Genomic DNA, 57,509 nt, shown 5'->3' on the forward strand with positions numbered 1-57,509 from the left:
GGCTGAACGGCGCGACGACGACCGGCGGTGCTGTCGCGCCGAAGAGCGGTCAGTGGACCGGGGTTTGGGCTACGGCCAAGAAATGGGCGCTTGCGTTGATCAGGTGCGGGTCCTGCTCGGTCAAGCGGGCTCCGCGGATGGCCGCCTCGACCAGGCCGTCGAACGCGGCCATGCCGGCGGTGTCCAGCGCCGCCCACGTCGGGCCCTCGACGCCGTAGACGATCACGTCGTTGACGCCGGCCGTGCGGACCTCGGCCACCAACTCGTCGGCGGTGTGGAAGTGGGACGGCAGGAAACCGACGTGACCGTCGTAGGAGCCGGTCGTCATCACCGCCCGCAGCGAAGGCTCCGCGTCGGCGGTCAGGTTGCCGTCGCTGCCCATCTCCAGCAAGGTCAGGTAGCGGCTGATGCCGGCCGCCACCAGCAGGCCGCCGGGGCGCAGCACGCGGACCGCCTCGGCCAAGGATCGTGCGCGGTCGGCGGACTCGGTCAGGTGGTAGAGCGGGCCCAGCAACATCACCACGTCGGCGGTCCGGTCGGGGGCGTCCAGAGCGCGGGCGTCGCCCAGCTGCGCGGTGACGCCGGGCAACTGGGCGGAGGCTTCCACGTGGGCCGGCACCGGGTCGATCACCTGGACGTCGTGGCCGTCGGCGGCCAGCCATGCGGCGTGCACCCCGGTGGCGCCGCCCACGTCGAGGATGCGCAGCGGCGCGGCGGGCAGGTGGCGTCGGATCAGCTCCTGGGTGCGCAGGAACTCCAGCCGGCCGTGCGGGGAGCGGTGCAGCCTCGTGTCCTCGATGAGGTCGGTGCCGTAGTGCTCGATCAGATCGCCGGTCATCGTGTCCCCTCGATCAGACGCTGGGGCAGGGCAGCCGCGGGCAGTCGCCGCTGCGGTTATCGGTCCTGGCCTGCGGATCACATGGGAGGGAGGCGAGGACCTAAGCCCGTGCCACCGCTCGGGTGACCAGCGTCGCCAGGATGTTGCCCAGGTCGAGGCCGGCTGCTTGGACCGCCAGCGGCAGCAGCGAGGTCTCGGTCATGCCGGGTGAGACGTTGATGCCCAGCACCTGGGGGGATCCGTCGTCGGCGACGATCAGGTCGACCCGGGACAGGTCGCGCAGGCCGAGGGCCTTGTGCGCGGCCAGGGCCGTCTCGGCGACGCGCGCCGCCACCTCCGCGTCGAGGCGGGCGGGAGCGTGCCAGGTGGTCAGGCCGGCCGTGTAGCGGGCCGCGTAGTCGTAGACGCCGTCGCGGGGGACGATCTCCACGATCGGCAGCGCCTCGGGGCCGTTGCCCAGGTCGACTATGGAGACTGCCACATCCTTGCCGGGGACGAACTTCTCGACCAGGGCGGTGGAGTCGTAGGCGAAGCAGCCGACCATCGCCGGCGGGAGGTCGGTGTCTTCCCGGACCACCGCGGCACCGAGGCCGGAGCCACCCTGGGCGGGCTTGACCATCAGCGGCAGGCCGAGGCGGTCGACGATGCGGTCGAGGACCGCCACCGCGCCGAGCTCGGAGAAGCGGTCGTGCGGCAGGGCCACCCAGTCGGGGGTGGGGATGCCGGCCTCGCGGAGCATCGACTTCGCCGACGGCTTGTCCCACGCCAGGCGGGAAGCTCGCGCGTCGCAGCCGACGTAGGGGATGCCGCACAGGTCGAGGACGCCGCGCAGCGAGCCGTCCTCGCCGGTGGCGCCGTGCAGGGCGATGACGACCGCGTCGGGCGGATCCTCCTGCAGGGTCGGCAGCAGGGAGACGTCGGCGTCGCGCATCTCGGCGTGCACGCCGACGGCTTTCAACGCGTCGAGGACGCGGCGGCCGGAGCGCAGGGACACGTCCCGCTCATAGGAGAGGCCACCGGCCAGAACCATTACTCGCACATCGTCACCACTAGCCATGGGAAGGATCATGCCAAGTCGGGGCCGGGCGCGTCGGCGGCGGCATTGCCGCGTCGGCGGTGGTGGGCCTGGCCGGCGGCACCGAAGACGGCGCGCATCGCCAACTCCTGCTCCATGACCCCGGCCAGGCGGCGGACGCCCTCGCGGAGACGCTCGGGGCTGGAGAACGAGAAGTTGAGGCGCATGTTGCCGGTGCCGGTGCCATCGGCGTAGAAGCCGGTGCCGGGAACGTAGGCCACCCGGGCGGCGATGGCGCGCGGCATCATCGCTTTCGAGTCGAGGCCCTCGGGCAGGGTGGCCCAGACGAACAGGCCGCCGGTCGGGTGGGTCCAGGTGGTGCCGGCGGGCATCAGGTCGTGCAGGGCCGACAGGAGGGCGTCGCGGCGCTCCCGGTAGATCTCGCGATACGACTTGACCTGCTCGCGCCACGGCATGGTGGTCAGGTATTGCGTTACCGCGGCCTGGGCGAAGGCGCTCGGGCAGAGCACGTTGGCCTCGCTCATCATGACCAGCTTTTCCCGGACGGCGTGCGGCGCGAGGATCCAGCCGACGCGCAGGCCGGGGGCGAAGGTCTTGGAGAACGTGCTCACGTAGAAGACGCCCTCGCGGCGGCGGGCCCGCAGCGGGAGCGGGGCGTCGCCCTCGAAGGACAACAGGCCGTACGGATCGTCCTCCACCACCAGCAGGCCGGCCCGTTCGCAGATGTCGAGAACCTGCTCGCGGCGTTCCTCCGAGAGGGTGACACCGGCCGGATTTTGGAAGGTCGGGATCGTGTAGAGGAACTTGGCGCGCCGGCCGGAGCGGGCGATCGCGGCGATCGCCTCCTCGAGGGCCGCCGGGATCATGCCGTCGTCGTCCATCGGCACGTGGTGGACCTGGGCCTGGGCGGCCTGGAAGACACCGAGAGCGCCGACGTAGCTGGGACCCTCGGCGAGGACCACGTCGCCCGGGTCGAGGAAGAGCCGGGCCAGGAGGTCGAGTGCCTGCTGGCCGCCGACGGTGACCACCACGTCGTCGGGGGAGGCGCCGTGGATGCCGGAGAGCGCCATCACCTCGCAGATGCGTTCGCGCAGGTCGACGTTGCCCTGGCCGATGCTGTATTGCAAACTGACCGCGCCGTGCTCGGAGCCGAGGCGGCCGAGCATCTCGCCGACCGCGTCGAGCGGGAGGGCGGCGATGTAGGGCGCGCCACCGGCCAGCGACACGACCTCGGGACGACTTGCGACGGCGAAGAGAGCTCGGATCTCCGAGGTGGTCATGCCGCGCACGCGACGTGCGTAGACGTCGGTGTAGTCGTCCTGGGTTGTGCCGGTCATGCGGCTCTCACCTCACCCAAAGCAAAGTCGGAAGTAGGTCGATCGTAGTCGGGGAGGTCGAAGGGGGCCTCAAGTTATCCACAGGGTGGATGGTGGGGGATGCCCGACCTGGGTCCGTTCATGGATTTTGCGGCGTAGGATCCTCCGCGGGGCACGGGCTAGGCACGAGGACAGGACCGTCGCCCGGGACTGGTCGCCTGCCGTGGGGGGATTCCGTGTCGCGTCGCCTGGTCAACCTCACGCTGGACACCCTCGAAGATCTTCCGAGGCCGTGCCGGCAGTGTGTTTTCTGGGAGCTCGACCCGGTCTCCGCAGAGCGCGCATGTGCCTCCGGCGACCCCGGCCTCGAGAAGGAGGCCTGGGTGTCGCAGACCCTGCTGGAGTGGGGATCCTGCGGCAAGCTGGCGTACGTCGACGGCATGCCGGCGGGCTTCGTGATGTATGCGCCGCCCGCCTACGTGCCCCGCTCGATGGCCTTCCCCACGTCCCCGGTGAGCGCCGACGCGGCGCTCCTGATGACCGCGCACGTGGTGGCCGCGTTCGCCGGCGGCGGCCTCGGCCGGATGCTGGTGCAGGGCGTGGCCCGCGATCTGACCAAGCGTGGCGTGAAGGCGATCGAGGCGTTCGGCGACGCGAAGTTCGGCGAGGCCGACGAGGAGCAGAAGACCGGCTGTGTCGCGCCGGTCGACTTCTTCCTCTCGGTCGGCTTCAAGACGGTCCGCCCGCATCCCCGCTTCCCGCGGATGCGGCTCGAGTTGCGCACGGCGCTGTCGTGGAAGTCCGACGTCGAGTACGCGCTGGAGAAGCTCCTCGGCTCGATGAGCCCGGAGACGTTGCTGCGGCCGGTCCGCCCGGCCGCCGCAACGCGCAGCGTGGAGAACTGATCAGGCCTTGTTGGCCAGTGCCACCCGCAGCTGGCGCACGTCGATCGAGCCGGTGGGCACGTCGATCTCGACCGGGTAATACATTCGCTGCACGGCGGCCAGGATCGCCTCGACGATCTGCTCGCGGAACAGCGGGTTGATCAGCCGGTCGCGGTCGGTCGGCGAGGTCAGGTAGCCCAGGTCGACCCGCACGGCCGGCATCTTGGTCAGGCGCAGCAGCTCCCACGTCTTGGCGTGGATGCGGCAGTCCCGCATGCCGGTGCGCACCACGATCTCGCGCTGCACCAGGTTGGCCAGCCGCTCACCGACCGTCGAGCTCAGGCCGCTGCCGGTGCCGTAGTGGTAGGTCGCGACACCGTGCGCCGCCTCGTTCTCGTGGCCGTCGAGGTGCAGCGAGATCAGCAGATCGGCGCCGAGGCTGTTGGCCAGGCCGGCGCGCTCGGCGCCGGACAGCGGGGCGGCCGGCTGCGGACCGCGGGTCAGGTGCACCCGCATGCCGGCCGCGGCGAGCCGGCCCTCCAGCCGGGAGGCCAGGTCGAACACCAGGTCGGCTTCGGTCCAGCGCAGCGGGCCGTCGGGCACCACGACGCCGAGGTCCGCGCCGCCGTGGCCCGGGTCGATCACGATGGTCTTGCCCATCAGGTTGGTGCCGGCCTGCCGGAAGGCCTCGCTCTCGCGAAGCCACTGCGGGCGGCCGCCGACGACCTTGCGGCCGAGCCGGCCCAGTGCCTTCATGGTCTGCGGGCCGCACGAGCCGTCCGGGCTGAGCCCCACCTCGCGCTGGAACTGGGCGACCGCGCGAGCGGTGCGCGGGCCGTAGATCGAGTCGGCGCGACCGGCGTCATACCCCATCTCCAGCATCCGCTCCTGCAGCGTTCGCACGTCCTCGCCGACCAGCGCGTTGGGCACCGAGTGGAACAGCGTGCGGGCACCGAGCCGCCAGCGGGCCGCGTCGAGCGCGCCCCACGTCTCGTCGCCGACCAGGCCGTCGATGCCGATGCCGCGGCTCTGCTGGAAGGCGCGCACCGCCGTATCCATATCTTCGTCGAAGACGTCGGACGCGGTATCGAGGAGTTCCAGTCCGACCAGGATGGATCGGATCTCGGCAACGGCGGGGCCGTTGTCTCCACGTCGGATGGAACGCACGCGCAACTCCCTGAAGAGGAAAGGCAGAACGACTTCGGAGCGTACTCTGCGGCTGCCGCCCGCACCCGTCGGCGAATCCCGCGCGGGGGACGGCAACGCCCCGCACCCTCAGGGATGCGGGGCGTTACGACGACGGGCTCAGAGAGCCGATTCGATGAAGTTGACGAGGGCACTCTTGGGCTTGGCACCGGTCACCGAGTTGACCGGCTCGCCGCCCTTGAAGATGGTCAGCGTGGGCACCGACATCACCCGGTAGGCGCGCGTGGTCTCCGGGTTCTCGTCGATGTTGACGCTGACGATCTGGACCTGGTCGCCCATTTCCTTGGCGATCTCGTTGAGCAGCGGGTCGACCTTCTTGCAGGGCATGCACCAGTCCGCCCAGAAATCCACCAACACCGGCTTGTCGGACTGCAGCACGTCGCTCACGAATGAGGCGTCGGTGACCGCCTTGCCTGCTCCCACTGGGACCCTCCTACAGCTCTACGAATGAGGCGATGAAACGCTCGGCGTCGAGCGCCGCGGCACAACCGGTGCCGGAGGCCGTGATGGCCTGACGATAGGTGTGGTCGACGAGGTCGCCGGCCGCGAACACGCCGGGCACGTTGGTGCGAGTCGACGGCGAGTCGACCTTGACGTAGCCCTCGTCGTCCAGCTCGACCTGGCCCTTGAAGAGCTCGCTGCGCGGGTCGTGCCCGATCGCCACGAACACGCCGGTCACGTCGAGGACCTTGGTCTCGCCGGTCTTCAGGTTTTTCACCCGGGCGCCGACGACCTTGCCGTCGTCGCCGAGGATCTCCTCGACCGCGGAGTCCCACTCGACCTTGATCTTCTCGTTGCTCAGCGCGCGCACCTGCATGACCTTGCTGGCCCGGAACGAGTCGCGCCGGTGCACGATGGTGACCGACTCGGCGAAGCGGGTGAGGAAGGTCGCCTCCTCCATCGCCGAGTCGCCGCCGCCCACCACGATGATGTGCTGGTTGCGGAAGAAGAAGCCGTCACAGGTCGCACACGACGAGACGCCGTGGCCGAGCAGCTCCTGCTCGCCGGGGATGCCGATCGGCCGCCAGGCCGAACCGGTGGCGAGGATCACGGCCCGCGCGAAGTATTCCTTGTCGCCGACCCAGACCGTCTTGAGGCCCTCGGTGCCGGCCTCGGTGGGCTTGTCGCCCAGCTCGACGCGGGTCACGTCGTCGGTGATGAACTCGGCGCCGAACTTCTCGGCCTGCGCACGCATGTTGTCCATCAGCTCGGGACCCATGATCCCGTCCCGGTGACCGGGGAAGTTTTCCACCTCGGTGGTGGTCATCAGCGCGCCACCGGACTGCACGCCCTCGATCACCAGGGGCTTGAGATTGGCCCGGGCCGCGTACAGCGCCGCGGTGTAGCCGGACGGCCCCGAACCGATGATGATCAGATTGCGGACCTCGTCCACTGCCGACTCCTGTCGTCTGTATTCGCCGGGTGGTCTCGGCGACACTGCACGCTGAAACGCCATGCTAGGCACAAGGCATTCCCGCCCGCGCGGGTCGTGGCCGACCTCACCGGGGGTGTCGCTCAGCGTACCGGTGACTTGCCCAGGGTGTCCGCGTCGCCGCCGGTGCCGCACTTCGAACCGGACGCCCACGCCCAGCTGCCGTTCTCGGCGCTGAACCGGACCACGACCGCCGGGGAGCCGTTGAACCGGGCGAAGTCCACCGACTGGGCGTAAATGGCGCCGCCGGAGTTTTCCGCGGCGATCGCGTCGAGGCACTCCTGCAGCGCGGTCGGCTCCCGCAGACGGCTCAACACGTCCCGCTCGGCGACCGAGCTTCCGCCGCTGTCCAGACCGGGAGCGGCCAGGGGCGAATTCTGCGACTCCAGGGCGCCGGACGCCGAATATGACCCCGGCGGAGCGACGACCAGGTTGTCGGCGGAGTAGTCGGTGCCGGAGGAGAGCAGCTGCGGGCCGGCGGGCATCGCGGCGGCGTCCTTCTGGGTCCTGGCCTCGCCGGCGGCGCTGCTCGTGGCGCTGTCGTTCGACGACTCGCGGCCGGCCAGGTAGTCGAGGCCGAAGCCGACGAAGGCGATCACGCCGGCGGCGATGGCGATCGGGGTGGCCCAGCGCAATCTCCGCGACGGGCCGGCCTTGCTGCCGCGCTTCCGCTCGGTTTGCTTTTCTTGCGGTACGCCGTGGCCAGGGTCATCGCGGACCAGGGTCAGGTGGGGCGCCGGGGGTGCGGCCGGCTCGGCGGAGATCGGGGTCGGTGCGGCGATCGAGGAGGCCAGCGCCGCATCCAGCCGGGCGATGACGTCGGCGGGCATCGGCTCCGGCTCGAAGCGGCCCAGCTCGGCGCTCACCGCGGCCATCCCGCCGCTCAGCGACTCGTAGGCGGCCTGCCAGGCGGGGTCATCGGCGATCAGGGTGGCCACGACGGACTCGTCCGGCGTGCCGGACAGAGCACCGCCGATGTAGTCCGCCAGCAGGTCGATGTCGACCTCGCGGAACTCGGCCCCGGTCACCTCTGCTCCCTCCGCTCGTTCGCCTGTGGTCCGGATGGGACGGTCTGCGCCGCATTCCGGTTCCCGTGACTCTGGTCTCCCCCGGTGCGCAGGTGGCCCAGGGCCAGCGCCATCCGGGCCCGGCCGCGCGCGCAGCGGCTCTTGATCGTGCCCTCGGCCACCCCGAGGATCTCGGCCGCCTCGGCGACCGGGTAGCCCTGCACGTCGACCAGGACGATCGCGGCGCGCTGCTCGGCCGGCAGGTCGGCCAGCGCCTGCCGCACCACCAGGGCGGTGTCGTGGTCCTCGGCGGGTGCGGCCGGCTCGGGCCCGGTGGGCCGGTCGTCGTCGGCGCGGTTGCCGTCGGGCAGCGGCACGGTCGGGTGGGCCTGGCGGCGGCGGATCCGGTCGAGGCAGGCGTTGACCACGATGCGGTGCAGCCAGGTCGTGACGGCCGAGTCGCCGCGGAACTTGGCGGCGTTGCGATGCGCGTTGAGCAGCGCGTCCTGGACCGCGTCGGCGGCTTCCTCGCGGTCGCCGACGGTGCGCATCGCGACCGCCCAGAGCCGGTCGCGATGCCGCCGGACGATCTCGCCGAACGCCTCCGTGTCACCCTCGAGATGGGCGCGCAGGAGGTCGGCGTCGCTCAGCGCACCGTCCCCGGAACTCATCCGAGCAATCTATCCGGGCCAACCCAGGCAGGGCCTAGTAGCCCCACACCGAGATCTCATTGACGCTGACCTGAAAGCGGTCGCCGTTGTCGGCCTGCGGCAGCTCGGTGATCCACACCAGCACGTATTGGTACTTGGTGTTGGCGTCGAAGACGTTGAAGATCCGGTTGGTGCCGTCGCCCTTGCTGTCCGCGTCGGGCTCGCCGAGCTTCTTGAAGGTGGTCGCGACCTTGCCGTCGCCGGTGCTGTCGTTACCCGGGTCGGCGGCGCCGGTGCGGATCTCCATGCCGACGCCGGGCGACGAGGTCTCGACCCGGATGTCGGCCAGGTTGCGCGGGGTGCCCAGGTTGATCAGCACGCCCATGCCCGGCTTGAGGTTGCCGAACTTCGCCGTGTTGAACCGGTGCGTCTCCCACGCGGTGTCCGGGTTGCCGTCGATCACGTTCTTCGCCTCGTCGGCGTCGCTGCGGTCACCCGGCGGCGGGTCGACGATGCGCACCATGTCGGCAGTGAGCTTGATCTGCTGCGGCGTCGGGGCCGGGGCCTCGGAGTCGCCGGACGTGTTGTTGCCTGCGTTCGCCTCGGTGGTCGAGGTCGTCGCCGGGCTGCCCGAGCTGGTGATCGCGCGGATGCCGAAGACCAGACCGATCAGCGCGATGACGGCCAGTGCGCCGACCCCGATGATGATCTTCTTGTTGTTCCGCGCCGGCTCGGCGGTGGCGTTGCCCTGGGTGAACCGCAGCGGGCCGACGTCTTCGTAGTCGTCGTCGGCGGCGTCCAGCCGGGCCAGCTCGGCGGTGAGCGCGTCGGCCTCGGGGGCCTGCACCCGCTTGTCGAGCAGGTCCATCGTCAGGTCGTCGAGGTAGGCGGGGACGCCGGCCCGGATCTGCCGCGGCGCGGCCGGGTTGCCGGCTCCGTCGCGGTTGGCGTCGGGCAGCTTGGAGCGACCCACCTCGGTGTGCGGCCAGTGCGCGGTCAGCGCGAAGTAGATGAGGCCACCGACCGCACGCATGTCGTCCTCGGCGTTGTCGGCCGAGTCGGCGCGCGCGTCGGCCAGCACCACCCGGCCGTCGTCGCCGATCAGGGTCGTGCCGGGGTGCACGTTGCCGTGGATCATGCCGGTCGCGTGCACGGCGGCCAGCGCGTCGGCGATGGCGTGTGCGATCGCGGTGGCCCGGGCCGGGTCGAGCGGACCCTCCTCGGCGACCAGCTCACGCAGCGACTCGCCGTCGACCCACTCGCGCACCACGTAGGCGCGGGCGCCCTCGTCGATCGCGTCGTAGACGCCGACCAGGTTGGGGTGGATCACTCGGCTCGCATCGACGGCGGCCTGCAGCATCTCGGTGGCCGAATCACCACCGGGGTAACGCAGCACCACCGCCACCGGGCGGCGCAGCACCACATCGACGCCGCGCCAGACCTGACGGCCCGCGCTGTCGTCGTTGACGTGCTCCTCGAGCTGGTAGCGCTCGGCCAGGATCTCACCGACGGTGGGTGCACCGAAGGTCATGACCGGCCCGTCCGCATCGGCCGCGGTCTCGTGGCCTTCGCCGACCTGGGTCACCCGTCCTCCCTCGGTGCTCCGCGCGCGGTTGCCCGCGCTGGTGCATATGGCAGTGCTGTAACAGGGACGTGCGAGGAGCACATGCCGACACCGACCATACCCGCCCCTGGCCACCTCGTGGCAGGTCGTCCCCCCGGCGCGGCAGCGCGACCCGACCGGCCGACCGGCTGCCCGAAATGTCGTAAAGGGCGAAAATCCCCTGGTCAGCGGCCCAGCTTGCGGCGGACCATGCCCACCACGTCGCTGACTTCGCGAACTCGCAACACCGTGGCGGCGATCAGATAGGCCACCAGGATCACCGCGCCACCCGCCAGTAGCTGCAGGAATGCCTCGCCGCGGCCGTCCGGCGCGCCCGCGCCGGGCATCAGCCGGACGACGAGCAGACCGAGCGCCGCCGCGATCGCGGCCGACACCAGGACCTTGACCAGGGACGCCGCGACCGAGCCGAGATTGAGCCGGCCGATCTTGCGGCGCAGCACGGCAAGCGAGATCAACGCCGAGACAACGTACGAGATGGCGTTGCCGGCGGTCATGCCCGCGGCCGAGAGCGACTTGTCGAGGATTGCGGCGAGTGCGAAGTATGCCGTGATGCGCACGGCGACCACCGGCAGGTTGATCAGCGCGGCGGTCTTGTTGCCCTGCAGTGAATAGAAGGCGTACGTGCAGAGGTAGCTGATCGACAGGGGCAGGACCGCGAACGCGGCCACGACCAGCACGTCGCCGGTGGCCAGGGCGTCCGAGTTGGTGAACTTGCCGCCCTGGAAGAGCATCACCGCGATCGGGGCGCTCAGCACGCCGTAGATCACCGCGATCGGGGCCAGCGCCGCTGAGGTAAGCCGGATGCCGCGGCTCAGGTCCGCGCTCACCTCGGCGTACCGGCCGTCGGCGGCGGCCGCGCTCATCTTCGGCAGCAGCGCGGTCATCACCGACACGCCGACGATGCCGTGCGCCATCATGGTCAGCAGGAAGACGTTGTTGAAGGCCAGCGTGCTGGCGCTGCCCTCGCCGGCCACCGAGTTGAGGATTCGGACCACGACGAAGACCGCGATCTGGTTGGCCGCGACGTAGCAGAGCATCCAGCCGGCCAGCCGGCCGATCTCGCCGAGGCCCAGCGACCGCGGGTCCCAGCGCCACTTCCAGCTGAACCCGACCTTGCGCAGCGCCGGCAGCAGACCGAGCGCCTGCACCACCATGCCGAGCAGGGTGCCCAGGCCCATCAGCAGGATCGCGCCGCCGCTGATGTTGTCCACCGACAGGTCGTCGCTGGAGAAGAACAGGATGAACACCCCGCAGGTCGCGATGACCACGAAGTTGTTCAGGATCGGCGCCCACATCGGCGCGGCGAAGTGGCCGCGCACGTTGAGCACCGCGCCGATCAGCGCGGACAGGCCGGTGAAGAAGATGATCGGCAGGATCAGGAACGCGAAGTGGGTGACCAGGCTCCGGTAGGCCGGCGGGGTGTCGCTGCCGGACTGGATCCAGGTGATCAGCGGCGCCGCGATCACCATCAGGACGGTCGCGATGCCGAGCGACACGATCGCGAAGGTCAGCAGCTTCCGGGTGAAATCGAGTCCTTCGTCCGGGTCGGCCTTGCGCCGGCGGACCAGCAGCGGGACCAGCACGCTGGACAGGATGCCGCCGAGCAGCAGCTCGTAGATCTGGCCGGGGAGGAACTGGGCGCTGGTGTACGCGTCGCCGACGCCCGATCCCAGGGCCATCCCGATCAGGGCGTTCCGGGCGAAGCCGATCACCCGGCTGACCAGGCTGCCGATCGCCATGACCGCGCTGTTGCCGGCCGTGCTGGTGTCCCCCTCGGGCACCGGCTCCGGGGCGATGGCCTGCTCATACCCCGAGATCGCGGTGTCCACCGAGATCAGGGTGACGCCCTCTTCGGTCTGCGGGGGCTCTCCGTCCGGCGCGGAATGCGCGCTGCGGTACAGGCCGCCGTTCACCCGAGCCTCCCGACTTGTCCCGACAATGCAGTCACCATAAAGGGGTGCGTCACGCCCGGCGCCGCAGGAGGGTGCCCGGCTCGGCGCCGGCCAGCGTCTCCACCATCCAGTACGCCTCTACCGGCACCAGCGGCTCACTCAGCGCGTCGAGCACGGTCGGATGATCGCAGCCGGCCTCGGTCAACGCACCCAGCAGGGCGGGAATGGGTGCGAGGTCACCGGAGTCCAGGATGCGGCGGGCCAGCGGGCGGGTCTCCGCATACCAGGAACTGCGCGGCAGGTCGGCCAGGAGCAGTGCTGATCGGCGTACCAAATCAGTTAGGTCTTCTCGGGGGAAGCGCGCCCCGGACCGGACCTCGAGCAGCCGATCGGCCGGACGCAGCAGCTCCGTGATCGTCTCGTCGTCGAGGACCTGCGGCGAAGCCGCGGGGAGAGACGGCCACCAGTCGTCGCTCGCGAAGAGCGGCAGCGGCGCCTGCTCGGGCCCGCTGGGCACGACGGCCGGAACGTCCCGGCGCAGCGAGCGGTACGCGGCCGTGCGGATCGCCGCGATCGTGGCCTCGTCGTCGTCCGGCATCGGCGGCGCGAACGGCGCCAGCAGGGCCACCACCAGGCCCGGATGCGGCAGCGTCGGATCTTCCAGGGCGATCACCCGGGCACACAGATCGAGCTCCCACCAGCGCAAAGCGGCCGGGTAGGGACCCTCGGCCGGAGCCCGGCCCAGCTGCACCGGCTCGGAGTGGGCCGGGATGCGCAGGCCGAGCGTGCGCTCGCCGGTGGCCAGATCGAGATCGAGGACGAGCGCGTAGCCACCGGTCACCGGGAAAGAGGTGCGGAGCTCGAGAGCGGCTAGATCGGCGGGGATGGCGGCGTCGCTTGTCCAGAACCCGGGGGTGTCGGCAAGGCGGAGCAGCGCCTCGGAAACGGGCACGTTGTCCATCCTGCCCGCTGACGTCCGGCCCTGCCACGTTCTATACGCTGGTCATCCCATGTCTCTCTTGAATGCCGCCCAGCAGAAGGCGGTCGCCGAGCTGCTCCGGGTCTCCCCGCTGGCGGATGAACTGGGGCGCCGCTTCGGCGCCGCCGGTCACGAGCTGCACCTTGTCGGCGGGTCGGTGCGGGACGCGCTGCTCGGCCGGCTGGGCGACGATCTCGACTTCTGCACCGACGCCACGCCCGAACAGACCCTGGTCCTGGTGCAGGGATGGGCCGACGCGATCTGGGAGACCGGGCGCGAGTTCGGCACGATCGGCATTCAGAAGAATGGCCTGCGGCTGGAGATCACCACATTCCGGGCGGAGGCCTACGACGGGGTCACCCGTAACCCGATCGTGCGATACGGGAAGTCGCTGCTCGAAGACCTCGAACGGCGTGACTTCACCATCAATGCGATGGCGGTGTCGCTGCCGGGGCACGATTTCACCGATCCGTACGGCGGGCTGGCCGACCTGGCGGCGAAGCTGATCCGCACGCCGGCCACCCCGGCGCAGTCGTTCGGCGATGATCCACTTCGGATGCTGCGGGCCGCGCGGTTCGCGGCGAAGTTGCGCTTCACTGTGGACGACGCCGTCATTTCCGCCATGACTGATATGTCGGCTGATCTCGACCGGATCACCGCGGAACGGATCCGGGACGAGTTCACCAAGCTGATGTGCGGTGCCGACCCGATCGCCGGGCTGCGGCTGCTCGTCGACACCGGCCTCGCCGACCGCTTCCTGCCCGAGATCTCCGGGCTCAAGCTGGAGATCGACGAACACGCCCAGCACAAGGACGTCTACGAGCACACCCTGATCGTGGTCACCAACGCGATCCGGCTCGAGGGCGACGAGGGCCCCGACTTCGTGCTGCGGATGGCCGCGCTCATGCACGACGTCGGCAAGCCGGCCACCAAGGCCGTCGGCCGGGACGGCCGGGTCAGCTTCCACCACCACGAGATCGTCGGCGCCCGCCTCACCAAGCAGCGCATGAAGGCCATGAAATACCCCAAGGACATCACCACCGAGGTGGTCGAGCTGGTCGGCCTGCACCTGCGCTTTTATGGGTACGGGCGGGGAGAGTGGACCGATTCGGCGGTGCGGCGGTATGTCACCGATGCCGGACCGCTGCTCGCCCGGCTGCACAAACTCACCCGTTCCGACGTCACCACCCGGAACCGGCGCAAAGCGGCCAATCTCGCCGCAGACTACGACGCGCTCGAGGATCGGATCTCCCGCCTGCAGGCCGAGGAGGACCTCGCACGGGTCCGGCCCGACCTCGACGGCAACGCGATCATGGAGCTGCTCGGGGTGCCGCCGGGGCCGATCGTCGGGCAGGCGTGGCGCTATCTGAAGGAGATGCGGCTCGATCGCGGGCCGCTCGACCGCGACGAGGCCGAGGCCGAGCTGTACAAGTGGGCCCGCGACCAGGGCCACATCTCCTAGCGTTTTTGAGAGGCGCTAGCTCGTACCCAAGCTGATCTCTCGGTTTTTGAAGTCGGCGGGCAGGGTCTGGGCCTCCAGCGCCTTCCCGTTCCGGTCGTAGAGCGTGGCCTTGCCCTCGGAGAGGGACAGGATGCGGCCGTCCGGGAGGAAGTGCGGCGTGCCGGGGATCTGGCCGAGGATCCGGCCGGTGCCGACGTCGGCGATCCGGATCGGCTTCGAGTGGGCGGCCGGGTCGTAGGTCAGCACCAACCGGCCATCGGCGGACCACGCGTCCGGGCCGATCGGCGCGCCGGCGACCGGCACCGTGCGCGTCGGCTTTCCGGTGGACACCGAGAAGACCGCGATGTCCTTGACCGGATCGCGCTTGGCCTCGTCGTGCGCCACGCCCGGGTCACGGCGGGCGATGGCCACCTCCCGCTCGCCGGGCAGCCAGGTGAAGAAGCACTCGTCCGGGCAGGCGAAGTCGCCGATCGGGTGGTCGGTGATCTTCCCGGTGGCGGCGTCCATGATCGAGAAGCCGGTCAAGCCGGTCAGCAGGATCTTCGTGCCGTCGCTGGACCACTGGGGGCCCATCGGCGAGAGGTCCATCCAGATCCCGCGGCCACCCACCGCGTCGACCACGCCGCTGCCGCCCTCGCCGTTCAGAGCGAGGGCGTGGCCGCCGCGCGGCGAGCCGTACACCGTGTAGTAGGCGGAGGGCAGCACCACGTAGTGGCCGGTGGCCGGGTCGAGCAGCACGTTGCCGTCCTGCACCGTCTTGCGCACCGGCGCGTCGACCAGGCCGACGTCGACCTTGCTGAGCGCGGTCACCACCGCCCCGCCGGGCAGGCGATACGGGCTGGTCCACCACTGCCCGGGGATCGCCGACACGGTCGGTACCGGTGGGCTCGGGGCGACCGGGGCCGGCGGGGCGGCCCGGTGCACCACGGCGTACGGCGTGATCGTGGCCGCCACCAGCGCGGCTGCCCCGGTCACCAGGGCCACTCGGCGGCGTCGCCGCAGCCGGCGGCCGCGCTGCCGGGCGACGTCGGCCAGGCCGTAGGTGCGCGGGGCGTCGTCGGCGAGCTCGCGGACGGCATCGCGCAGCGTGTCCTCGATGTGGTTCATCGGGTTCCTCCCATCGACCACGTGTGTTCGTCCGAGCCGACCGTCTCGCGCAGCTTCGCCAGCGCGCGCGAGGTCTGGCTGGCCACGGTTCCCGGCCGGCAGCCGAGAGCTTCGGCGGTCTCCTCGACCGACAGGTCCTCGAGATAGCGGAGAACCAGCACGGCACGCTGCCGCGCCGGTAGGGAAAGAAGTGCTTCGCGTACGGCGATCCGTTCCGCGACATCCAGGTCGTGGCCCGGGCGCTCGGGGACCTCGGCGGCGAGCACCTCCGGACGGCGCGACGCCCGGCGCCAGACCGAGACCCGGTCGTTGTAGATCACCCGCCGGACGTACGCCTCGGCGTCGCCGTGAATGCGCGGCCATTTCGCGTACGCCTTGGCCAGCGCACCCTGCACCAGGTCCTCGGCCCGTCCACGATCCCCGGTCAGGGCATGGGCGATGCGCAGCAGCGCCTGCCCGCGTTCCGCGACGAACGCGGTGAACTCCGTCTCCAACGACTGATCCACCCGTCACCTCCGCCCGGATAGACGCCGATCGAGCGGAAAGGCTTGCACGCCGGCGGAAAGTTTGTCTTGTCGTACCCCCGGAGCAGAATCGTGGGCATGTTCGTCATCGACTCACCGATCGGGCCGCTCGGCGTCACCGTCAGCGGCGAGACCGTGATCGGGGTGCACTTCGGCGCCCGGGTCGAGGCCGGGCCGGCCGATTCGCACCCGGCCGCCGATCAGTTGGCGGCCTACTTCAGCGGCGAGCTCACCGACTTCACCGTGCCGGTGGAGATGCACGGCGGCTCGGAGTTCGAGCGGGCGGTGTGGGGCGAGATCGCCAAGATTCCGTATGGCGAGATGGTCACCTACGGGGCGATCGCCACCGCGCTGGGCGATCCCGGCGCGGCCCGCGCGGTCGGCACGGCGTGCAACCACAATCCGGTCCCGGTGATCGTCCCCTGCCATCGGGTGGTCGGCGCCGGCGGCAAGATGGTCGGCTTCGGCGGCGGCCTCGACCGCAAGCGCAAGTTGCTCGAGCTGGAGGCCCGGGTCGCCCTGACCCGCGCCTGGGGATGAGAAAGAGCCCCGCCGGAGGCCGGCAGGGCTCTTCCTTACTTACTGCGCTGTCTTACTCGCGCGGTGTGGTCAGCTCTCGACCTCGCCGCGGATGAAGGCCTCGACGGCCTCCTTCGCGTCGTGGTCGTTGTACTGAACCGGCGGGGACTTCATGAAGTAGGACGACGCGGAGAGGATCGGGCCACCGACGCCGCGGTCCATGGCGATCTTCGCCGCGCGGACCGCGTCGATGATGACGCCGGCCGAGTTCGGCGAGTCCCACACCTCGAGCTTGAGCTCGGCGTTCAGCGGGGTGTCACCGAACGAACGGCCCTCGAGGCGGATGTACGCCCACTTGCGGTCGTCGAGCCACGGCACGTGGTCCGACGGGCCGATGTGCACGTCGCTCTTGATCATCTCGTGCGGGATCTGGCTGGTGACCGACTGGGTCTTCGAGATCTTCTTGGAGACCAGGCGGTTGCGCTCCAGCATGTTCATGAAGTCCATGTTGCCGCCGAAGTTGAGCTGGTACGTGCGCAGCAGTTCGACCCCGCGGTCCTCGAACAGCTTGGCGAGCGCGCGGTGCACGATCGTCGCACCGACCTGGCTCTTGATGTCGTCACCGACGATCGGCAGACCGGCGTCGACGAACTTCTGCGCCCACTCCGGGTTCGAGGCGATGAAGACCGGGAGCGCGTTGACGAAGCCGCAGCCGGCGTCGATCGCGGCCTGGGCGTAGAACTTGTCGGCCTGCTCGGAGCCGACCGGCAGGTAGGAGACGACGATGTCGACCTGCGCGTCACGCAGAGCCTGCGCCACGTCGACCGACTCGGCCGACGACTCCTCGATGATCTCGCGGTAGTACTGACCGAGACCGTCGAAGGTCGGTCCACGCTGGACCGTGATGCCGGTCGGCGGCACGTCGGTCAGCTTGATCGTGTTGTTCTCGCTGGCAACGATCGCTTCGGCGAGGTCCATGCCGACCTTCTTGGCGTCCACATCGAACGCCGCGACGAACTGCACGTCGGAGACGTGGTAATCGCCGAAGGTCACGTGCATGAGACCCGGAACACGGTCGTTCGGGTCGGCGTTCTTGTAGTACTCCACGCCCTGGATCAGGGACGAGGCGCAGTTACCCACACCGACGATGGCGACGCGGACGGAGCCCATCGCGTTTGCCTCCTTGTTCATCACGGCCGGTCCTCGTGCGGACGCGGGGTTTCGGGGGTGTCGAGCGTGCCGGGTGTTGCCGGTGCTCGGCCGGAGCGCTCATTGGTGATGAGCTCCTCCAGCCATCGGACCTCGCGCTCGCAGGCGTCGAGGCCATGACGTTGAAGTTCGAGGGTGTACGCGTCGAACCGTTCACCGGCTCGGGAGAGCACGTCGCGCAGGCCCTCGCGGCGTTCCTCGATCCGCCGGCGGCGGCCCTCGAGGATGCGCAGGCGGGTGGCCTGGTCGGTGCGGGCGAAGAAGGCGAAGTGCACTCCGAAGCCGGCGTCGTCGTACGTCTCCGGGCCGGCCTGTGCGATCAGGTCGGCGAAGCGCTCCTTGCCCTCGGCAGTGATCTTGTAGACAACCCGGCCCCGTTTACTGGTCATCGGGGGGATCATCGACGGATCCGACTCGGATTCGGTGATCCAGCCGGCCGCCTGCAGACGCTTGAGCGTCGGGTAGAGCGTGCCGTAACTGATCGCCGCTCGGATCGTGCCCAGCTTGGTGGCTAGTTCCTTACGGAGCTCGTAACCGTGCATCGGGTTTTCCTGGAGCAGACCGAGGATCGCCATGTCCAGCATCTGGCAGCCCCTCTCTGTGTCCCGATGTATCGGCCCGATACATCGCTACCGTAGATCGGCTGTTGGATGGACGCAAGGAAAACGGAAAGTGTTGCCGGTTACGCGACCGGCGCGCCACGCTGTGTGATGGCTGTCGCCGGTCCGGCGTGGACCGCGTACTCTCTTCGCCATGCGCACGCAGCGGCAGGTCGTCGACTACTCGCTACAGAAGCGAGCAGTGCTGCGTGACGTGCACAACGGGCGGGTCGGGACGCTAGAGGTGTGCGATGCCTCGCCGTACCTGAAAAGCGCTGCCCACTTCCATGGCGAGCCGACGGAAGAGCGTTGCCCGGTCTGCCGCCGAGACAATCTCACCCTCGTGCATTACATCTACGGCGATGAGCTCAAACAGTCCGCCGGGCAGGCCCGCAAGCTGGCCGAGCTCCCAGTCCTGGCGATGACTCTGCGTGAGTTCCAGGTCTTCGTCGTCGAAGTGTGCCGCTCCTGCGCGTGGAATCACCTGACCCAGCAGTACATGCTCGGCCGGGACGCGCTGAACGCCGACGAGCTTGATCGTGGCGAGGCTGTAGCCTCGTCCGCCGCGGGCCGCCACCGCGATTTTGGGTCGTCGTCACATCGATGGGAGGGCCGCGGATGACGTGGCTCGATCTCGCTACCGTGAAGACAACCCCGACCGACCCGGGCATCCAGCGCCGCATTCGGTCATTCATCACATTCGACAGGGCGGCTGCCGGGATGCAGCCCAAATCGTCCGCGCGTGGCGTCGTTGTCGGCGGGGGCCCCTCCAGGGCTCTCCCGATGTGCGCCCCGGCGACCGAGGTGTGACCGCATGAACTCGTACGGCGACCCGCAGTCCCCGCGCGCTCGGGCCAGCGTGCCCGGGTCGGGTGTCTCCGCGCCAGACGACGACCAATCCTCCGGCCGTTCATCTCCCGACGCGTACCGACGCGGCGGGACCGGCGGTCGTGCCTCTGTCGGCTCCGCTTCGGTGGGCTCGGCATCTCCCGGGCGTGCCTCGGTGGGCAGCGCCTCCGTCGGCAGCGCCTCGGTGGGCAGTGCCGCCGTCGGTAACGTCACCGGCTCGGCCCGGGTCGGCGCGCGTGCGTCGGTCGGGGCCGGCACCGGCTCGGTCGGTGGCCGGGCCTCGGTGGCCCGCGCCGCGGTCCGGCCGGGCCCCGGCTCGCCGGGCGGTCCTGGTGGTCCAGGCGGTCCGGGTGGTCCCGGTGGCACGCCCCCGACCGGCGGCGGCAAGGACAAGTCGAAGGCGGCCAAGCGCCGCCGGCGCACCAACATCCTCACGGCCGCCGCGGCCGTGGTGGTCATCATGCTCGGTGCCGGCGTCGTCGGCGGCACCTACTTCTTCGACGACGTGGCGCTTCCGCCGCCGGTCACCGAGAAGTCGTCGAACGTGATCCTCGACACCAAGGGCACCGTGATCGCCAAGATCGGCGAGCAGAACCGCACCGTGGTGCCGGAAGAGAAGATCAACGAGGTCGTCGAGTACGCCGTCGCCGGCGCCGAGGACAAGAACTTCTACAACCACCACGGCATCGACATGAAGGGCATCGTCCGCGCCGCGTGGAACAACTTCACCGGTGGCGCCACCCAGGGCGCGTCGACGATCACCCAGCAGTACGCGCGGCACGCGGCCGACCTGAAGGCCATCAGCATCAACCGCAAGCTGCGTGAGGCGGTCATCGCGCGCAAGCTCGAGTCGCAGTACAACAAGCAGCAGATCATGGGCATGTACCTGAACTACGCCGACTTCGGCGAGGGTCGGTACGGCATCGAGGCCGCGGCCCAGGGTTACTTCGGCAAGTCGGTGACCACGGCGGCCGGGCAGAAGAACGCCGTCACGCCGTACGAGGCCGCGGTTCTTGCCTCGATCATCAAGCAGCCCTACAAGACCGGCACCCACCCCGGGTACGACCCGAACGACAACATCACCAACGGCAAGGTCGGCGGTCCGGCCTTGGAACGTTGGGAGTACACGATGAAGAACATGCTCGACATGGGCTGGATCTCTCAGGACGTGTACAACAAGCGGGTCTACCCCAAGGTCAAGCCGCGTAGTGCGAAGACCTGTACCACCTGCGCGCAGGACAAGCCGGTCGGCATGATCATCCGGCACGTCATCAACGAGCTGACCTCCTACGGCATCGACGATGCCGCGTACGAGCAGGGTGGTCTGACGATCACCACCACGATCGACCCCGGTGCGCAGAAGGCGGCCGAGGAGGCGGGCTCGCGCAACAGCGCGGACTCGCCGATGCACGGCCGGCCGGCCAGCTATCAGGCGGCGGTCATCGGCATCGACCCCAACAACGGGCGGGTGCTCGCCTACTACGGCGGTGACAAACCCGCCGGCTTGGACTACGGCGGCTACATGGAGTCCGACGGCTCCAAGATCAACGGTGGCCAGTCGCCCGGCTCGACCATGAAGATCTACACGCTTGCGGCCGGCCTGCAAGAGGGCGTCTCGTTCGACAGCATCTGGAACGGCGAGCTGAAGCGGAGAAACGGCACCGAGATCAGCAACGCCGGTGCCGACCCTGGCAAGGTCTGTGGCGGCAAGATCAAGTATTGCGATCTCGAAACCGCGACGATCAAGTCCTACAACTTCCCGTTCTACTGGATCGCCGACACGATCGGTCGCACCAAGGTCATCGCCGCGGCCAAGGCCGCCGGCGTGAAGCACCTGATCACCGACGTGAAGCCCGGCTTCCCGAACGGCGAGATCGTCGACCTCACCAAGACCGACAAGTCGACTTGGGAGAAGTCCGGCTACTTCGACAACGAGGTCGCCTTCGGTCAGTACCGTGTGGTTCCGCTCGAGCACGCCGAGGGCGTCGCCACCATCGTCAACCAGGGTGTGCACCACGCGGCGCACTTCATCCGCCAGGTGAAGCGGATCGACCCGGAGACCGGCAAGACGGCGATCGTCGGCCAGGAGAAGTCCGGTGGTAACCGGGTCTTCGGCGCCGATGAGATGTCCAACCTGTCGGCGGTCATGAAGAAGATCGTCGAGGTCGACGACCGGGACCTGAAGGGCGGCCGCGAGGCCATCGCCAAGTCCGGCACCTGGGAGTACAACGAGGGCAGCGGTGACTGCTGGTTCGTCGGCGGCACACCGCAACTGGCGGCGACGGTCTGGGTCGGTGGTGCGACCAAGAAGGTCGAGTTGAAGGAAACCACCGGCAAGGACATGTTCGGCGCCGGCACCCCGTCGAGGATCTGGAAGATGTTCCTCGACGCGGCGAACAAGGCGATGGATCCGAAGGTCGAAGACTTCCCGACTCGGGTCAAGACCGGTGACGCGTCCAAGTTCGGCAACGGCGAGAAGCCGCCGGAACAGCCCACCAACGACTGCGCCCTCGCGCTGATCGGCCTCGGCTGCCCGACCGACGGCCAGAACAACAACAACGGCAACAACAACGGCAACAACAACGGCAACAACAACGGGAATGGCAACGGGAACGGGAACGGCAACACCGGGACCGATACCGGTGGCACCGTGACGTTCCCGACTGCCGGGGCAACAACCGACGGCACTTAGCCGGATTCCCGCCAGTAGTCTGTCCGGCGCGCGCTCCTCGGAGCGCGCGCCGGTTCCGTTTCCGCAGGTCGCCGACGAGGCCCATCGACACGTGGCGACCCGAAGGTGATCGGGCGCACGTCCTCTGAGGTTCTTAAGGCATGATGCGTTGTCATGAGCACGCATCCGCCCGAGGACATTGACCGACCCGATGCTCCGAGCGCTGCGGCGACCGGCGACGGATTCGTCCGCGGGTTGTCCGAGGCGATCGGCGGGCCGCTCGGTTCACATGCCGTGCAGCCGGAAGCACGGCGCGGGCGGTTCTGGACGGCGGCGCGGATCATCCTGGCGCTGACGTGCATCACCCTGGCGTTCTCCTGGGTGCAGAAGTCGCCCTGCCAGACCGGCGACTGGCAGAAGAACATCCAGTACACACGGTTCTGCTACACCGACGTGCTCGCGCTGTACTACGCGGAGGGTCTCAACGACGGCAAGGTGCCGTACAAGGACCACCAAGTGGAGTACCCGGTGGTCACCGGTTACTTCATGGGGGCGCTCGGGCTGCCGGTGCATGCGTACGGGGTGAAGCACCCGGCGATCAACCAGGGTCAGTGGTTCTACAACGCGAATGCGCTGGTGCTCTCGGCGCTGGCGGTGGCGACCGCGGCGGTGATCCTCGCGCTGCGCCGGCGACGACCCTGGGACGCGGCGATCTTCGCGCTGTCGCCGATCATCTTCTTCACCGCCACGGTCAACTGGGACTTCCTCGCTATCGGCCTGGCCGCGATCGGCCTCTATCTGTGGGCCAAACGGCGGCCGGTCTGGGCCGGTGTGTTCTTAGGGCTGGGTGCGGCGGCGAAGCTGTGGCCGCTGTTCATCCTCGGCCCCATCTTGATCTTGGCGCTACGGTCGAAAACCATCCAGAAATGGGTCTGGGTCGCCCTGTCCACCGTCCTGACCTGGATCGTGGTCAACTTCCCGGTCTGGTACCTGTGGCACGACAGCTGGCTGCGGTTCTTCCGGCTCAACAGCGAGCGGCCGATCGACTGGGGCACGTTCTGGTATGTCGGGCGTTATCTCGACGGCAAGTGGCACAACGGCGCCGAGGGTGACCAGGGTCCGTTCCAATGGCTGAGCAACCACGTGCCGACGCTCAACTACGTGACGTACGGGCTGTTCGGGCTGGCCTGCGTCGGGATCGCGGTCCTGGCCCTCGCCGCACCCCGCCGCCCGCGCCTGGCCCAGCTCTCCTTCCTGGTCGTCGCCGCCTTCCTGATCTTCAGCAAGGTCTGGTCCCAGCAGTACGTTCTGTGGCTGCTGCCGCTGATCGTGCTGGCCCGCCCGCGCTGGGGAGCGATCATCGCCTGGACGGTGGCCGAGTTCGGCTACTTCACCGCGTTCTACGCCGAGCTCCTCGGGGCGGGCGGTAAGGCGGTCATCCCGGAGGGCACGTTCGTGCTGGCCGCGACCCTGCGCATCATCACCGTCGCGGTCCTTTGTGGCCTGGTGATCCGCGAGATCTGGCGGCCCGAACTGGACGTGGTGCGACAGACCTATGCCGACGACCCGGACGGCGGGCCGCTCAACGAGCCGGATGCCGACTGGGTCGGCAAGCTGCGGCGTTCGCTCGGTGTCGGCCGCAAGTCGAAGGCGGACGCCGAGGCAGCACCGCCGGCCGAGCCGCTGCCGGCCGAAGTCACGTCCTAGCCGTTCCCGCCTTCACGAAGGGCAGCCGACCGGGGTCGGCTGCCCTTTTCGTTTGTGCGTGCCGGCTCAGCCTGGCTGGGCCGCGAGAGCGCGCTGGCCGGGCTGGGTCGGGAAGAGGTCGCCGCCCGGCTGGGTGGGCTGGATGGTGCCCGGCTGGGTCGGGAAGACTTCCTGACCGGGCTGGGTGGTGCCGCCGGGCTGCTGCGTGCCGGGCTGCTGCGTGCCGGGCTGTTGGGTGCCGGGCTGTTGGGTGCTGTTCTGGTCCGTTGCCGGCTGGGTCAGGCGGAACAGGACGGCGTCGTCCAGGTCCTCCCGGGTGATGCCGAGCGAGTCGACCGGGATGTCGCCTGCCCGTTCCCACGGCGTGCCGGTCACGTAGTCGCGCAGCAGCAGGACCGTGGTGATGCCCTCGGAGCGCAGGTAGTCGACGCTCGCCTGGTCAGGGAACGTGGTGGCGATGCGGCGCAGGTCGGCCTGGCGGCCGGCGGCGAAACCGCCGGCGCCGTTGGCGATCTGCTGGAAGCGGGTCGTGGACCAGAGCATCACCATCTGATCGGTGAGCTCGGCGGTCGGCAGGACCAGCATCGGGCCGGTGACCGTACGCATCGCGGCCGGCTGGTCGGGGACGATCGGATGGGTGGTGGAATTCCAGCCCTCGACCAGCACCAGCACCAGCGGGATCAGGGTGGCTGTCCGCAGCCATGGGCCCGGCCACGGCGGGATGCGCAGCTCGGCCCAGTGATCGGCACGGCGGACGAACTCGGCCACCGCACCGGCCGCCAGCACCGCCAGCAGCAGGGTCGCCCAGAGCATCAGGCGGCCGGGGATCCGGGTGCCGAGCGACGCCGGCAGGTGACCGAAGAGCGGCAGATAGGTCCAGCGACCCTCGAAGAAGTTGGTGCCCAGCGCCAGGATGATCGTGCCGGCCAGACCGGCCAGCAGGAACAGCCGCTGCCAGAGCGTCCAGATGGAGAAGGCCAGGCCGGCCAGCGCCAGGGCGTAGAGCACGAAGCCCGGCAGCAGCGACATCTCGGCCGGCCAGCTCAGCGACGATCGCGGCACGGCGTGGGCGCCGCCCCAGACGCGCGACTCGGCCGGGCCGATCAGCAGACTGCGCAGCGGCGGCGAGAAGAACCTGATCTCGGCGGTGGCGGTCGCCGTGCCGCCGGTCTTGAAGTAGGGCAGGGCGATCACCGCGGCGATGCCGGCCACGATCAGCGGGCCGAGGGTGTCGGTGATCAGTAGCCGCCAGCCCAGCACCGGGCGCTCGACCGGCCGCCGCCACCAGCGGATCGGCACCCGGACGAGCAAAACGAGAAGGATCAGGCCGAGCACGCCGAGGAACGGCAGGCCGAGCGAGAAGCCGAGGCTGACCTGCCAGGCCGCGATCAGCCAGCCGGCCGCCGCCCAACCGGCGCTGCGGTGGGTCGGCCGGAAGCCGCGCCGCATCGACCAGCCGTGCCCGCGGGCCAGCATCGCGAGGGCGAGCGGGATGCCGCCGGCCGAGATGATGTCGAGGTGGCCCTCCTGGGCGAGCCGCCACGGCGCGTACGCGAAGGCGACCGCGGCCACCGCGGCGCCGGTGCGGCCGGCACCCAGCTGGCGGACCAGGGCGTAGGCGCCGATCAGCAGCAGCGCGTGGGCCAGCACGAAAAGGATGTTGTAGCGCAGCGCGGCGGCAAGCGGGCCCTCGCCGATCATGCCGGCCGGGGCGTAGCCGAGCAGGCTGTCGCCGAAGGCGAAGCTGTTGACCTGGCCGAAGAACGCGTTGGACTGCCACAGCTTGACCGGGTCGGTGAGCAGGATGTGCCCGCTCCAGGCGATCTGCCAGGCCTGCCGGGCCGGATCGCCGAGATCCTGCGGGAGGGTGTGCAGCGGGTACTGCAGGGTCGGCCAGGTCAGCGCCACGGCGACGGCCAGGGCGATGTAGGTGACCACGGCGTACTCGTGGATGAGGGCCCGGCCGACGGCGCGCAGGGCCCGGCGCAACCGGCCGGGGCCACGCTCGGCGGCGGTGGCGAACGCCGTCCACGGGTCCGGTGGGGCGTGCGCCGGACGATCGCTGGGCAGCGGTTCCTTGAGCTTGACGCCCGGAGTGGCCACATCGGACGACGGACCGGCCGCGCTCTTCGCGGCGGCCGCCAGGGCACCGACCGGGGGTGGCGCGGCCTGTGCCGGGATCTTGGGAGCGGCGGGAGCCGGTGCCGGCCGCTTGCCGAAGACCAGGAAGCGTCGCCGGCCCGTCCGACCGGAATCGGTCACGGCCGGCTGGGTCAGCGTCTGCGAGGTGGCCGGGACGTCCGCGGCCGCCTTGTCGACCAGGGCGGCCCGAGCGGCCTCGGACATCGGACGCGCGGAGCCATCCGGCAGCTTCGCCGGTGGGGTTGCCAACGGCTTTGCCGGCGGCGACAGGTCACCCTGCCGCGTCGCCGCCGGTTTCTCAGCAGTGTTCTCGGCGCTTTTCTCCGACGCCTTCTCCGACGCCTTCTCCGACGCCTTCTCTGGGGCTTTCTCGGGAGCGCGGGGTGCGGGCGGGCTGGGGGCCGTGGGCTGCTTCGGCTGGTCGGTGGTCATGGTCCTCCCCGTTAACCAGGCGCGTCAGCGGCTCGCCCGCTCCCGCAGGAGGGCGATGTCGGCGGTCTGCCCCTCGGCCCCGCCCGGCGTCTCGACGACGGCGGGCGCTCCGGAGGCCCGGATCGCGGCCACCACCAGCTCCGGGTCGATCTTGCCATTACCGAGGTTGTCGTGCCTGTCCTGACCGGAGTCGAATCCGCCCTTCGAATCGTTGGCATGGATCAGGTCGATCCGGCCGGTGATCGCCTTGACCCGGTCGACGATGCCGACGAGGTCTTCGCCGCCGGCGAACGCGTGGCAGGTGTCGAGGCAGAAACCGGCGCCGAAGCCGGCCACCGCATCCCACAGGCGGGCCAGGTCGTCGAAGCGGCGGGCACACGCGTTGTCGCCGCCGGCGGTGTTCTCGATCAGGATCGGGAGCGGAAGGCCGCCGTCCTTCTCCGCATACTCGAAGGCCTTGCGCCAATTGTCGAAGCCGGCCGCCAGATCGGCGTCCTTGCCGACGTGGCCGCCGTGCACGATCAGGCCCTTCGCGCCGAGCTCGGCCGCGGCCCGGGCATGGGCCATGAGCAGCTTGCGGCTCGGGATGCGGATCCGGTTGTTGGGCGACGCGACGTTCACGATGTAGGGCGCGTGGATGTAGATGTCCACCTCGGACTCGCGCAGGGCCGCGGCGTCTTCTCGCGGTTTGGGGGATTTGTAACCCTGCGGGTCGGTCAGGAAGAACTGGATGGCGTCGGCACCGCGGGCGGCGGCCGCCTCCAGGGGATCGGTGGGATCAACATGAGCTCCGATGCGCATGGGAAGAGACTACGGCCCCGGTACGACAGTCCGGCCCGGCGCGCGTCACCGCGCCGCCGCGGACCTCGTTAGCCCTCATCGAGACCTTGCCGGCCGAACTGGGAGATGGTCATGTCGCGGCAGTTCCGATACCGGGTCACAGCGTTGGCACTGGGGGCGCTGATCTTCGGGGCGCCGCTGATGATGAACGGGACGGCGAGTGCCGAACAGCTGGACGAGGGTGGCCGGCAGGTGACCTTCGGTGGCGGCGGGTTCGTTGCTCTCAACTGTCGTTCGCATCCCGACGTCGAGTCGATGGTGGTGCCGCCCGACAGCATGGTGCGGGTGGTCAACCGGACCGGCTACAGCGCGCAGCTGCAGCTGAGTGGGGACACGAAGGGCACGCTGCCGGACGACGCCGCGACCGACGTGGTGTTCCGCCGGGGAACCACGGCCGTCACGCTCAAGCCGAACTGCCCGCTCGGCGAGGACGTCTCGCCGCTGATGGTCACGGCCTCGCCGTCGGCGTCGGCGGCGATGCCGGACCCGACCCCGGTGCCGTCCGGCGGCGACTCGAGCGCCCCGGCCGCCGCGTCGTCGGACTCGTCGGACGCGTCGTCCGGGGCGGTCACCAACAGCACCCTGTCCGATCCGGCCTCGACGGCGGCGCGGCCCGGCGGGTCCACGAAATCGGGTCATCGCGGGGTGCGGAGGCCGGGGCAGCGGACGTCGGCGGTCACCCCGGCGGCGCAGGGCATGCCACATGGCGGCGGCACCGCACGGATCAAGACCAAGACCGTGGCGGGTACGCCGGGAAGCCCGGACCCCGCGTTCGCCGGTATGCCGCCCGGCGACCAGAAGACGCTTGTCACCGACGTACCCCAGCTTGATCTGGAGCCGGTGACGCAGCAGGCCGTGCCGGCGGCAGTGAGCCCGCCGTCCACCGAGATCGCGGCGGCGGAGCCGGTGGCAGCGACGGTGCCGATGCGGCAGTCCACGCCGATCGGACTGCTCGGGTTGATCGCGGCGGTGTGCGTGATGGGGGTCGGTGCGGCAGCAATTCGGGCAATCGTGTCGCAGCGTGCAAACCGGGCAAATATGGCGTAACGTTGTCATCAACAAGCTCCGCGGGGCGGCCGCGTCCAACCTCATCGGTGTGGTCGTTCCTCCCCAGGTCCCACCCAGCGAAAGCGGATCGGGCGCCCCGCGGCTGAACGGAAAAGGACCCCGTCGGCGGACGGGGTCCTTTCGTGTACGTGCGATTTGGGCAGGTCGGCCCGCCTGGGTATGCTTGCTCGGTTCGCAGTGCCTTCGCCGTGGGCAGTTTTGGTCCCACGGCCCTTTTGTGGGGTTCGACGGAGCATTGCGAGCGACACAAGACCTCCTGCCACGGAGAGACCGTGGCCGCAAAGCCCACAGGAGGTGAGAACGTCTTGCGTCATTACGAACTCATGGTGATCCTCGACCCGTCGCTCGAAGAGCGCACGATCGCCCCGTCGCTTGATCAGTACCTCAAGGTGATCACGAACGCGGGTGGCTCGGTGGAGAAGCTCGACGTCTGGGGCCGTCGCCGGCTCTCGTTCGAGATCAACAAGAAGGCAGAGGGCATCTACGCCGTCGTCGACCTTCAGGCGACCCCCGAGGCCGTCGCCGAGCTGGACCGTCAGCTGCGGCTCAACGAGAACATCCTGCGTACCAAGGTCATCCGGCCCGAGACCCGCTGAGCCTCGTTTTTGTCAGGGGGTTCTGAGAACCTCCTACGAACGAGAACAGCGGCGAGGAGTAGATCATGGCAGGAGAAACCGTTATCACGATCGTCGGGAACCTCACCGACGATCCCGAGCTGCGCTTCACCCCGTCGGGTGCGGCGGTTGCCAAGTTCCGCATCGCGTCCACGCCGCGGACCCTGGACCGTCAGTCAGGCGAGTGGAAAGACGGCGAGCCACTGTTCCTTGCGTGCAACATCTGGCGTGACGCTGCCGAGCACGTCGCCGAGTCGCTGCAACGCGGCTCACGGGTGATCGTGCAGGGCCGGCTGCGCCAGCGGTCTTACGAGACCCGCGAGGGAGAGAAGCGCACCGTCTACGAACTCGAGGTCGACGAGATCGGCCCGTCCCTGCGATACGCCACGGCGAAGGTGCAGCGGATGAACCGTACCGGCGGCGCTGGGGGTGGCGGCTTCGGCGCCTCCAACGGCGGCGGTGGCGGTGGCGGTGGGGCCGGCACCACCCGGCAGCCCAGCAGCGGCGGTAGCGGCAGCAGCAGCGGTGGCGGCGGAGGAAACTTCGACGACCCGTGGGCGACGGCAGCTCCGGCCCAGGGCGGCCGCTCCGGCGGTGGCAGCTCCTCGTTCGACGACGAGCCTCCCTTCTAGCCCGTAACGGGCTGCAACGAGTTCAGGAGTAAGCAATGGCTAAGGCTGCGGCGCTTCGCAAGCCGAAGAAGAAGGTGAACCCGCTCGACAAGGACGGGATCACCTACATCGACTACAAGGACACCGCTCTGCTGCGGAAGTTCATCTCCGACCGGGGCAAGATCCGTGCCCGCCGGGTCACCGGAGTGACCTCCCAGCAGCAGCGGCAGATCGCCCGAGCGGTTAAGAACGCCCGCGAGATGGCGCTCTTGCCGTACACGGCGACGGCGCGCTGAGGAGGGTCCGGGACATGAAGATCATCCTCACCCAGGAAGTGTCCGGTCTCGGCACTCCCGGCGACATCGTCGAGGTCAAGAACGGCTACGGCCGTAACTACCTGCTGCCCCAGGGTTTCGCGATCCAGTGGACCAAGGGTGCCGAGAAGCAGGTCGTCGTCATCAAGCGGGCGCGTGACGCCCGCGAGATTCGCGACCTGGGCCAGGCCAACGAGGTCAAGGAGCAGCTCTCCGGCCTCAAGGTCACGCTGAGCGCGCGTTCCGGCAACGGCGGACGCCTGTTCGGCTCGATCACCCCGGCCGAGATCGCCGACGCGGTCAAGGCCGCCGGCGGGCCGTCGCTGGACCGTCGTCGCCTCGAGCTGCCGGGTCACATCAAGACCACCGGCTCGTACAACGTGCAGGTCAAGCTGCACCCCGAGGTGACCGCGACGTTCCCCGTGAACGTGGTGGCCGCCAAGTAGTTCCGCGATTCATCGCGTCGACGGCGCGTCGGGCTTCGGCCCGGCGCGCCGATCGCTTTCCCAGCTGATCCGCTGCGGCCGGTCCTTTTGGCCGGTCTTTCAGCTGAGGCTGTTGCCGGTGATGGCCGAGGCCAGCACCGTGGCCAGGCCGCCGCCGACGACCGCGGCCGCCAGGCCCACGCTGATCGCCTTCCACGAGGTGCTGAACTTTCGCAGGCCGACCGCCACCAGCACGCTGAGCACCAGCGAGGTGAGGAACTGCGGGGCGGCACCCGACAGCGTGTCGAGCGCGTGCGACTTCGAGCCGGTGTCGACCACCAGCATGTAGATGATGAACAGGACGATCGGTACGCCGTACCAGATCACCGTGTAGCCGACCGCGGCGAGCGGGCCACCCGAGTCCTGGTCATCCTCCTCGTCGTCCGGGTCGAGCAGGTCGCTCTTCCGGATCGTCGGGAAGCTGCCGGTCACCGGCCGTCGTTCGTACGAGCCGGTGGAGCTGCTCTGGAAGCCGCCGGACCACTGCGGCCGGCCGTCCCGCTGCTCGCGCGGAACCGGCGAGATCAGCGAGGTCGACGTGGAGGATAAGTTTGAGGATTGCGCGACGGCGGCTGAGCCGCTCGACCGAAAGGGCACGTAATCCGAGGTGCCGTAGCGCCGGGACTCACCGTCGGCGAGATTGCTTTGATCGGCGAGATCTCGGCGCCAGTCGTCGGCGCCGCCCTCCCGATAACCGGCTGAGCCGCGACCGGATTCGGGGTCGTCGGTCAGCCGCCAGGAACTGAGGTCCTTGTTGGCCGGCTCACCCAGAGTCCAGGACGGAGCCTCGGCGGCCGCGTCGAATCCCCGGCTCTGCCGGCTGCTCTCGGGGTCGAGGTCGCGGCGCCAGTCGTTCGCACCCGGCGGTTCCTCGGCCCGTCGGCGGCCGGCCCCGTCCGGATCCAGGTCGCGGCGCCAATCGTCGGCACCGGCCGGTTCCTCGACCCGTCGGCGGCCGGCGGCCTCGGGGTCCAAGTCGCGTCGCCAGTCGTCGGGGGGCGCGGCTTCCTCGGGTCTGCGGCGGGTGCCGTAGGGGACGCCGCTGCGCGGGGCATTGCCGGGCGCGCCGTAGGCGACGCCGCTGCGCGGTGCGTTACCGGGTGCGTCGAAGGCAACCGCGCTGCTCGGAGCGGCGCTCGTCTCGTCCACATAGGCGCGACCGCTGGGCAGTTCACGGCGGGCGGTGCCGTAGGTCGGACCGCTCGCGGGCGCGGCCGCACCGCCGTAGGTCGGGCCGCCGGCCGGGGGGCCGCCGAACGCGGTGGCGTCGTCGGGGCGGGAGCGGCCGCTCGGGAGCTCGCGACGCGGGGAACCGTAAGCGGTGCCACTCGTCGGGGCGGCGCCGCCGTAGGTCGGTCCGCCGGCTGCGGCACTGCTGCCATAGGTGGAGCCGGCTCCACCGCCGTAGGTCGAGCCCGCTTCGCCGCCGTAAGCCGAACCTGACCCGCCGTAGCTGGGACCGCTGGTCGGGGCGTTGCCGTAATCGGCGGCGCTGGGCAGCGCCCGGCGCGGACTGCCGTAGGCGGTGCCGCTGCGCGGCGCGTTGGCCGGGGCGTCCGAGCCACGGCCTCGGCCGCGCTCCGGGTAGTCGGGCTCGTCGCGCCCGGGATAGCCGGGCTCGCCGCGATCGGGGTAACCGGGCTCGCCGCCGGGGTAGCCGCGTTCCGCACCGCCGGGGTAGCCGCGATCTTCTCGGCCCCGGTAGCCGCGTTCGTCCCGGTCCTGGTAGCCGGGCTCGCCGCCGGGCGGCGGGGAGCCGTAGGGCATCGCGCTGCGCGGCGCGCTGGATGGCATCGCGCTGCGTGGGGCACTGGATGGCATCGCGCTGCGCGGAGAGCTTGAAGGCATGGCGCTGCGCGGTGCACTGGACGGGCCGCCGTCCCGGCCGGGCGGAGTGCGCCAGTCGTCGTCCTGGTCCTGGTCGCGGCGGTTTCCGCGTCCACCGTCGTCCGAAGCGGACGGTCCGGCCGGGAGGGCGAGGCGCGGCGGGTTGCCGTGGTTCGTCGACTCGCGGCGGGAGGCTTCCTGGCGCCACGCCTGCACGCGCGGGTCGTCGTCGGAGCGGCTCCACTGGCCGGTGTCGGGGTCGCGGGTCCAGCTGCTGGTGTCGGGCTCGGCGGCCCATGAACCGGTGTGCTCGCGCCAGTCGTCCCGCACCGAGTTGTAACGGGCCTTGGTGCCGTCGGCGGAACGCGGACCATCCGCGGGCGGACGCGGACCACCTGCGGGCGGACGCGGTCCATCCGGGCGGCCACGACGACCGCCCGGGCCGGCCGGGCCACTGCGAGCGTCGGCGCCACCGCGGTCGTCGTCGGCGAAGCGTCCGGACTCGGCCGGGTCGACCTCGGCCCGGCTGCGCCGGCGGCCGACGCCGGTGGACGACACGGCGGCGTCGGCCGGATAGCCGGCCGCGCCGCGGCCGAAGCCACCGCTGGGTTGGTCGGCCGGGCCGCCACTACGGCCGAAGCCAGGCTGATCAGTCGGCGCCGCGCCACGGCCGAAGCCGCCCTGGTCGGCCGGACCGACACCACGACCGATTCCGGTCTGGTCCGCGGGCCCGCCGCCACGGCCGAAGCCGGGTTGATCAGCCGGTGCTCCGCTGCGACCGAAGCCGCCTTGGTCAGCGGGGCCACCACCGCGGCCGAAGCCGCCCTGGTCGGCCGGGCGGGCACCACCGTCGAAGCCGTTCTGGTCGGCCGGGCGGGCACCGCGGCCGAAGCCGGCCTGGTCAGCGGGGTTTCCGCCTCGGTTGAAGCCGCCCTGGTCGGCGGGGCCACCACCGCGGCCGAAGCCGCCCTGGTCGGCCGGGCTGCCACCGCGGCCTAGGCCGCCCTGGTCCGCTGGGCCGGCGCCGCGGGCGAAGCCGCCAGTGTCTGCCGGCCCGGCGCCGCGGCCGAAGTTGCCCTGGTCCGCCGAACCGGCACCTCGGCCGAAGCCTGGTTGGTCCGCGGGAGCTGCGCCGCGGCCGAAGCCGCCCTGGTCTGCGGGGCCGCCGGCACGGTCGTAACCTGCCTGGTCCGCGGGGCCGGCACCGCGGCTGAAGCCGGTTTGGTCGGCCGGACCTGCGCCGCGGCCGAAGCCGGGTTGATCAGCCGGGGCCGCGCCACGGCTGAAGCCTGCCTGGTCAGCCGGGCCACTGGTGCGGCTGAAGCCGCCCTGGTCGGCGGGGGCTGCGCCTCGGTTGAAGCCTGCTTGGTCTGCGGGGCCGGCGCCTCGGCTGAAGCCGCCCTGGTCGGCCGGGCCGGCGCCTCGGTTGAAGGCCGCCTGGTCTGCCGCGCCGTCCCGGCCGTAGCCGGTCTGGTCGGTGCCGCGGCCGTAGCCGGGCTGATCGGCCGGGCGGGCGCCTCGGCCGGGCTGGTCAGCGGGCCGGGAACCGCGGCCGAAGCTCGAGGTGGGGGCGGAGGCGGGCGGCTCGACCGGGTAGCCGGCCGCGGCGCCGCGGCCGAAGCCGGTGGTCGGAGCGGCGGGCGGAGGCTCGGTGGGATAGCTCGCGCCGCGGCCGAAACCGGTCGTCGGCGAGGAGGCCGGTGGCGCGTCAGCCGGGTAGGCGCCTCGGCCGTAGCCGGTGGTCGGAGCGGCCGGCGGCGGGTCGGCCGGGTATGCCCCACGGCCGAAGCCCGTGGTCGGCGCGGCGGCCGGCGGGTCAGCTGGGTAGGCGCCGCGGCCGAAGCCGGTGGTGGGGGCGGACGCCGGTGGGTCGGCGACGTAGCCGCGTGGTGGCGCGGCGGGCGGCTCGGCAGCGTAACCGCGTGGCGGCTCGGCTGCGGACGGCTCGTCGGCGTAGCGGCTTCGGCGCGGGGCGGGGGGCGCCTCGGCGGCGTGGCCACCTGGGCGGTCGTCGTAGCTGAGCGGCATCGGCACCGAGACGCTGCGGGAACTTGGTTCGTCGCGGCGGGAACGGCGACCGGGCTCGTCGTAGGCGCCGGCGCGATGGCCGGCCTGCTCGTCCGGCGTCGAGGGCAGGGAACGGCGACCGGTCGATCCGTCATGCCGGCCGGTGCCGGTGCGAGTGCCGGTGGACCAGGGCGGCGTGGTGGTGGACGCCGGGTCGGCGAACAGCGGGATGTTGCCCGTGTCGGTGTGACCGGCCCAATTGTCGGAATCGGAGCGCGTGGCCCAACCCGTACCCCCGGAAGGGCCTGAACCACCCTCGGGGGCCCGGCGGCGCCCGACCGGCGGTGACCCGGCACCCGGATCCGCGTCTCGCCGCCAGGCGGCGCGGTCGTCCTCGCGCACCAGGTGGCGTCCGTCGTCGCGTGGGGTCTGCCAGCTCGGTTTCTCGGTGACCGGATCATCCATCCGCAGCCAGTCGGAGATGGACTCCGAGTCGGGCGCAGCGCCGGTCGACGCGGCGCGGTTGTCGGCCTGATCATTCCAGGTCGCGGTGCCCTCGATCGCGTCCCGCTGCCAGGGCTGGCGACGACCGCCGTTCCAGGTCGGCTGCTCGGGTTTCGGATCGACGAGCTGCTGCCAGGAGGGGGAGCTCTCGGCGGGCGGCCGCGGCGCGGGCTGCTGCCGGGACGGCGTCTGCTGCCAGGAATTGTCGGTGGTCGGCGACGTGAACTGCTGCCACGCTGGGCGCGGCTCGGCCTCCTCGGGGGCCGACCACGGCGTGTTCGAGATGGCCGGCTGGGCGGCCGGGGTCTCGACGGGTGGCTGGTAGGAGCTCTCGCCGCCGGTCTGCCAGGCCTCCGTGGTCGAACGCCAGCCGTGCGAGCCGGTGGTGGACCGCCACTCGGTGGTCTGCCGCCAGCGTGCGCCCGCGGCGCGCCACTCGGCGGTCTCGCTGCGCCAGCCCACCCCGTCGGCCGGGAAGGCGGGGCGGCCCTTGGCCACGTCGGACCAGCGGCCGGTCGGCTCGACCGCCTGCGACTGATCGGACTCGGTCTGCTGCGCCCACGCGTCGGCGCGGCGCTGCCAGGCGAGAGCCTCGGCGCTGGGCTCCATGCTGCCGGTGTCGGTCAGTGATGCCCATTTCGGCTCAGGATCGGAAATATCGGTGCGTTCCGGACTCTGGGCGGGCCACGGCTGCGCCGCGCGGCGATCGCGCGGCATGCGAGCGCCGTAGTCCCATTCCCGTTGGTCCACCCAGAAAGCGTGACGTGCAAGTGTCCGAACCGCAACGCCTCCGGGCGATGGCTTGCTCACGCGGGGCTTCTTTTTCCATCTCCACAGGTGGGGACGACGTTATTGCTGCTGGATAAGGCACATGTCGTGGCGTGCCAATAGTTGTCCCCAGGCTGTACACAGGCCTGCCCACAGGCTGGGGCGGGATGTCCACAGGTTGTCCCAAGGCTCGTCCACCGGCGTAGTTGGGCAGGTGGCGGCAGTGTTCGTAGAGTGGGGCCGCCTTGATCGAGCAATTTTTTCCTGATCAAGGACGGGTTCAGCCAAAAGTGTCATACCCCGGCTGTTTGATCACATGAGCAACGCCGAGTGGAGGAGGGTCCGGGGTGTCGATCACTGACGACGCACGGCCGGAGTCACGGCCACCGGCACAGCCGGCGACCGGCGGTCCGCCGCGCGGAAGCGGCCAGAATGGTGATGGCCCGAGTGGCGGCGGTCACAGTGGTGGCGGTCACAGCGGCGGGTTCGACAAGACGCCTCCGCAGGATGTCGCGGCCGAGCAGGGCGTGCTCGGTGGCATGCTGCTGTCCAAGGACGCGATCGCCGACGTGGTCGAGATTCTCAAGGTGCACGACTTCTATCGGCCGGTGCACGCCACGATTTTCGACGTCATCCTCGAGCTGTACGGGCGGGGTGAGCCGGCCGACGCGCTCACCGTGGCCGCGGCCCTCTCCGACTCGGGCGACCTGCAGCGCATCGGCGGCGTGCCCTACCTGCACACGCTGATCGAGAGCGTGCCCACCGCGGCGAATGCCGCCTATTACGCGCGCATCGTCTCCGAACGGGCGATCCTGCGCCGCGTGGTCGAGGCGGGCACGAAGATCGTCCAGCTCGGCTACGGCGCCGGCGGCAACGGCGGCCGCGATGTCGACGACATCGTCGACCTGGCCCAGCAGGCGATCTACGACGTCACCGAGAAACGGGTCAGCGAAGACTTCGCGGCCCTCGGCGATATGCTGCAGCCCACCCTCGACGAGATCGAGGCGGTGGGCGCGGCGGGCGGCGGGATGAGCGGCGTGCCGACCGGTTTCTCCGATTTGGACAGATTGCTCAACGGCCTCCACCCCGGTCAGCTGATCATCGTGGCGGGCCGTCCCGGTCTCGGTAAGTCGACCGCGAGCATGGACTTCGCCCGCAATGCGGCGATTCGGCACAACTGTGCCAGCGCCATCTTCTCGCTCGAAATGAGCAAGATCGAGATGGTGATGCGGCTGCTCTCGGCCGAGGCCAGAGTGCCGCTGCACGTGCTGCGGTCGGGCCAGCTCACCGATGACGACTGGAGCAAGCTGGCCCGCCGGATGGGCGAGATCAGCGAGGCTCCGATCTTCGTCGACGACACCCCGAACATGAACCTCATGGAGATCCGGGCCAAGGCCCGCCGGCTCAAACAGCGGCACAACCTCAAGATGCTGGTCATCGACTATCTCCAGCTGATGTCGTCGCCGAAGAAGACCGAGAGCCGCCAGCAAGAGGTCTCCGAGCTGTCCCGTGGTCTCAAGCTGCTGGCCAAGGAGATCGAGTGCCCGGTGATCGCGGTGTCCCAGCTGAACCGTGGTCCCGAGCAGCGGACCGACAAGCGCCCGCAGCTGTCCGACCTGCGTGAGTCCGGCTCGATCGAGCAGGACGCCGACGTCGTGATCCTGCTGCACCGTGACGACTACTACGACAAGGAGTCACCGCGGGCGGGCGAGGCCGACTTCATCGTGGCCAAGCACCGGAACGGCCCGACCGACACGATCACGGTGGCGGCGCAGCTGCACCTGTCCCGCTTCGTCGACATGGCGATCGTCTGACCGCCTAGGAGTGGCCTGGGGCTGCCTCTTCCGGGCTTGTCGAGCCGAGGGGCAGCACCGAGGCGGTGCTCCACTGGCCCGGGCCGTGGTAGGGCAAGGGGGCCGGTTCGCCCTGGCCGTCGACGACCAGGGCGTCCATCGAGACGACGTTGGCCGTGGACGGAGCGCCGTGGTGGCGGTAGAGCGGGATCTCCTCGCTGATCCGGCCTACCTGCGGGTCCAGGAAGAGGATCGTGCCGTCGTGGTTGGCGGCCGCCCAGGCGTGGCAGCCACCGCCCTCCAGGTCGGTCAGGATGAAGGCGAACGCGCCGTGGCCCGAATTGTGCAGGTGGTTGGCGAGATTCCGCATCGCGGCGTCGACGGCGGACCGGGCCACGTCGGGGGCGGCGCCGCCGAGGAAGGGGCACAGGTTCTGGAACGTCGTACCCGTCGCCAGCTCTATCCTTCGTAAACCGTGCCATTCGCCGCCTACCGGGCGGTTCGGGTCGCCGGCGGCGTAGGCATCGAACGTTCGCGGTGCCGCTACCCGCGGCCGCCCGTGCAGATAGGTACTGAACAGCGACAACACCCCGTCGACGCAGTTCAAGCCGCGCGTAGGGTCGGCCTTCGGGCCGCCGTCGTTCACCAGCCGAAACCAGCCCGACCGCGGATCGGCCAGCCGCGACGTGCGGCCGTCGCCGTCTCGCGGCACGGCGTCTTCCAGAGCTTTCTGATGTACGGCGAGGGGCGCCCGCAAACCCCCGTACGTGTCGTAGAGCCGGGTCCGGTCGATCGGCAGCGACCCGTCGTCCTCGGCCGGCGCGAACCACTCGTCGTTACCGGCGTCGCCGGGCCCGGCCGAGTGTTCGCCACCGGGCCCTTCACGGCCGGCCGGCGGATCGGCCGGGGCCGCGACGACGGCGGGGTCGAGCTCGCCGGACGCGACGTCGGCTTCGGTCGCCTCGATCCGGGCAAGGACGGTGCGAAGCTCGGTCGCTCGGTTTCGCAGCTCCTCGCCGCGCCGGGTCGAGCCGGTGAGAGTCTCCTGGTCAGCCAGCCGCCCCAACTCGCGAATGCGCGACCTGGTGTCGTTCGCGACGGCAGCGAGGAAGCCGCGATATTCATATCGCTGGACATCGGCGGCATATCCGAAATGTTCTAGAGGCTGATTGCGTGAGGAACTCGTCCCGGCACTGACCGTTCCCGACGCGCCAGAGAACGGGAACGCGTCCGCCGGCGGCCCGCCGGCCCCGGGGGTGGCCAGGTCGGACCGGAAGGCCGAGCCGGACAGAAGGGCTTGACCAGCCGGATTGGCAGGCCGGGCCGGATGAGCCGTGAACCCCGGCCTGGCCTGGCTGGCCGGCTGACCTGGACCGGCCGGCTGACCTGGACCGGCTGGATGACCTGGACCGGGCGAACGGGCCAGGGTGGTCGGGTTGTCGTGGCCGGCTGGGTTCGCCGTGCCGTGCCAGCTCGCTGGACCATGCAGGTTGGTCAAGCCGGACAGGTTGGTTATGCCTGACGGGTCGGCTGCGCCGGAGCGATCCCGGCTGGTGGGCGGCACGATCGCGGTGGTTCGCGAACCGGGTTCGGTGGACGCGACCCGGCCTCGCCCGGCCTTGAGTGCACCGGAAATCCGCTCCAACTCGGACCGTGGAATCCGCCTCGTGACCGCCCCGGCGGCCGAAGGGCTCCCGCCTGCTGGTCCGCTGCCGGCCGATGCGCCGCTGGCCGGTCCGCCGCCCGATGCTTCGCTGGCCGGTCCGCCGGCGCCCGGTCCGCCGGCCGATGCGCCGCCGCCCGGTCCGCCGCCCGGTCCGCCGCTGGCCGGTCCGCCGGCGGCCGACCCGTAGGAGCGCCGCAACACACCCGCTGAGCTGATCCCGCGTTGCCGAGATTGCCCAGCGTCGGGCACCTCGATCCGCCGCGTCGTATTGCCGGCATCGGACCCGCCCGACTCCGACGTTCCACCCGGTGGCCTCGACGGCCGCCCCGGCGGCCCGTCAGCGGCTGAGGAGTTCGGAGCGGAGAACCCGGCGGGCCGGGTGTCGGCAGCGGCAGCATCGGCAATCTGGGCGTTCGAGGCAGTGAGGTCTGCAGCACGGGTGCTTGCACCGCGGATGTCGCCGGCCCGGGCGTTCGAAGCGGAGACGTCAGCAGCGCGGGAGGTGTCGCGGACGTTTGACGAGGGCGCGCCGGTGGCTCGGGACTTCGAGGCGGTTTCGGCAGCCCGGGAGTCCGGGGCCGGGGTGTCGGCGGCCCAGGTGCTCGGCGCCGAGTTGGCGGACTCGAATGTTGCGGATGTGGGTGGGAAGAGCCGGCGCGTTGCGGTCTCGTTGGGCGGCGAGTCCGGGGGCGCCGGACGGCCACCGCCATGGGCGACCGTTCCGGCCACGGCCTCGGCTCCGAGCTGGCCGGTCAGGCGCTCGAAGATCCGCTGGACGGTGATGCGGGTGGCCACGACCAGGCCGCCGGCCGCGGGGGCGGAGGCGCCCAGCGTGAGAGCCGTCATGATCGCCATGCCGATGAGCTCGACCAGGAGCCGGCCGATCTCGATCCAGGCCGCCAGCTTGGCCGCCTCCAGGTCGCGGCCGCACTCCTCGACCACCCCGCCCAGCTCGTGCGCGATCTCGATCAGCGAATTGAGGGGGGCGTCGGCTACGCCGGCCAGGCGCTGCCAGGCGTCGTTGAAGCCGGCACCGCCGTAGCCGCTCATGATCTGCGCTGCTCCGGCGAAGGCGGCCTCGTGCGGCGCCGCCAGGCCGGCCGCCACCGCGAACCAATGGTCGGCGACCGCCCAGGTGGCGGCCTCGTCGCCGGACGGCCAGTCGGCGACCACCCAGCCGATCACTTCGTCGGCCCATCGCGGGACGTCGAACGGGCGGTGGTCGAGCGGGTGCGGGATCGGGCTGGGTAATACGGTCACGGTCGCTCCCGGCGACCGTGTGCGGCTGCCGCGGTATCCAAACTGTCCAGATTGTCCTGTGCGGCGCGGGCGGCGACGTCGCCGAGGCTCTCCACATACGCCGCGAGCTGCTCCCATGCGGTCAGGACCTGCGTCTCCACCTCGCGGTACCGCCGCTCGAACGCCCGGCCCGCCTCATCCGCTCCCCAGGGCGTCCCGGCGGCGCCGACGTCATGACGCTGCGCACCTAATTCACGCCCGGCAGCGCTGAGCAGACGCGCACCCTGCCACGCCGGATCGAACTCGATGTCGTCGTCGGTCATCGCGGACCGGCCTCGGCGGTGGCGATCAAGCGGGCGGCGATCAAGCGAGCGGCGGCCAAGCGGGCGGCGGCCAAGCGGGCGGCGGCCAAGCGGGCGGCGGCCAAGCGGGCGGCGATCAAACGAGCGGCGATCAAACGAGCGGCGATCAAACGAGCGGCGATCAAACGAGCGGCCGAGCCGACAAGAGGGGCCGCGAGAGAGGCCGCGCGCCGCCCACTGTCGGATGCCCGATAGATGTGCCGATCGAGGGACGGTGAGACGCGTCGGTGGACCGAAATCGGTGCGGCGGCGAGGCGGCGCCGACGATCGTCCAGATCAGAATCGAGCGGGGCATTTCGCCCGCAAACCCCTGCCGGTTGGCCACGAAACGCCTGGTAGGCGTCGCGGTCCGTAGTTTTTGCCACGGTCGCCACTCCCGTTCGGCCGCCCATCGAACGTGGTGACTTTACCGGGCTTGGTCACGTTGCGCGATCCGGTAACTTCATTCCGCACAAGGAAGGAATTCACGATGATCACTCGGATCGAGGCCGAGGAGATCGCCGCGCGCTGGGCGCGTGGCGAGGCCGAGCAGCGGGGGTACGGGTGTGAGCCCGCGCTCGCCGAGTTCGATCTCGGCTGGGTGATCTGGACACGGCCGGCGCCCGACGTGCTGCCGCTGCCCGGCGACGGGGCCCGCACGGTGATCGACCGGGAGACGGGCACGCTGTCGACGTGGCCGGCGATCCCGGCCGACGAGATCGCCGAGCTTTACCGGCAGCGCCGCCCGAAACCGTCCGCGACGGTCGACCCGTGGCGGACCCTGCGCCGGGCGTCGCGCCGGCGGCCCAGCCCCACCACCGTCGCCGAGTTGATCGTGGCCGGTCGGCTGTTCCGCGCGCAGGGCGCCAAGGGCGATCAGGAGATCAACCACCACCCGCTGGTGGCGGCCGGGCTGGGCGCGATTCCGGCGGCCGCGCGGGTGCGCGGCGCCGAGCGCCACGCCGAGCTGATCGCGGTCTCCGACGCGCTGCACGAACAGGCACAAGCTTCAAAAGGCGGCCGGCTCAGCGCTTTTCTCGTACGCGACCAGGGCGACCCGGACGCAGGCGCACCCATCCGCCCCTGCGAGACCTGTCTGACGGTGCTGGTGGGTCTGGGGGTGCTCCCGCCGTCGGAGCTGGCGTTCGCGGCCGGGTGGCACCACGGCTTCGACGGCCCGGCCGGCCGTTTCCCGCCCGAGGTGTCCCGCGTGCTGGCCGGCGGCGGCTGGCTGGGCGTCGAGTTGCCGCTCACCGCGGCGATCGAGGGGGCCGAGCAGGTGAGTGGCCGACCGGCGTTCCCCGCGGCGAGGCGGGCCCTGGCCGAATTCGCCGGGGTGCGATGCGGTCGCCGCGGCCCGGGCCGTCGCCGCGCGATCCGCCTGCTGACGTTCGACCCGCTACCGGCGGCCCGCCAGCACCGGGCCTTGACCGAGTTCGCCGACGTGATCGCCACCCCGGTCTTCCCGCTGGCGGTCGAGGGCGGCGACGCTCTGCTGGTGATCGACGAGCGAGGCCGGGTCTTCGCGCTCGACCAGGCCGGCGACTGGTTCGTCGGCGAAACCCTGGACGAGGCCGTGACCGGCCTGCTGACCGGCGACGGCCCGGCCGGCCGCCTGCGCGACGACGGTTCATGGCCATGAGCCGACACAGCCCCGACCCGCGAAACGCGGGCCAGGGCAACCGCGGCCCCGAAACGGAAGCCGGCGCCGACTCCCAAAGCGCGGCGATCAGTCGAAGAGCTCGCCCAGGAAACCCTTGCGGCGCTTGTTGCGGTAGTGGCCATGGTGACCGTGCTGCCGGTAGTGGCCGTGATGTCCATATGCCGGCGCGGCGGCCGGGTAGCCGTGCGCGACCGGCTGGCCGTAGGCGGGCGGCGGCGCCCCGTAACCGCCGTGGACCGGCGGGGGCGGCGGAGTGTAGGCGCCCGGCGGCGGTGCCATCGGTGCGGCCGGGGCGGCGGGCCGGGCCGGAGGGGCCTGCCGGCTATTCCAGCTCGACTCGGCCTCGAAGAGTTTTTCGAGCTCACCGCGATCGAGGAAGATGCCGCGGCACTCGGTGCACTGATCGACCGTGACGCCGCTGCGCTCGTAAACCCGCATCTCGCCGTGACACTTCGGACAGGTCATCTGCATCTCACAGACGGTACAAGGCTGTGTCACCTTCCGGGCGGCGTCCGGCTGTGTGCTTGCTGTGTGTGCACGGCGGCCGGAAAGGTCAGAGCAGGCGCCCACACCAGGAACGCGACGGGATAGAGCAGGTAGCCGAAGCGGGTGGTGGGCATCAGCAGGATCGCCGCCAGCAGACCCCAGCCGCTGATCAGGGCGGCGGCCGCGGCGGTCCGCGGCGGCCGGCGCAGCAGGTACAGACCGATGAGCACCGCCACCGCCGCCAGCAGGACCGCCGCGATGATCCGGCCGGCGGGCAGGTTCTGCGCGATCAGGTAGCCGGGGAGCGGTGATTGAGCCGGGCTGGTCACCACGCCGTGGCCGAGCGGGAAGCGCAGCACGTTCTCGACGAACGCGTCGGCGTCGACCAGGAACGGCGGGATCAGCACGAGGACCGGTAGCCCGACCGCGCCGGGCAGTAACGCCCGCCACCGGCGGTTGGCGATGGCCAGCACGATGAGGACGGCGACGATCGGGAAGGCGAACAGTTTGCAGGCCGCGGCCGCGCCGACGGCCACCCCGGCCCAGCCGTAGCGGTCGGCGGCCACCAGGGCCAGGGCCAGCAGGCAGAGCGCCATGACCGGGATGTCGTCGCCGCCGGTGGCCAGGGTCAGCGCGCAGATCGGGAAGACGGTGGCGGCCTGCACCGCGCGCACGATGGCCGGCGAGGAGCCGAGCAGGCGGACGGCGAGCACCAGGGCGGCCGCGGTCACCACCGCGAACCACACCCGCGCGTCGGTCCACCAGAAGTCGCCGAAGACGGCCCGGGGCAGCCCGAAGATCGCCATCCCGGGCTGGTAGGGGCTATAACCCATCAGCCGGTCGTCGACGGGCAGCGCCGCGATCGCGTCCCGGCCCAGGTAGGGCGTGCCGTCGTGCAGCAGGCGCTCGCCCATCCGCTCGACGACCAGCACCTCCTCCTGGGCCCGGTCGGTGCGCCCGCCGGCCCGCTGGACGGCCTCGACGACCAGGGGCAGCAGGGCCACCGCGACCCAGGCGAGCCAGGCGAGCAGGAGGCGGCGCATCAGAAAGGCGGCGACGGCCGCCGCGGCGTACCCGAAGAAGGCGATCCAGCCCCAGGCCCGGTGCGGCAGGAGGGTGGAGGTGAGTGCCGTGACCAAGGCGAAGGCGGCCGACAGGGCGTACAGAAAAAAGTCGGACGCCCGGCCCCCGCGAGCCTGATCGATGCGCGTGAGCAGGCGAATGGCGGGGTTGGTCACGCCGGCAAGTGTGTCAGAACCGGGGTATCAGCCGGTCGTGCGGCCGGAACCGGAGGCCCGCCGCCGCGGCATCCGCACCACCGAGCCCTCGTCGTGCAATGCCGCCGCGAGGGCGCCCGGCCGGCCGCCGGAGCCGCGCTGCAGCGCGCCGAGCAGCCGGATCGAGGACATCGGGCGGGCGAAGAGGTGACCCTGGCCGGCCACGCAGCCCAGCTCCCACAGCGCATGCCGCTGCGGTTCGCTCTCCACGCCGACCGCGATCACCGCAAGGTGCAGGCTGCGGGCCAGGTCGACGGTGGAGCGGATCACCGCGGCGGCCTCGGAGGAGGTCTCGGTCGCGGTGATGAACCCTCGGTCGATCTTCAGCTGGTTGACCGGGATGTGCGAGAGGACGGAGAGCGGGGAGACGCCGGTGCCGAAATCGTCGAGGGCGAGGCGTACGCCGGCCTCGCGCAACTCGTCGAGGGCGCGGCCGACGGTGTCGAGCTGACTGATCGTCAGGGTCTCGGACAGCTCCAGGACGAGCCGGTCGGGCGGGACGGCGTGGCTGGCCAGCCGGGTCAGCACGGTGGCCGGGAAGCGCGAGTCGAGCAGGCTGCGCGGTGACACGTTGACCGCGATCGGCAGGTCGAAGCCGGCCTCCCGCCAGACCCCGGACGCGGCCAGTGCCTGGTCGAGCACGGCGTCGGCGAACGCGGGCAGCTGGCCGGAGCGTTCCACCGTCTCCAGGAACTGCATCGGGGTGAGGTAGCCGTACTCCGGGTGCTGCCAGCGGGCCAGCGCCTCGGCCGAGATCACCTCGCCGCTGCCGAGGTCGACGATCGGCTGGAAGTCGACCACGAACTCGCGCTCGGCGACCGCCCGCTGCAACTCGCCGCCGAGCATGAGCCGCTCGACGTCGGCGGTGTCCTGGGCGTGGGCGTAGGTCGCGGTCGGCTGGCCGGCCCGCTTCGCCTGGTACATCGCGATGTCGGCGCGCCGCATCAGCTCGTTGATGCCGCCGCTGCCGGGGGCGAGCGCGATGCCGCCGGCCGCCTCGACGGTGATCTGCATGCCCTCGACCTCGAGGGTGGTCTCGAGCGAGCTGAGCATCTGCTCGGCGCGGTGGGTGGCCAGCGCCGGGGTGATGAGGTTGACGAGCAGGACGGCGAACTCGTCACCGCCGAGCCGGGCGACCAGGTCACCGGGGGCGGCCGCGTCGTCGAGCCGGTGGGCCACCTCGCGCAGCACCGCGTCGCCGGCCGCGTGCCCGAGCGTGTCGTTGACCTCTTTGAAGTGGTTGAGGTCGATCAGCAACAGTGCGACGACACCGTCCTCGGTGCGGCCGGCGAAGTATTCCTCGGCCCGTTCGTACAGTTCGCGGCGGTTGGCCAGGCCGGTGAGCGGGTCGTGCGCGGCGTCGTACGCATTCTGCTCGCTGATCCGCTGCAGCTCGGCGTACGCCGCGGCATTGCGGATCGCGGTGCAGAGAGCCGACGCGAAGGTCTTCAATTTGTACTGCTCGAACTCGGTCAGCTTGACCTTGCCGTCGAAGTCGAGGACCAGCGCGCCGGCCTGATAACTGCGGTCGCGGGTCTCCAGCTCGGTGGTGATCGACAGGTCGCTGTCGAACTTGCGGGGCCCGGGCCCGTCGTAGAGCACGCCATCGGTGCCGGCCCGAACCACTCGGTCCACACCGGACGCGGTCAGATCGATCTCCACCTCGGCGGCCGAGAAGAGCTTGGCGCCCTGCGCTGCGCCGATGTGCAGCACCTGGTTGAGGTCGACGGAGCTGAGCTCGTCGGTGGTGTCGGCGAGTTGCCGCCACGAGTCGCGTTCCTGCTGGGTGCGCAGCCGGCGCAGCCGCCATAGATAAAGGCAGCCCACCAGGATCGGCACGAAGGCCAGCATGACGAGGCTGGCCCCGAGGACGAGCACCTCGATGATGTAGACGACGGTGGCCAGGGTGGCAGCGCGGAAGATGACCTGCTCGCCGAGGTCATTGCGGTAGAGCTTGCGGATGGTCTGCCGGGAGGCGACCGCGATGACGGGGTAGAACACAAGGTCGTCAACGAGCCACGACACGAGGTATGCGACGACGATCGCGGTGATGGACGCCTGCGGGTGATCGACGCTGGGCTGGGCGCCGAGCAGCAGCATGGTGGCCCCGGCCGCGCCGATCACCAGGACTTCCTTGGCGACGACGAAGGCGGCTCGGAGCGGATCGGCACGGTTGAGGATGCGCACAGTGGCCATGCCGGCGCCGACGCAAAGAATGACCCACGGCACCGGCACCAGGACGAGGCCAACCATGACCGGAACGTCGACCCAGGTGTAGCCGCTTTGGTTGGAGCCGACCCGGATCACGATCTTGATCCGGAACGAGATCACCGAGATCGCGTAGATCAGGATCAGCACGAGTGGATTGGGTATGGCTGCTCGTGTGGCGACCGCATGCAGGACACCCAATGTGGTCACACCTACCGCCAGAACGACGACGAGACCGATTAGCAGCTTCAGCTGCCGATCGGTCGCGTCGTCGTTGGAGCTTCGCGTGTGCAACGGAGTAGTCCTGTCGCCGAGCTCTACGGGTTCGATCCCGGGCTCAAGCGTATTCATGCGCGCCTGTCCGCGCACTACCTCACTCCCAGGTGTGGCTTCGCATTGTCTCTCCTCGCGTTGTGAGGCCGAAAAGAAAACGAAGGCCTCGCGGATCTTTTCGTTCGTCGCGACGGGAGAGACGTTATGCACGCTTGAAGACGTTGGGAACCGTTTTATGTCGGTATGCGCAGAAAGCGAGAAATGGTCGGAACACCGTTACAGGGCGTCCTGGAGACCAAACTCTCCGCTACTTCGAAAAAACACGAGGCTAGGACTCCGTGCGTAGCACTCCGTACAGTTTCAATAACCCTCCGGATTGATAGACCGATTGCCTTATCAATAATGCGGCACCCACGCTGAGCTGCGCATAGATCATGAACATTTGAAGTAGAAAATTCATTGTGATGCCCGCTTGGCGAGTGACCTAACCGGAGTTTCAGGGAACCTTCTATAAACTCCCGGTATGCCCGAGGAATCCCTGCTTACTCACGTCGACCAGACGGGCGCAGCGCGCATGGTCGACGTTTCCGAGAAAACGATCACCGCCCGCCGCGCGATCGCCGCCGGCCGCGTCGTCACCACCGCCGAAGTGATCGCATTGCTGCGCGGAGAAGGCGTGCCTAAGGGTGATGCGCTGGCCGTCGCCCGGCTCGCCGGAATCATGGGCGCCAAGCGCACTCCCGATCTCATTCCGCTCTGCCACCCGATCGGCCTGCACGGGGTCAAGGTCGATCTGACCGTCGCCGACGCGGCCATCGAGATCACCGCGACCACCAAGACCGCCGACCGCACCGGCGTCGAGATGGAGGCGCTCACCGCCGTCGCCGTCGCCGGCCTGGCGATGATCGACATGATCAAGGCGGTGGATCCGGCCGCGAGCATCGAGGGCGTCCGGGTGCTGCGAAAAGAAGGCGGAAAGACCGGCGATTGGGTACGACCGGAGGACCGTCCATGAAGGCCCGGGTGATCGTCGCCAGCAACCGCGCGGCCGCGGGCGTCTACGCCGACACCAGCGGCCCCCGCCTGGTGGCCGGACTGCGCGACCTCGGCTGCGACGTGGACGCGGACCCGGTCGTGGTGCCGGACGGCGAACCCGTCGCCGAGGCCCTGCGCGCGGCCGTCGCCGACGGTGTCGACGTGGTCCTGACCAGCGGCGGCACCGGTGTCACCCCGACCGACCGCACCCCGGAGGCGACCCGCGGCCTCCTCGACTTCGAGATTCCCGGCATCGCCGAGGCGATCCGCGCCTACAGCCGGGACCGGGTGCCGGCCGCCGCACTCTCCCGCGGCCTGGCCGGAGTGGCCGGTCGCACCCTGATCGTCAACCTGCCCGGCTCGACCGGCGGTGCGAAGGACGGCCTGGCCGTGCTCGGCCCGCTGCTGAAACACACCGTCGATCAGATCAACGGCGGTGACCACGGATAGGCTGAGGGTCGTGAGTGCTGACACCATGCCGGTCGACTGGGAACAGGCCCGGACCCTCGCCTACCAGGCCGGTCGGGCGGCCGCGGGCCCGGCCGAGCCGGTCTCGCTGCCGGCCGCCGACGGCCGCACCCTCGCCGAGCCGCTGCGGGCGCTCACCGACCTGCCCGCGTTCGCCACCTCGAGCATCGACGGCTGGGCGGTGCGCGGCCCGCAGCCGTGGCGCCCGGTCGGCCGGGTGCTGGCCGGTGGCGTCGCGCCCCCGCTGGCGGCGGACGGCACCTGCGTCGAGATCGCCACCGGCGCGATGGTCCCGGCCGGCGCCGAGGCGCTGCTGCGGATCGAGGAATCCACCCGCGACACCGCCGGCCTGGTCACCGGCACACCGCGCGCGGCGGCCGAGTGGCGGCTGCCCGGCGAGGAGGCGCACAAGGACGAGGAGTTGCTGCCGGCCGGCACGGCGGTCGACCCGGCCGTGATCGGCGTGGCCGCCACCTGCGGTTACGAGGTGCTGAACGTGTTTGCCCGGCCGCGGGCCGCGGTGCTGGTCTTCGGCGACGAGCTGCTCACGGCGGGCCCGCCGGGCGCCGGCCGGGTACGCGACTCGCTCGGCCCGCAGGTGCCGGGCTGGCTGCGCCGCGGCGGCGCGGTCGTCGACCCGGCCGCGGTGACCGGCCCGGTGCAGGACACTCTGGAAGCGCATCTCGCCGCGCTGCGCGGCGCCCTGACGACCGCCGACCTGGTCTGCACCACCGGCGGCACCATGCACGGCCCGGTCGACCACCTGCATCCGGCGCTCGCCGAGCTCGGCGCGGAGTACATCGTGAACACCGTCGCGGTGCGCCCCGGCTTCCCGATGCTGCTGGCCCGCATCCCGGGTGCCGACGGCCGCCCGCGGTTCCTGGCCGGCCTGCCGGGCAACCCGCAGTCGGCGATCATCGCGCTGGTCACCCTGGTCGCGCCGCTGCTGGCCGGCCTGCAGGGCCGCCCGGCGCCAACGATGCCGCAGGTCGAGGCGGCCACCGACATTCCGGGTCGCGGCGATTTCACCCATCTGGTGCTGGCCCATCTCGACCGAAGTGGACGGTCGGCGACCCCGGTCGGGCACGTCGGATCGGCGATGCTGCGCGGCCTGTCCAACGCCCAAGGATTCGTGGTGGTGCGCCCGGGCACCCGGGTCACCGCCGGTGAGTCGGCCTCCTTCCTGCAGCTGCCGCTGGTCCCGGGAGAGCGGCCGTGACCGGGGCCGTGGTGATTGCCGAGGTGCGGGACGAGCCGCTCGACCTCGCCGCGCACGAGAAGGCGGTCAGCGATCGGCGGGCCGGTGCGGTGGTCACCTTCCAGGGCGTGGTGCGTGATCACGACGACGGCCGCGGGGTGACGCTGCTCGAATACGAGGGCCACCCCAGCGCCGAGGGGATCATCAGGGAGGTCGCGGCCGAGATCGCGGCCGACCCGGACGTCTACGCGGTGGCGGTCTCGCATCGCATCGGCACCCTGGCGATCGGCGACGTCGCGCTGGTCGTGGCGGTGAGCACCGCCCATCGGGCGGCGGCGTTCGCGGCCTGTGCCCGCACCGTCGACGAGGTGAAGGCGCGGCTGCCCATCTGGAAGCGGCAGGTCTTCACCGACGGCACCGAGGAATGGGTCAACTGCCCCTAGGGCCGGGGATGGCGGGCGTGCGGCGGGTCACCGGTTGCGGCTGCCGCCGAACCGGCACGGCCGGCGCCACCCCGGGACGCCACGGCACGGCGTTGAGCAGCAGAATTACCGCGATGGCATACGAGTCCCAGGCGGCCGTCCACCGTGGATCGAGCACGAACAGCAGGTAGACGGCCGCGGCCGAGATCGCGAACCGGGCCCCCGGGAAGCGTTGCGGGCGGAACCGCCGGACCGCCACCCGACGCCGGGCGGCCGCATCCACCAGGAGCAGCACGGCCGGCAGCACCCACACCAGCTCGTGGATCCGGCTGACCGGCCCGACCGCGGCGCTGGTCAGCCCGACCAGGGTGAACGCCGCGATCTCGTCGCCGTCGATGTGCGCCGACCGGGCCCGGATCAGGCCGACCGCCACCAGCAGCCCGGCGAAGGACAACCAGATGAGTACGGGCGTGGTCGCCGAGTCGTACAGCCGGGCGAGCACCCCGGCCAGCGACTGGTTCGCGACGTCGTCCAGCGGCCCGGCCCGGTCCACCTTCGGCAGCACCGAGGAGAACCAGCCGTAGGTCGCCCCCGGCGCGAGCAGCAGCGCCCCCACCAGCATCGACCCGGTGGTGGCCATGGCCGTCAACGCGGCCCGCCACTGCCGGCTGACGACCAGATAGACGATGAACAGCACCGGGCTGACGGTCAGCGCGGTCGCCACCCCGACGCCCACCCCGGCCCACGCCCCGGTCGCCCAGAACCGCCGCAGCACCCCGGAGCGGGCCCGCGGCTGCTGGGAGGCGGGCGGTCCCGGCCACCAGGCGGCCCGGCTGCGCGCCCAGGCCGACCGGCGTAGCGCCACCACATCCGCGGTGATCAGGCCGAACACGATGAGGTCGAGGCAGCCGAGGCCGAGGGTGGCCCGCACCGGCTCGGTCAGCAGGGCCAACGCCACGGCCGTCGCCACCGCCGGGCCGCGCGGCTTGCCGTAGCGCCGGGCGACCGGGCCGACCAGCGCGATCAGGGCCAGGACCAGGGCGGTCAGGCCGACCAGGGCGAGCAGCCAGCCGACCGCCTTCAGCGGCAGGAAGGCGGCGGGGGAGAACAGGACCGCGGCCGGCGGCGGGAGAACGGTGCCGACCCGGCCCGGGTAGAGGGTGCCGCCGGACAACCAGTCGCGGACGGCCGCCCGGTCGACGGCGGCGGTGCTCAGCCCGTACCGAAGGAAAAGCCAGGCGATCAGCAAGCAGGCGCCGAAGCACCCCAGCGTGACCACAGCGGACCTGCGCATGCCGCGACCCCCGTCGCTCTCGTCCCCGGGGCACGGCGCGGCCCGAGCCCGCCCGTGGCTGATGCCGCGGGCGAGCGAAAGCGAGCTTAAGAGGCCCTCCTCCGCTTAACGCGGGGAGCGCGACAAGGTTGTCATCCCGGCAGTTTGCGCGCGGCCGCCGCCGACAGCGCGGCGATCTTGGCCTCCCGCTTGGCGGTCTTGAACGCGCGCTTCGCCTCCCGGCGCGACCGCTGGGCCGCGTGGGTGGTGCGATAGCGCAGGCCGGGCCGCCCCTCGGTGTCCACCGCGGCGAGCAGCAGACCGCCGAGCAGCGCCAGATTCTTCAGGAACTGGGTCTGGTGGGCGTCGCGCTCCGGCTTGCCGGCGCTCCAGAACGGGTGACCGGCGATGGTGGTCGGCACCAGACCGGCCGCGAGCACGGCGGCGGCCGGGCGGGTCAGATGCCCGGTGGCCAGTGCCAGGCCGGCCACCACGTCGGAGGCGGCCTTGATCCGCATCAGGCTCCGGGCGTCGCTGGGGATGCGTGGATCGACCTTCTCCAGCAGCGGGCCGACGTGGTCGGTGACCCGCTTGGCGGCCTCGACCCGGGCGTCACCGGGGTTGATCAGGATGCGGACCCCGCTGACCACGAAGACCGAGGCGAGCATGGCGCGGGCGGCGGTGCGTACCGGCTTCATGAATCTGGTTATACCCCTTATCGGGGCGCTAGACCGGCTGGGTGCGCAGGTACCGGCCGAAGTGCGGCACGGTGAAGGCCACCGTGCCCCGCTCGCCGGAGTAGATCAGGCCCTTCTTGATCAAGGCGTCGCGGGCCGGGGAGAGGCTGGCCGGGCGGCGGCCGAGCGCGGTGGCGATCTCCGAGGTCGGCACGGCGGCGTCCATGTCGTTGCCCGGGTCGCCGGACAGGACGGCCATCGCCCGCATGTACTCCCGTTCGGCCGGGGTGGCCCGCTCGAAGCGGGACCCGAAGAAGCCGACGGCCAGCTCGGCCTCGGCCTCGGGGGCGGCCACCCGCACGTCGGCGTCGGTCACCGGGGACTGCGGCGCGTGATCCCAGGTGGCCTTGCCGTAGGCCTGCACGAAGTAGGGATAGCCGCCGGACTTCTCGTAGAGCAGGTCCAGCGCCTTCGCTTCGTATTCCACCTCCTCGCGGGCGGCCGGCGCGCAGAGCGCGAGGTCGGCGGCGACCCGGTCGAGCCGGTCGATCCGCTGGTAGCGGAACAGGCGCTCGGAGTAGGACTTGGCCGCGGACAGCACGGCCGGCAGGTGCGGCAGGCCGGCCCCGACCACGATCAACGGCGCGCCGAGCTGCGACAACTCGTGGCAGGCGGCGCAGAGCGCGGACACGTCGGCCGGGCCCAGGTCCTGCATCTCGTCGATGAACAGGGCGATGCCGGTGCCCACGTCGGTGGCGAGCGAGGCGACGTCGGTGAACAGCTCGACCAGGTCGATCTCGATGTCGCCGGAGTCGGCCCGGCCGCGGGCGGGCGGCACGTCGATGCCGGGTGACCAGCGGTCGCGGATCTTGCCGTTCGGGTCGTTGACCCGCAGCGCGAACGCCTTGAGCACGCTGAGCACCTCGTCGACCCGGTCGGGGTCGCGGTGATGCGGCGCGATCTCCCGGATGGCCATGTGCAGGGCGGCCGAGACCGGGCGGCGCAGCGACTGGTCGGGGCGGGCCTCGATCTTGCCGGTGCCCCAGAGGCGGCCGATCGCGGCCGAGCGCAGCGTGTTGAGCAGGACCGTCTTGCCGACGCCGCGCAGGCCGGTGAGCACCAGGCTGCGCTCGGGGCGGCCGCGGGCGACCCGCTCGAGCACGACGTCGAACGCGTCCAGCTCGCGGCCGCGACCGGCCAGCTCAGGCGGGCGCTGGCCGGCGCCGGGTGCGTACGGATTCCTCACCGGATCCACGGATAGCACCGTATCGGGTCATCTAGCCAAAACGCTAGACATGGCTAGGGAAAGGTGTCGTGGCTGATCTAGAGCTTTCTTGCATTTTTCCGAGACTGGGCTAGATCGCCTTATGTTCCTTCAGACAGAGCACGAAGTCGAGGTCATCGAGGGGGCTGTCGTAGAAGTACCACTTCGTGTAGCCGGTGACCTTCGAGCACTTCGACTCGGCGTCCTTCTCCCCCGTCGTCTTGCCGTTGATCCGCTCCAGCACCTCGTACGTGCCCGAGGTGCACTGGGTCGCCTTCATCTCCGGCAGCTCGTCGGTGCCCTCGTTGACGACGCAATCACCCTTCTTCACGTTGAAGCGGGCGTCCTCGCTGCCGTGCGGCACCGCGCCGACATTGGTGGCGGCGGTCGACGGCGACGCGCCGGCCTGCGGCTTGTTGTCGTTGCGCACCTTCAGCAGCCAGGCGGTCGTGCCCAGGCCGATGCAGATCAGCACGCCGAGCGTCACCACCAGGGCGATGATCGGGGTGTTCCGCTTGGTCGGCGGGGGCGGCGGAGGCTGGCCCCACATCGGGGCGCCGCTGTCGAACGGCGGCGGCGAGTGCTGATAAGACGACGAGACCGGCTGCTGCGGGATCGGGATCGACGGCGGATGCGCACCCCACGACTGCTCAGGGGCACTCTGCTCACCCCACGGGTCGGCGGGCTCCGCATACGGCTCGTCGGAGCTCCCGTGTGACCACGGCGGGCCGGAGTGCGGTCCGTTCTGCGACATGGGGGATTCCTCCGGATGCGGTCCAGCGCTGCATGCCACCGTAGCGTGCGGGGGTCATCCGAACCCGTACGGAATCGCCGCTGCTGTCGGCAACACGACCGCCGGAGACTACTCCGTGCCGATACGGTCCACGGTCGTGTCGCCACTGTTTGTGATCATCGCAACCGCGTTCGGCGCGGCCTCCGCGGCCTTCCTGCCGCGGCTCGCTCATCGGCTCGCGGTCGGCTACGCCGACACGCCTCGTCCGGTCTGTGCGGATTGCCTACGGCCGTTTCCGCCCGGGCATTCCGGTTGGGTACGGGTGGGAGCGGCGTGCTCCTGCTCCGGTGGGTACGCCGTCCCGGTGATCGCCGGCGCGACGGTGGCGGCGGTCCTGGCGGTTGCCGTCGGGCCGTCCCCGGAGTTGCCGGCCTACCTGCTCGCGGCCGTGCCGGGGCTGTTGCTCGCGATGATCGACATGCACTGCCTGCGATTGCCGGATCCGCTGGTCGGGGCGCTCGCGATCACGGCGGCGGGGCCGCTCGCGGTGCTGCATCCGGGGCGGGTCGGTGCCTCGCTCGTGGCGGCGGTCGCGGTGCTCACGGCGTACGTAATCCTGGCCTTCTTCGGTGGCCTCGGGCTCGGTGACGTGAAGCTGGCCGCCGTGCTCGCCCTGATCCTGGGGTTTGCCGGCTGGCCGGCGGTGTTTCTCGGCGTGCTCGCGCCGCACCTGATCAACGGGCCGATCGCCTTGTTCATGCTGGTCACACGTCGTGCCGGGCGCCGCGGACCGATTGCGTTCGGGCCGGCGCTTCTGGTCGGAGCGGTGCTCGGCCTGGCGCTACAGCAGGCGTAGCTGGCGGTCCTTCGGGCGGGACGGGACCGTGTCGCCGAGCCGCTCGAACAGGCCGGAATCGATCGCGTCGAGGAACGGCGTCGGGCTCTGCTCGCGCTCGCTGCCGTGCCGGAAGCGGCGGGCCGCGTAGCTCACGAAGAGGCGATCCTGCGCGCGGGTCAGGCCGACGAAGAAGAGGCGCCGTTCCTCGGCGATCTCGTCGTCGCTCGGCGTGCTGCCCGGCCAGCGCAGCGGCAGCAGGCCGTCCTCGCAGCCGACCAGGAAGACCACCGGGAACTCGAGGCCCTTGGCCGCGTGCAGGGTGAGCAGGTTGACCGCTTCGGCCCGCGGGTCCAGCGCGTCGACCTCGGCGCCGATCTCGATCTCCTGGAGCAGTGTTTGGAGGTCCTCACCAACCCGCTGAGCCAGCGGCTGCAGCAGGTCGGCGGCCGCCCAGATGTCCTCGGGGGCCAGCTGCTCGGCGTCCAGCGTCGGGGCCGCGTAGCGCTGGGCCAGCACCTGCGCGGTCAGCTTCACCCGGGCGGCGAGCGTTCCGTCCAGGCCGCGGGCGTGCCGCAGCTCGCGGGCGATGACCTGCACGCCGGCCCGGTCGCGCAGCCGGTTGTGCGACCGCTTCTGCACCGGCACGCCGGCCCGGGACAGCGCCTCGACGATCGGGCCGGACTGGGCGTCGGTGCGGTAGAGGACCGCGATGTCCGAGAAGGACAGGTTGCCGGCGATCACCGAGCGGGAGTCGATCCGGCCCGAGTCCAGCGAGCGGTGCGACAGGCCGCCGACCAGCTCGTCGACGGTGCGGACCACGAAGTCGGCCTCGTCGGCGACGCTCGCCGCCGGATAGCGGCCGACCAGCGGGGCTTCCGGGTCGAGCCGGGCCGGGTCCAGCCGCCGGCCGCTGACCAGCGAACTCGGGGCGATGGCCTGCACCGCGGCGGCCAGGATCGGGGCGCTCGACCGGTAGTTGCGGGTCAGGCGGACCAGGCGGGCGTCGACGAAGTCCTCGTTGAAGCGCAGGAAGTACTTCACGTCGGCGCCGCGGAACGAGTAGATCGCCTGGTCCGGGTCGCCGATCGCGCACAGGTTGCCGTCGGCCGGGCTGAGCAGGCGCAACAACTCGTACTGGACCTCGTCGACGTCCTGGTACTCGTCCACGAAGATCCACGGGTACTGCTTGCGGTACTTCTCGACCAGGGCCGGCTCGTCGCGCAGCGTCTTGACCGGCAGCTCGATCAGGTCGTCGAGATCGACCAGATCCTGCTGGCGGAGCAGCTTCTTGTAGGCCAGGTCGTCGTCGCCGGCCTGCTCGCGGGCCTCGGCCACCTCGCGGTCGTCGGCGATCCGCCAGTTGGCGCCGAGCCCGGCCGCCTTGGCGTTCTCCTTCAGGATGGTCAGGCCGATCGAGTGGAACGTGCCGACCGTGATGTCCTCGGCGCCGTCGCCCAGCAGGGCGTCCAGGCGCTCGCGCAGCTCGGCCGCGGCCCTCCGGGTGAAGGTGATCGCCAGGCAGCGGTGCGGGAAGACGCCCAGCTCGGCGCAGAGGTAGGCGATCCGGTGGGTCAGCGTGCGGGTCTTGCCGGTGCCCGGGCCCGCGACGATCAGCAGCGGGCCGCCGGGGGCGCTGGCCGCCACCCGCTGCATGGCGTCGAGACGGTCGAGCAGGCCGGTGCCGACCTCTTCCATGCCGGCCAGCATCGGCTCGAACGGTTCGTGCGGGCTGACCGGGGTCGCGAGCGGAGGTTCTGGCTTTCTGGGCTCTTTGGCTGATTTGACCGGCTTGGGCTTCGGGGGTGCCGCCTTCTCCGGCTTGCGCTGCTGCGGCACGTCGAACGCCGGGATGTCGAACAGGGTCTCGACCTGCGGTGCCGTCGATTTGTTCCGCAGCTCGCCCGGCTCGAACAGGGTGATCACGCCGTACTCGCCGTCGTAACCCGGCACCCGCCGGACCGTGCCGCGGCGCAGCCGGGTGATCGCCTCGCGTAGATCGTCCCCGCCGGCCTGCCCGATGTCGTCGAGCGGCACCCGGCGCAGGATGTCCAGCTCGGCGCCGAGGGTGGCGACCAGGTGGTTGAGCTGGGCCTCGACGGTCTTCGACTTCGGGCCGACGCCGTTCACCTCGCCGAGCACCTCGTGCAGCTGGATCAGGTGCTCGACGTGCTGGCCCTGCTTTTTGAAGTCCTCCGGCCGGTCGGCTAGATCTTCGATCCGGCTGAGCACGCCCACGGTCAAGGGTTTGCCGCATTCCGGGCAGCGGCCGCCGGCGTCGCGGGTGCGCTGCGGCTCCCAGTTGACGCCGCAGGTCCGGTGGCCGTCGGCGTGGTATTTGCCCTCCTCCGGGAAGAACTCCAGGGTGCCGGCGAGGCCGCGGCCGTGTTTGACCGCCTCGAAATCCGGCTCACCGGTGAACAGTGTCGCCTCGCGGGCCAGGGCGGCCGGCGAATGCGCATCCGAGTTCGAGACCAGGCGATAACGGTCCAAGCTGGACACTCGCCAGTTCATCTCCGGGTCGGAGGAAAGACCGGTCTCCACCGCGGTGACGTGGTCGGCCAGATCGGCGTAGCAGTCGGCGATCGCGTCGAAGCCGGATTTGGAGCCCAGCGCGGAGAACCACGGCGTCCAGATGTGCGCCGGGATCAGGTAGCCGCCCGCATCGAGGGTGATCTCCAGCAGGTTGCGGGAGTCGAGACCGAGGATCGGCCGGCCGTCGGCGGTGAGGTTGCCGATCCGGCCGAGCGCGGTGTTGAACTTCGCCGCGGCCGCGAAATCCGGCATGTAGATCAGGTGGTGCACCTTGCGGGTCCGGTCGTCCCGCTTGTAGATCGTCGAGATCTCGACGCTGAGCATGAACTTCGCGGCTTTGGTGGCCTGCAGCGAGCCCGGCAGCCGTTTGACGACTTCGGTCTCGTCGGTTTCGTTGAGCCGGAAGAGCCCGTTCGCGTCGCCGGCCTCGACGAGGCTTTCGCGCAGGTGGTCGAACCATGCCGGGTGGGTGAAGTCGCCGGTGCCGAGCAGGGCGATGCCCTTGCGGCGGGCCCACCAGGCCAGGTTCGGCAGGGTCAGATCGCGCGAGCAGGCGCGTGAGTACCGCGAGTGGATGTGCAGATCCGCGACGTATGCGTCCGCGGCGACCGAGGACCCTGCGTTGTCCGAGGGCACGCGCTGCATCCTGTCACGCCCTCCGGTTCCCTCACCAATCGCCACGCGCTACAAACTTACGGATCTTGATACTTGGAATTTTCGTCAGACGGTCCGCAATTCGATGACCGTGACCTGCGGCGGCGCGCCCACCCGGACCGGTGGTCCCCAGAAGCCGGCGCCGTTGGTGACGTACACCGGCACCCCGTCCACCGTCCCGAAACCGGACACGACGGGCTGTTGCAGCTTGACCAGCAGGTTGAAGGGTGCCATCTGGCCGCCGTGCGTGTGCCCGGAAACTTGAAGATCAACCCCAAATGGGGCGGCATCGTGGGCGACCACGGGCTGGTGCGCCATCAGCACCACCGGCCGCGCCGAGTCCCGG

48 protein-coding genes (1 of these 48 running past the window's edge) are annotated in these 57,509 nt (G+C 70.7%); 19 read left to right on the forward strand and 29 right to left on the reverse strand.

The annotated features are described in order from the left end of the window. Positions 1-49: 49 nt before the first annotated feature. The 3 genes from Adu01nite_RS33200 to Adu01nite_RS33210 all read right to left on the reverse strand — a co-directional run bounded on the left by Adu01nite_RS33200 (position 50) and on the right by Adu01nite_RS33210 (position 3,211). Complete coding sequence (locus Adu01nite_RS33200; RefSeq protein ID WP_203732919.1) at positions 50-838, reverse strand: class I SAM-dependent methyltransferase; 789 nt, start codon at positions 836-838, stop codon at positions 50-52. A gap of 100 nt (positions 839-938) precedes the next feature. Then, on the reverse strand, positions 939-1,895 hold the full coding sequence (locus Adu01nite_RS33205; protein ID WP_239132877.1) for a D-alanine--D-alanine ligase family protein: 957 nt from the start codon (positions 1,893-1,895) through the stop codon (positions 939-941). Between the two features lie 8 nt (positions 1,896-1,903). Beyond that, entirely contained in the window at positions 1,904-3,211 is a 1,308-nt protein-coding gene (locus Adu01nite_RS33210; RefSeq protein ID WP_203732923.1) for an aminotransferase-like domain-containing protein, read from the reverse strand. Positions 3,212-3,426: 215 nt separating this feature from the next. Between Adu01nite_RS33210 and Adu01nite_RS33215 the strand changes: the two genes are divergently transcribed. Next, positions 3,427-4,095, forward strand: a complete 669-nt coding sequence (locus tag Adu01nite_RS33215; protein WP_203732925.1) for a GNAT family N-acetyltransferase — start codon at positions 3,427-3,429, stop codon at positions 4,093-4,095. On the opposite strand, the gene Adu01nite_RS33220 is transcribed toward Adu01nite_RS33215, so the two are convergent. The 8 genes from Adu01nite_RS33220 to Adu01nite_RS33255 all read right to left on the reverse strand — a co-directional run bounded on the left by Adu01nite_RS33220 (position 4,096) and on the right by Adu01nite_RS33255 (position 12,846). After that, positions 4,096-5,241 carry an N-acetylmuramoyl-L-alanine amidase gene (locus Adu01nite_RS33220; protein ID WP_203732927.1) on the reverse strand — a complete coding sequence of 382 codons (1,146 nt, stop codon included), beginning with the start codon at positions 5,239-5,241 and terminating at the stop codon, positions 4,096-4,098. Positions 5,242-5,379: 138 nt separating this feature from the next. Continuing rightward, on the reverse strand, positions 5,380-5,703 hold the full coding sequence (gene trxA / locus Adu01nite_RS33225; protein ID WP_203732929.1) for a thioredoxin: 324 nt from the start codon (positions 5,701-5,703) through the stop codon (positions 5,380-5,382). Between the two features lie 10 nt (positions 5,704-5,713). After that, positions 5,714-6,673, reverse strand: a complete 960-nt coding sequence (gene trxB, locus Adu01nite_RS33230; protein WP_203732931.1) for a thioredoxin-disulfide reductase — start codon at positions 6,671-6,673, stop codon at positions 5,714-5,716. Positions 6,674-6,795: 122 nt separating this feature from the next. After that, a complete protein-coding gene (locus Adu01nite_RS33235) occupies positions 6,796-7,740 on the reverse strand; it encodes an RsmA family anti-sigma factor (RefSeq protein WP_203732934.1) in 945 nt (314 codons plus the stop codon). After that, a complete protein-coding gene (gene sigM / locus Adu01nite_RS33240) occupies positions 7,737-8,390 on the reverse strand; it encodes an RNA polymerase sigma factor SigM (RefSeq protein ID WP_203732936.1) in 654 nt (217 codons plus the stop codon). Before sigM ends, Adu01nite_RS33235 begins: the two co-directional genes overlap by 4 nt. A gap of 34 nt (positions 8,391-8,424) precedes the next feature. Then, entirely contained in the window at positions 8,425-9,954 is a 1,530-nt protein-coding gene (locus Adu01nite_RS33245; RefSeq protein ID WP_239132878.1) for a protein kinase family protein, read from the reverse strand. Between the two features lie 203 nt (positions 9,955-10,157). Then, positions 10,158-11,906, reverse strand: coding sequence for a murein biosynthesis integral membrane protein MurJ (gene murJ / locus Adu01nite_RS33250; protein WP_203732938.1), 1,749 nt, complete (start codon positions 11,904-11,906; stop codon positions 10,158-10,160). A 49-nt stretch (positions 11,907-11,955) separates the two neighbouring features. Continuing rightward, entirely contained in the window at positions 11,956-12,846 is an 891-nt protein-coding gene (locus Adu01nite_RS33255; protein ID WP_203732939.1) for a hypothetical protein, read from the reverse strand. 49 nt (positions 12,847-12,895) lie between these two features. On the opposite strand from Adu01nite_RS33255, the gene Adu01nite_RS33260 reads away from it, so the two are divergent. Beyond that, positions 12,896-14,326: a CCA tRNA nucleotidyltransferase gene (locus Adu01nite_RS33260; RefSeq protein WP_203732941.1), complete on the forward strand. Its 1,431-nt coding sequence runs from the start codon at positions 12,896-12,898 to the stop codon at positions 14,324-14,326. Positions 14,327-14,341: 15 nt separating this feature from the next. On the opposite strand, the gene Adu01nite_RS33265 is transcribed toward Adu01nite_RS33260, so the two are convergent. Beyond that, on the reverse strand, positions 14,342-15,433 hold the full coding sequence (locus tag Adu01nite_RS33265) for a TolB family protein (protein WP_203733345.1): 1,092 nt from the start codon (positions 15,431-15,433) through the stop codon (positions 14,342-14,344). Continuing rightward, on the reverse strand, positions 15,430-15,939 hold the full coding sequence (locus Adu01nite_RS33270) for a SigE family RNA polymerase sigma factor (protein ID WP_203732943.1): 510 nt from the start codon (positions 15,937-15,939) through the stop codon (positions 15,430-15,432). The genes Adu01nite_RS33265 and Adu01nite_RS33270 overlap by 4 nt, the downstream gene beginning before the upstream one ends. A gap of 96 nt (positions 15,940-16,035) precedes the next feature. On the opposite strand from Adu01nite_RS33270, the gene Adu01nite_RS33275 reads away from it, so the two are divergent. Continuing rightward, positions 16,036-16,497 carry a methylated-DNA--[protein]-cysteine S-methyltransferase gene (locus Adu01nite_RS33275; protein ID WP_203732945.1) on the forward strand — a complete coding sequence of 154 codons (462 nt, stop codon included), beginning with the start codon at positions 16,036-16,038 and terminating at the stop codon, positions 16,495-16,497. 69 nt (positions 16,498-16,566) lie between these two features. On the opposite strand, the gene Adu01nite_RS33280 is transcribed toward Adu01nite_RS33275, so the two are convergent. Continuing rightward, positions 16,567-17,646 carry an inositol-3-phosphate synthase gene (locus Adu01nite_RS33280; protein WP_203733325.1) on the reverse strand — a complete coding sequence of 360 codons (1,080 nt, stop codon included), beginning with the start codon at positions 17,644-17,646 and terminating at the stop codon, positions 16,567-16,569. 20 nt (positions 17,647-17,666) lie between these two features. Continuing rightward, entirely contained in the window at positions 17,667-18,269 is a 603-nt protein-coding gene (locus Adu01nite_RS33285) for a PadR family transcriptional regulator (protein ID WP_203732947.1), read from the reverse strand. A gap of 169 nt (positions 18,270-18,438) precedes the next feature. Between Adu01nite_RS33285 and Adu01nite_RS33290 the strand changes: the two genes are divergently transcribed. The 3 genes from Adu01nite_RS33290 (at position 18,439) to Adu01nite_RS33300 (ending at position 23,511) form a co-directional block, all read left to right on the forward strand. Continuing rightward, the gene (locus tag Adu01nite_RS33290) at positions 18,439-18,906 is read left to right on the forward strand and encodes a DUF5318 domain-containing protein (protein ID WP_203732948.1); all 468 of its coding nucleotides are present in this window, start codon (positions 18,439-18,441) and stop codon (positions 18,904-18,906) included. Positions 18,907-19,287: 381 nt separating this feature from the next. Next, positions 19,288-21,825: a transglycosylase domain-containing protein gene (locus Adu01nite_RS33295; protein WP_239132879.1), complete on the forward strand. Its 2,538-nt coding sequence runs from the start codon at positions 19,288-19,290 to the stop codon at positions 21,823-21,825. 153 nt (positions 21,826-21,978) lie between these two features. Beyond that, positions 21,979-23,511 carry a glycosyltransferase family 87 protein gene (locus Adu01nite_RS33300; protein ID WP_203732957.1) on the forward strand — a complete coding sequence of 511 codons (1,533 nt, stop codon included), beginning with the start codon at positions 21,979-21,981 and terminating at the stop codon, positions 23,509-23,511. A 66-nt stretch (positions 23,512-23,577) separates the two neighbouring features. Here Adu01nite_RS33300 and Adu01nite_RS33305 read toward each other — a convergent pair whose 3' ends face one another. Both Adu01nite_RS33305 and Adu01nite_RS33310 read right to left on the reverse strand, forming a co-directional pair. Further along, positions 23,578-26,085, reverse strand: coding sequence for a hypothetical protein (locus Adu01nite_RS33305; protein ID WP_239132880.1), 2,508 nt, complete (start codon positions 26,083-26,085; stop codon positions 23,578-23,580). Positions 26,086-26,109: 24 nt separating this feature from the next. Further along, positions 26,110-26,886, reverse strand: a complete 777-nt coding sequence (locus Adu01nite_RS33310; protein ID WP_203732959.1) for a deoxyribonuclease IV — start codon at positions 26,884-26,886, stop codon at positions 26,110-26,112. A 111-nt stretch (positions 26,887-26,997) separates the two neighbouring features. Here Adu01nite_RS33310 and Adu01nite_RS33315 point away from each other — a divergent pair, with 111 nt between their 5' ends. The 5 genes from Adu01nite_RS33315 to rplI all read left to right on the forward strand — a co-directional run bounded on the left by Adu01nite_RS33315 (position 26,998) and on the right by rplI (position 29,978). Further along, the gene (locus Adu01nite_RS33315) at positions 26,998-27,972 is read left to right on the forward strand and encodes a hypothetical protein (RefSeq protein ID WP_203732961.1); all 975 of its coding nucleotides are present in this window, start codon (positions 26,998-27,000) and stop codon (positions 27,970-27,972) included. A gap of 326 nt (positions 27,973-28,298) precedes the next feature. Beyond that, positions 28,299-28,589, forward strand: a complete 291-nt coding sequence (gene rpsF, locus Adu01nite_RS33320) for a 30S ribosomal protein S6 (RefSeq protein ID WP_203732963.1) — start codon at positions 28,299-28,301, stop codon at positions 28,587-28,589. Between the two features lie 65 nt (positions 28,590-28,654). After that, entirely contained in the window at positions 28,655-29,239 is a 585-nt protein-coding gene (locus Adu01nite_RS33325) for a single-stranded DNA-binding protein (RefSeq protein ID WP_203732965.1), read from the forward strand. Positions 29,240-29,274: 35 nt separating this feature from the next. Next, positions 29,275-29,514: a 30S ribosomal protein S18 gene (gene rpsR, locus Adu01nite_RS33330; protein ID WP_007073789.1), complete on the forward strand. Its 240-nt coding sequence runs from the start codon at positions 29,275-29,277 to the stop codon at positions 29,512-29,514. A 14-nt stretch (positions 29,515-29,528) separates the two neighbouring features. After that, positions 29,529-29,978 carry a 50S ribosomal protein L9 gene (gene rplI / locus Adu01nite_RS33335; RefSeq protein ID WP_203732967.1) on the forward strand — a complete coding sequence of 150 codons (450 nt, stop codon included), beginning with the start codon at positions 29,529-29,531 and terminating at the stop codon, positions 29,976-29,978. A gap of 99 nt (positions 29,979-30,077) precedes the next feature. Here the strand turns inward: rplI and Adu01nite_RS33340 are convergent, their stop codons facing one another. Next, the gene (locus Adu01nite_RS33340) at positions 30,078-35,105 is read right to left on the reverse strand and encodes a hypothetical protein (RefSeq protein WP_203732969.1); all 5,028 of its coding nucleotides are present in this window, start codon (positions 35,103-35,105) and stop codon (positions 30,078-30,080) included. Positions 35,106-35,470: 365 nt separating this feature from the next. Between Adu01nite_RS33340 and dnaB the strand changes: the two genes are divergently transcribed. Then, positions 35,471-36,937, forward strand: coding sequence for a replicative DNA helicase (gene dnaB, locus Adu01nite_RS33345; protein ID WP_203732971.1), 1,467 nt, complete (start codon positions 35,471-35,473; stop codon positions 36,935-36,937). A gap of 4 nt (positions 36,938-36,941) precedes the next feature. On the opposite strand, the gene Adu01nite_RS33350 is transcribed toward dnaB, so the two are convergent. Further along, positions 36,942-39,842, reverse strand: a complete 2,901-nt coding sequence (locus Adu01nite_RS33350; RefSeq protein WP_203732973.1) for a toxin glutamine deamidase domain-containing protein — start codon at positions 39,840-39,842, stop codon at positions 36,942-36,944. Continuing rightward, a complete protein-coding gene (locus tag Adu01nite_RS33355) occupies positions 39,839-40,144 on the reverse strand; it encodes a hypothetical protein (protein WP_203732975.1) in 306 nt (101 codons plus the stop codon). The genes Adu01nite_RS33350 and Adu01nite_RS33355 overlap by 4 nt, the downstream gene beginning before the upstream one ends. 18 nt (positions 40,145-40,162) lie before the next feature. Here Adu01nite_RS33355 and Adu01nite_RS33360 point away from each other — a divergent pair, with 18 nt between their 5' ends. Together Adu01nite_RS33360 and Adu01nite_RS33365 are read left to right on the forward strand one after the other, a co-directional pair. Next, a complete protein-coding gene (locus Adu01nite_RS33360; protein WP_203732977.1) occupies positions 40,163-40,378 on the forward strand; it encodes a hypothetical protein in 216 nt (71 codons plus the stop codon). A gap of 274 nt (positions 40,379-40,652) precedes the next feature. Next, the gene (locus Adu01nite_RS33365) at positions 40,653-41,804 is read left to right on the forward strand and encodes an SUKH-3 domain-containing protein (RefSeq protein ID WP_203732979.1); all 1,152 of its coding nucleotides are present in this window, start codon (positions 40,653-40,655) and stop codon (positions 41,802-41,804) included. An 87-nt stretch (positions 41,805-41,891) separates the two neighbouring features. Here Adu01nite_RS33365 and Adu01nite_RS33370 read toward each other — a convergent pair whose 3' ends face one another. Genes Adu01nite_RS33370 through Adu01nite_RS33380 form a run of 3 tightly spaced genes read right to left on the reverse strand, consistent with a single transcriptional unit; the run spans position 41,892 to position 46,147 of the window. After that, positions 41,892-42,296 (reverse strand): TFIIB-type zinc ribbon-containing protein, encoded by a 405-nt coding sequence (locus tag Adu01nite_RS33370; protein ID WP_379130234.1) that lies wholly within the window; start codon positions 42,294-42,296, stop codon positions 41,892-41,894. A gap of 23 nt (positions 42,297-42,319) precedes the next feature. Next, complete coding sequence (locus Adu01nite_RS33375) at positions 42,320-43,549, reverse strand: glycosyltransferase 87 family protein (RefSeq protein WP_203732981.1); 1,230 nt, start codon at positions 43,547-43,549, stop codon at positions 42,320-42,322. A 27-nt stretch (positions 43,550-43,576) separates the two neighbouring features. Next, positions 43,577-46,147: a putative bifunctional diguanylate cyclase/phosphodiesterase gene (locus tag Adu01nite_RS33380; RefSeq protein ID WP_203732982.1), complete on the reverse strand. Its 2,571-nt coding sequence runs from the start codon at positions 46,145-46,147 to the stop codon at positions 43,577-43,579. Between the two features lie 445 nt (positions 46,148-46,592). Here Adu01nite_RS33380 and moaC point away from each other — a divergent pair, with 445 nt between their 5' ends. Genes moaC through Adu01nite_RS33400 form a run of 4 tightly spaced genes read left to right on the forward strand, consistent with a single transcriptional unit; the run spans position 46,593 to position 49,213 of the window. Further along, on the forward strand, positions 46,593-47,084 hold the full coding sequence (moaC, locus tag Adu01nite_RS33385) for a cyclic pyranopterin monophosphate synthase MoaC (protein ID WP_203732984.1): 492 nt from the start codon (positions 46,593-46,595) through the stop codon (positions 47,082-47,084). Next, on the forward strand, positions 47,081-47,554 hold the full coding sequence (locus tag Adu01nite_RS33390; protein WP_203732986.1) for a MogA/MoaB family molybdenum cofactor biosynthesis protein: 474 nt from the start codon (positions 47,081-47,083) through the stop codon (positions 47,552-47,554). Before moaC ends, Adu01nite_RS33390 begins: the two co-directional genes overlap by 4 nt. A gap of 25 nt (positions 47,555-47,579) precedes the next feature. After that, positions 47,580-48,791, forward strand: coding sequence for a molybdopterin molybdotransferase MoeA (locus Adu01nite_RS33395; protein WP_203733328.1), 1,212 nt, complete (start codon positions 47,580-47,582; stop codon positions 48,789-48,791). Beyond that, the gene (locus Adu01nite_RS33400) at positions 48,788-49,213 is read left to right on the forward strand and encodes a molybdenum cofactor biosynthesis protein MoaE (RefSeq protein WP_203732988.1); all 426 of its coding nucleotides are present in this window, start codon (positions 48,788-48,790) and stop codon (positions 49,211-49,213) included. Before Adu01nite_RS33395 ends, Adu01nite_RS33400 begins: the two co-directional genes overlap by 4 nt. Here the strand turns inward: Adu01nite_RS33400 and Adu01nite_RS33405 are convergent. From Adu01nite_RS33405 to Adu01nite_RS33420, 4 genes are all read right to left on the reverse strand, one after another. Then, positions 49,200-50,486 carry a glycosyltransferase 87 family protein gene (locus Adu01nite_RS33405; RefSeq protein WP_203732995.1) on the reverse strand — a complete coding sequence of 429 codons (1,287 nt, stop codon included), beginning with the start codon at positions 50,484-50,486 and terminating at the stop codon, positions 49,200-49,202. The two genes, Adu01nite_RS33400 and Adu01nite_RS33405, sit on opposite strands and share 14 nt — an antisense overlap. 131 nt (positions 50,487-50,617) lie before the next feature. Then, on the reverse strand, positions 50,618-51,163 hold the full coding sequence (locus tag Adu01nite_RS33410) for a DoxX family membrane protein (RefSeq protein WP_203732997.1): 546 nt from the start codon (positions 51,161-51,163) through the stop codon (positions 50,618-50,620). Positions 51,164-51,191: 28 nt separating this feature from the next. Further along, positions 51,192-52,397, reverse strand: coding sequence for an ATP-binding protein (locus Adu01nite_RS33415; protein WP_203732999.1), 1,206 nt, complete (start codon positions 52,395-52,397; stop codon positions 51,192-51,194). A gap of 100 nt (positions 52,398-52,497) precedes the next feature. Continuing rightward, positions 52,498-53,160, reverse strand: coding sequence for an LppU/SCO3897 family protein (locus Adu01nite_RS33420; RefSeq protein ID WP_203733000.1), 663 nt, complete (start codon positions 53,158-53,160; stop codon positions 52,498-52,500). A 343-nt stretch (positions 53,161-53,503) separates the two neighbouring features. On the opposite strand from Adu01nite_RS33420, the gene Adu01nite_RS33425 reads away from it, so the two are divergent. After that, on the forward strand, positions 53,504-53,995 hold the full coding sequence (locus Adu01nite_RS33425) for a prepilin peptidase (protein ID WP_239132881.1): 492 nt from the start codon (positions 53,504-53,506) through the stop codon (positions 53,993-53,995). On the opposite strand, the gene Adu01nite_RS33430 is transcribed toward Adu01nite_RS33425, so the two are convergent. Next, on the reverse strand, positions 53,981-57,154 hold the full coding sequence (locus tag Adu01nite_RS33430; protein ID WP_203733003.1) for a UvrD-helicase domain-containing protein: 3,174 nt from the start codon (positions 57,152-57,154) through the stop codon (positions 53,981-53,983). The two genes, Adu01nite_RS33425 and Adu01nite_RS33430, sit on opposite strands and share 15 nt — an antisense overlap. A 75-nt stretch (positions 57,155-57,229) precedes the next feature. Further along, positions 57,230-57,509 carry the 3' end of a metallophosphoesterase gene (locus Adu01nite_RS33435; protein ID WP_203733330.1) on the reverse strand. Its footprint extends 1,058 nt past the window's final position, so 280 of the gene's 1,338 nt are visible here — the last part of the coding sequence; its start codon lies off the right edge, out of view; the stop codon is at positions 57,230-57,232.

It is taken from the genome of Paractinoplanes durhamensis (assembly GCF_016862175.1).
GTDB lineage: Bacteria > Actinomycetota > Actinomycetes > Mycobacteriales > Micromonosporaceae > Actinoplanes > Actinoplanes durhamensis.

Bases quoted from the DNA above. Each gene is read 5' to 3' on its own strand.
- Adu01nite_RS33200 (WP_203732919.1), bottom strand. From the start codon at position 838: ATGACCGGCGATCTGATCGAGCACTACGGCACCGACCTCATCGAGGAC.
- Adu01nite_RS33205 (WP_239132877.1), bottom strand. From the start codon at position 1,895: ATGGCTAGTGGTGACGATGTGCGAGTAATGGTTCTGGCCGGTGGCCTC.
- Adu01nite_RS33210 (WP_203732923.1), bottom strand. From the start codon at position 3,211: ATGACCGGCACAACCCAGGACGACTACACCGACGTCTACGCACGTCGC.
- sigM (WP_203732936.1), bottom strand. From the start codon at position 8,390: ATGAGTTCCGGGGACGGTGCGCTGAGCGACGCCGACCTCCTGCGCGCC.
- Adu01nite_RS33255 (WP_203732939.1), bottom strand. From the start codon at position 12,846: ATGGACAACGTGCCCGTTTCCGAGGCGCTGCTCCGCCTTGCCGACACC.
- Adu01nite_RS33260 (WP_203732941.1), top strand. From the start codon at position 12,896: ATGTCTCTCTTGAATGCCGCCCAGCAGAAGGCGGTCGCCGAGCTGCTC.
- Adu01nite_RS33265 (WP_203733345.1), bottom strand. From the start codon at position 15,433: ATGAACCACATCGAGGACACGCTGCGCGATGCCGTCCGCGAGCTCGCC.
- Adu01nite_RS33275 (WP_203732945.1), top strand. From the start codon at position 16,036: ATGTTCGTCATCGACTCACCGATCGGGCCGCTCGGCGTCACCGTCAGC.
- Adu01nite_RS33280 (WP_203733325.1), bottom strand. From the start codon at position 17,646: ATGGGCTCCGTCCGCGTCGCCATCGTCGGTGTGGGTAACTGCGCCTCG.
- Adu01nite_RS33285 (WP_203732947.1), bottom strand. From the start codon at position 18,269: ATGCTGGACATGGCGATCCTCGGTCTGCTCCAGGAAAACCCGATGCAC.
- Adu01nite_RS33290 (WP_203732948.1), top strand. From the start codon at position 18,439: ATGCGCACGCAGCGGCAGGTCGTCGACTACTCGCTACAGAAGCGAGCA.
- Adu01nite_RS33300 (WP_203732957.1), top strand. From the start codon at position 21,979: ATGAGCACGCATCCGCCCGAGGACATTGACCGACCCGATGCTCCGAGC.
- Adu01nite_RS33305 (WP_239132880.1), bottom strand. From the start codon at position 26,085: ATGACCACCGACCAGCCGAAGCAGCCCACGGCCCCCAGCCCGCCCGCA.
- Adu01nite_RS33310 (WP_203732959.1), bottom strand. From the start codon at position 26,886: ATGCGCATCGGAGCTCATGTTGATCCCACCGATCCCCTGGAGGCGGCC.
- Adu01nite_RS33315 (WP_203732961.1), top strand. From the start codon at position 26,998: ATGTCGCGGCAGTTCCGATACCGGGTCACAGCGTTGGCACTGGGGGCG.
- Adu01nite_RS33325 (WP_203732965.1), top strand. From the start codon at position 28,655: ATGGCAGGAGAAACCGTTATCACGATCGTCGGGAACCTCACCGACGAT.
- rpsR (WP_007073789.1), top strand. From the start codon at position 29,275: ATGGCTAAGGCTGCGGCGCTTCGCAAGCCGAAGAAGAAGGTGAACCCG.
- rplI (WP_203732967.1), top strand. From the start codon at position 29,529: ATGAAGATCATCCTCACCCAGGAAGTGTCCGGTCTCGGCACTCCCGGC.
- Adu01nite_RS33355 (WP_203732975.1), bottom strand. From the start codon at position 40,144: ATGACCGACGACGACATCGAGTTCGATCCGGCGTGGCAGGGTGCGCGT.
- Adu01nite_RS33365 (WP_203732979.1), top strand. From the start codon at position 40,653: ATGATCACTCGGATCGAGGCCGAGGAGATCGCCGCGCGCTGGGCGCGT.
- Adu01nite_RS33370 (WP_379130234.1), bottom strand. From the start codon at position 42,296: ATGCAGATGACCTGTCCGAAGTGTCACGGCGAGATGCGGGTTTACGAG.
- Adu01nite_RS33380 (WP_203732982.1), bottom strand. From the start codon at position 46,147: ATGAATACGCTTGAGCCCGGGATCGAACCCGTAGAGCTCGGCGACAGG.
- moaC (WP_203732984.1), top strand. From the start codon at position 46,593: ATGCCCGAGGAATCCCTGCTTACTCACGTCGACCAGACGGGCGCAGCG.
- Adu01nite_RS33390 (WP_203732986.1), top strand. From the start codon at position 47,081: ATGAAGGCCCGGGTGATCGTCGCCAGCAACCGCGCGGCCGCGGGCGTC.
- Adu01nite_RS33395 (WP_203733328.1), top strand. From the start codon at position 47,580: ATGCCGGTCGACTGGGAACAGGCCCGGACCCTCGCCTACCAGGCCGGT.
- Adu01nite_RS33405 (WP_203732995.1), bottom strand. From the start codon at position 50,486: ATGCGCAGGTCCGCTGTGGTCACGCTGGGGTGCTTCGGCGCCTGCTTG.
- Adu01nite_RS33410 (WP_203732997.1), bottom strand. From the start codon at position 51,163: ATGAAGCCGGTACGCACCGCCGCCCGCGCCATGCTCGCCTCGGTCTTC.
- Adu01nite_RS33420 (WP_203733000.1), bottom strand. From the start codon at position 53,160: ATGTCGCAGAACGGACCGCACTCCGGCCCGCCGTGGTCACACGGGAGC.
- Adu01nite_RS33430 (WP_203733003.1), bottom strand. From the start codon at position 57,154: ATGCAGCGCGTGCCCTCGGACAACGCAGGGTCCTCGGTCGCCGCGGAC.